General features: G+C 62.6%; 53 protein-coding genes and 1 riboswitch (2 of these 54 only partly in view). Of the genes, 13 read left to right on the top strand and 40 right to left on the bottom strand.

What is annotated here, in order from left to right; genetic code table 11:
• Positions 1 to 513 carry the 5' portion of a M50 family metallopeptidase gene (locus HMPREF2760_RS06490; protein WP_070596904.1) on the bottom strand. The gene continues 696 nt to the left of window position 1, outside the view, so only the first 513 of its 1209 coding nucleotides appear in the window; it begins with the start codon at positions 511 to 513; its stop codon lies off the left edge, out of view.
• 15 nt (positions 514 to 528) lie between these two features.
• Positions 529 to 1695 carry a 1-deoxy-D-xylulose-5-phosphate reductoisomerase gene (gene dxr / locus HMPREF2760_RS06485; RefSeq protein WP_070596903.1) on the bottom strand — a complete coding sequence of 389 codons (1167 nt, stop codon included), beginning with the start codon at positions 1693 to 1695 and terminating at the stop codon, positions 529 to 531.
• A gap of 191 nt (positions 1696 to 1886) precedes the next feature.
• On the opposite strand from dxr, the gene HMPREF2760_RS06480 reads away from it, so the two are divergent.
• The gene (locus tag HMPREF2760_RS06480; protein WP_070596902.1) at positions 1887 to 2336 is read left to right on the top strand and encodes a DUF2631 domain-containing protein; all 450 of its coding nucleotides are present in this window, start codon (positions 1887 to 1889) and stop codon (positions 2334 to 2336) included.
• 89 nt (positions 2337 to 2425) lie between these two features.
• On the opposite strand, the gene HMPREF2760_RS06475 is transcribed toward HMPREF2760_RS06480, so the two are convergent.
• The 3 genes from HMPREF2760_RS06475 to rlmN form a co-directional block, all read right to left on the bottom strand.
• Positions 2426 to 4015 carry an ABC transporter permease gene (locus tag HMPREF2760_RS06475; protein WP_230310859.1) on the bottom strand — a complete coding sequence of 530 codons (1590 nt, stop codon included), beginning with the start codon at positions 4013 to 4015 and terminating at the stop codon, positions 2426 to 2428.
• A complete protein-coding gene (locus HMPREF2760_RS06470; protein ID WP_070533159.1) occupies positions 4012 to 4833 on the bottom strand; it encodes an ABC transporter ATP-binding protein in 822 nt (273 codons plus the stop codon). Before HMPREF2760_RS06470 ends, HMPREF2760_RS06475 begins: the two co-directional genes overlap by 4 nt.
• 71 nt (positions 4834 to 4904) lie before the next feature.
• On the bottom strand, positions 4905 to 6011 hold the full coding sequence (gene rlmN, locus HMPREF2760_RS06465) for a dual-specificity RNA methyltransferase RlmN (RefSeq protein ID WP_070596923.1): 1107 nt from the start codon (positions 6009 to 6011) through the stop codon (positions 4905 to 4907).
• A gap of 93 nt (positions 6012 to 6104) precedes the next feature.
• Between rlmN and HMPREF2760_RS06460 the strand changes: the two genes are divergently transcribed.
• Positions 6105 to 6512 carry a LapA family protein gene (locus tag HMPREF2760_RS06460; RefSeq protein WP_070596901.1) on the top strand — a complete coding sequence of 136 codons (408 nt, stop codon included), beginning with the start codon at positions 6105 to 6107 and terminating at the stop codon, positions 6510 to 6512.
• A gap of 3 nt (positions 6513 to 6515) precedes the next feature.
• Here HMPREF2760_RS06460 and HMPREF2760_RS06455 read toward each other — a convergent pair whose 3' ends face one another.
• From HMPREF2760_RS06455 to rpsB, 5 genes are all read right to left on the bottom strand, one after another.
• The gene (locus HMPREF2760_RS06455; protein ID WP_180952038.1) at positions 6516 to 7370 is read right to left on the bottom strand and encodes a phosphatidate cytidylyltransferase; all 855 of its coding nucleotides are present in this window, start codon (positions 7368 to 7370) and stop codon (positions 6516 to 6518) included.
• A 127-nt stretch (positions 7371 to 7497) separates the two neighbouring features.
• Positions 7498 to 8055, bottom strand: a complete 558-nt coding sequence (frr, locus tag HMPREF2760_RS06450) for a ribosome recycling factor (protein WP_070533163.1) — start codon at positions 8053 to 8055, stop codon at positions 7498 to 7500.
• A gap of 70 nt (positions 8056 to 8125) precedes the next feature.
• Complete coding sequence (gene pyrH, locus HMPREF2760_RS06445) at positions 8126 to 8863, bottom strand: UMP kinase (protein WP_070533165.1); 738 nt, start codon at positions 8861 to 8863, stop codon at positions 8126 to 8128.
• A 244-nt stretch (positions 8864 to 9107) separates the two neighbouring features.
• A complete protein-coding gene (gene tsf / locus HMPREF2760_RS06440; protein ID WP_070596900.1) occupies positions 9108 to 9920 on the bottom strand; it encodes a translation elongation factor Ts in 813 nt (270 codons plus the stop codon).
• 255 nt (positions 9921 to 10175) lie between these two features.
• Positions 10176 to 11003, bottom strand: a complete 828-nt coding sequence (gene rpsB / locus HMPREF2760_RS06435; RefSeq protein WP_070596899.1) for a 30S ribosomal protein S2 — start codon at positions 11001 to 11003, stop codon at positions 10176 to 10178.
• Between the two features lie 393 nt (positions 11004 to 11396).
• Here rpsB and HMPREF2760_RS06430 point away from each other — a divergent pair, with 393 nt between their 5' ends.
• The gene (locus tag HMPREF2760_RS06430; protein WP_070533171.1) at positions 11397 to 11903 is read left to right on the top strand and encodes a M23 family metallopeptidase; all 507 of its coding nucleotides are present in this window, start codon (positions 11397 to 11399) and stop codon (positions 11901 to 11903) included.
• On the opposite strand, the gene HMPREF2760_RS06425 is transcribed toward HMPREF2760_RS06430, so the two are convergent.
• The 9 genes from HMPREF2760_RS06425 to rplS all read right to left on the bottom strand — a co-directional run bounded on the left by HMPREF2760_RS06425 (position 11866) and on the right by rplS (position 19127).
• A complete protein-coding gene (locus tag HMPREF2760_RS06425; RefSeq protein ID WP_070596898.1) occupies positions 11866 to 12777 on the bottom strand; it encodes a tyrosine recombinase XerC in 912 nt (303 codons plus the stop codon). The two genes, HMPREF2760_RS06430 and HMPREF2760_RS06425, sit on opposite strands and share 38 nt — an antisense overlap.
• A 15-nt stretch (positions 12778 to 12792) precedes the next feature.
• Positions 12793 to 13971: a DNA-processing protein DprA gene (dprA, locus tag HMPREF2760_RS06420; protein WP_070596897.1), complete on the bottom strand. Its 1179-nt coding sequence runs from the start codon at positions 13969 to 13971 to the stop codon at positions 12793 to 12795.
• Complete coding sequence (locus HMPREF2760_RS06415; protein WP_070596896.1) at positions 13968 to 15491, bottom strand: YifB family Mg chelatase-like AAA ATPase; 1524 nt, start codon at positions 15489 to 15491, stop codon at positions 13968 to 13970. The genes dprA and HMPREF2760_RS06415 overlap by 4 nt, the downstream gene beginning before the upstream one ends.
• Complete coding sequence (locus tag HMPREF2760_RS06410; RefSeq protein WP_070596895.1) at positions 15478 to 15915, bottom strand: YraN family protein; 438 nt, start codon at positions 15913 to 15915, stop codon at positions 15478 to 15480. Before HMPREF2760_RS06410 ends, HMPREF2760_RS06415 begins: the two co-directional genes overlap by 14 nt.
• A 221-nt stretch (positions 15916 to 16136) precedes the next feature.
• The gene (locus HMPREF2760_RS06405; RefSeq protein ID WP_005528899.1) at positions 16137 to 16442 is read right to left on the bottom strand and encodes a DUF2469 domain-containing protein; all 306 of its coding nucleotides are present in this window, start codon (positions 16440 to 16442) and stop codon (positions 16137 to 16139) included.
• An 87-nt stretch (positions 16443 to 16529) separates the two neighbouring features.
• On the bottom strand, positions 16530 to 17180 hold the full coding sequence (locus HMPREF2760_RS06400; protein ID WP_210386347.1) for a ribonuclease HII: 651 nt from the start codon (positions 17178 to 17180) through the stop codon (positions 16530 to 16532).
• A complete protein-coding gene (gene lepB / locus HMPREF2760_RS06395; protein ID WP_070596893.1) occupies positions 17177 to 17878 on the bottom strand; it encodes a signal peptidase I in 702 nt (233 codons plus the stop codon). The genes HMPREF2760_RS06400 and lepB (HMPREF2760_RS06395) overlap by 4 nt, the downstream gene beginning before the upstream one ends.
• Complete coding sequence (lepB, locus tag HMPREF2760_RS06390; protein ID WP_246823640.1) at positions 17856 to 18551, bottom strand: signal peptidase I; 696 nt, start codon at positions 18549 to 18551, stop codon at positions 17856 to 17858. Before lepB (HMPREF2760_RS06390) ends, lepB (HMPREF2760_RS06395) begins: the two co-directional genes overlap by 23 nt.
• Before the next feature lie 231 nt (positions 18552 to 18782).
• Positions 18783 to 19127 carry a 50S ribosomal protein L19 gene (rplS, locus tag HMPREF2760_RS06385; protein WP_070533187.1) on the bottom strand — a complete coding sequence of 115 codons (345 nt, stop codon included), beginning with the start codon at positions 19125 to 19127 and terminating at the stop codon, positions 18783 to 18785.
• A 173-nt stretch (positions 19128 to 19300) separates the two neighbouring features.
• Positions 19301 to 19415, top strand: a riboswitch (TPP riboswitch).
• Between rplS and thiC the strand changes: the two genes are divergently transcribed.
• The 6 genes from thiC (at position 19411) to HMPREF2760_RS06355 (ending at position 25056) form a co-directional block, all read left to right on the top strand.
• Positions 19411 to 21213, top strand: coding sequence for a phosphomethylpyrimidine synthase ThiC (gene thiC / locus HMPREF2760_RS06380; RefSeq protein ID WP_070596891.1), 1803 nt, complete (start codon positions 19411 to 19413; stop codon positions 21211 to 21213). Its footprint overlaps the riboswitch before it by 5 nt.
• Complete coding sequence (locus HMPREF2760_RS06375) at positions 21206 to 21856, top strand: thiamine phosphate synthase (protein ID WP_070596890.1); 651 nt, start codon at positions 21206 to 21208, stop codon at positions 21854 to 21856. The genes thiC and HMPREF2760_RS06375 overlap by 8 nt, the downstream gene beginning before the upstream one ends.
• Positions 21853 to 22998 (top strand): glycine oxidase ThiO, encoded by a 1146-nt coding sequence (gene thiO, locus HMPREF2760_RS06370; RefSeq protein WP_070596889.1) that lies wholly within the window; start codon positions 21853 to 21855, stop codon positions 22996 to 22998. Before HMPREF2760_RS06375 ends, thiO begins: the two co-directional genes overlap by 4 nt.
• Entirely contained in the window at positions 22995 to 23192 is a 198-nt protein-coding gene (thiS, locus tag HMPREF2760_RS06365) for a sulfur carrier protein ThiS (protein WP_070533194.1), read from the top strand. Before thiO ends, thiS begins: the two co-directional genes overlap by 4 nt.
• Positions 23193 to 23972: a thiazole synthase gene (locus HMPREF2760_RS06360; protein WP_070596888.1), complete on the top strand. Its 780-nt coding sequence runs from the start codon at positions 23193 to 23195 to the stop codon at positions 23970 to 23972. It begins immediately after the preceding gene.
• Positions 23973 to 23997: 25 nt separating this feature from the next.
• A complete protein-coding gene (locus HMPREF2760_RS06355) occupies positions 23998 to 25056 on the top strand; it encodes a ThiF family adenylyltransferase (RefSeq protein WP_070596887.1) in 1059 nt (352 codons plus the stop codon).
• Here HMPREF2760_RS06355 and HMPREF2760_RS06350 read toward each other — a convergent pair.
• Positions 25053 to 27242 carry a YhgE/Pip domain-containing protein gene (locus tag HMPREF2760_RS06350; protein ID WP_070596886.1) on the bottom strand — a complete coding sequence of 730 codons (2190 nt, stop codon included), beginning with the start codon at positions 27240 to 27242 and terminating at the stop codon, positions 25053 to 25055. The genes HMPREF2760_RS06355 and HMPREF2760_RS06350 overlap by 4 nt on opposite strands.
• Before the next feature lie 332 nt (positions 27243 to 27574).
• Here HMPREF2760_RS06350 and HMPREF2760_RS06345 point away from each other — a divergent pair, with 332 nt between their 5' ends.
• Complete coding sequence (locus HMPREF2760_RS06345; protein ID WP_070596885.1) at positions 27575 to 28684, top strand: HNH endonuclease signature motif containing protein; 1110 nt, start codon at positions 27575 to 27577, stop codon at positions 28682 to 28684.
• A 202-nt stretch (positions 28685 to 28886) separates the two neighbouring features.
• Here the strand turns inward: HMPREF2760_RS06345 and HMPREF2760_RS06340 are convergent, their stop codons facing one another.
• From HMPREF2760_RS06340 to rimM, 4 genes are read right to left on the bottom strand one after another with little or no spacing between them, the layout of a single operon-like run.
• On the bottom strand, positions 28887 to 31190 hold the full coding sequence (locus tag HMPREF2760_RS06340) for a Tex family protein (protein ID WP_070596884.1): 2304 nt from the start codon (positions 31188 to 31190) through the stop codon (positions 28887 to 28889).
• Between the two features lie 40 nt (positions 31191 to 31230).
• Positions 31231 to 31599: a hypothetical protein gene (locus HMPREF2760_RS06335; protein ID WP_070596883.1), complete on the bottom strand. Its 369-nt coding sequence runs from the start codon at positions 31597 to 31599 to the stop codon at positions 31231 to 31233.
• Position 31600: 1 nt separating this feature from the next.
• Positions 31601 to 32443: a tRNA (guanosine(37)-N1)-methyltransferase TrmD gene (gene trmD, locus HMPREF2760_RS06330; RefSeq protein WP_070596882.1), complete on the bottom strand. Its 843-nt coding sequence runs from the start codon at positions 32441 to 32443 to the stop codon at positions 31601 to 31603.
• Positions 32440 to 32940, bottom strand: coding sequence for a ribosome maturation factor RimM (rimM, locus tag HMPREF2760_RS06325; RefSeq protein ID WP_070520019.1), 501 nt, complete (start codon positions 32938 to 32940; stop codon positions 32440 to 32442). Before rimM ends, trmD begins: the two co-directional genes overlap by 4 nt.
• Positions 32941 to 32973: 33 nt before the next feature.
• On the opposite strand from rimM, the gene HMPREF2760_RS06320 reads away from it, so the two are divergent.
• Positions 32974 to 33372 carry a cupin domain-containing protein gene (locus HMPREF2760_RS06320; RefSeq protein ID WP_070520017.1) on the top strand — a complete coding sequence of 133 codons (399 nt, stop codon included), beginning with the start codon at positions 32974 to 32976 and terminating at the stop codon, positions 33370 to 33372.
• Between the two features lie 23 nt (positions 33373 to 33395).
• Complete coding sequence (locus HMPREF2760_RS06315) at positions 33396 to 34064, top strand: TetR/AcrR family transcriptional regulator (RefSeq protein WP_070565535.1); 669 nt, start codon at positions 33396 to 33398, stop codon at positions 34062 to 34064.
• Positions 34065 to 34106: 42 nt separating this feature from the next.
• Here the strand turns inward: HMPREF2760_RS06315 and rpsP are convergent, their stop codons facing one another.
• Positions 34107 to 34616, bottom strand: coding sequence for a 30S ribosomal protein S16 (gene rpsP, locus HMPREF2760_RS06310; protein WP_070520013.1), 510 nt, complete (start codon positions 34614 to 34616; stop codon positions 34107 to 34109).
• A 294-nt stretch (positions 34617 to 34910) separates the two neighbouring features.
• Between rpsP and HMPREF2760_RS06305 the strand changes: the two genes are divergently transcribed.
• Positions 34911 to 37172, top strand: coding sequence for an acyltransferase family protein (locus HMPREF2760_RS06305; protein ID WP_070520011.1), 2262 nt, complete (start codon positions 34911 to 34913; stop codon positions 37170 to 37172).
• A 9-nt stretch (positions 37173 to 37181) separates the two neighbouring features.
• Here the strand turns inward: HMPREF2760_RS06305 and HMPREF2760_RS06300 are convergent, their stop codons facing one another.
• The 15 genes from HMPREF2760_RS06300 to HMPREF2760_RS06230 all read right to left on the bottom strand — a co-directional run.
• A complete protein-coding gene (locus HMPREF2760_RS06300; RefSeq protein ID WP_083299255.1) occupies positions 37182 to 38288 on the bottom strand; it encodes a TIGR04053 family radical SAM/SPASM domain-containing protein in 1107 nt (368 codons plus the stop codon).
• A gap of 98 nt (positions 38289 to 38386) precedes the next feature.
• A complete protein-coding gene (gene ffh, locus HMPREF2760_RS06295) occupies positions 38387 to 39991 on the bottom strand; it encodes a signal recognition particle protein (RefSeq protein WP_070596881.1) in 1605 nt (534 codons plus the stop codon).
• Between the two features lie 49 nt (positions 39992 to 40040).
• Positions 40041 to 42140, bottom strand: a complete 2100-nt coding sequence (locus HMPREF2760_RS06290; protein WP_070596880.1) for a [protein-PII] uridylyltransferase — start codon at positions 42138 to 42140, stop codon at positions 40041 to 40043.
• A 3-nt stretch (positions 42141 to 42143) separates the two neighbouring features.
• Positions 42144 to 42482 carry a P-II family nitrogen regulator gene (locus tag HMPREF2760_RS06285; protein WP_070596879.1) on the bottom strand — a complete coding sequence of 113 codons (339 nt, stop codon included), beginning with the start codon at positions 42480 to 42482 and terminating at the stop codon, positions 42144 to 42146.
• A 3-nt stretch (positions 42483 to 42485) separates the two neighbouring features.
• A complete protein-coding gene (locus HMPREF2760_RS06280) occupies positions 42486 to 43871 on the bottom strand; it encodes an ammonium transporter (protein WP_070596878.1) in 1386 nt (461 codons plus the stop codon).
• 157 nt (positions 43872 to 44028) lie between these two features.
• Complete coding sequence (locus HMPREF2760_RS06275) at positions 44029 to 44397, bottom strand: Na+/H+ antiporter subunit G (protein WP_070519999.1); 369 nt, start codon at positions 44395 to 44397, stop codon at positions 44029 to 44031.
• A gap of 4 nt (positions 44398 to 44401) precedes the next feature.
• Positions 44402 to 44674 (bottom strand): cation:proton antiporter, encoded by a 273-nt coding sequence (locus HMPREF2760_RS06270; protein ID WP_029158995.1) that lies wholly within the window; start codon positions 44672 to 44674, stop codon positions 44402 to 44404.
• A 14-nt stretch (positions 44675 to 44688) separates the two neighbouring features.
• Positions 44689 to 45243 (bottom strand): monovalent cation/H+ antiporter subunit E, encoded by a 555-nt coding sequence (locus HMPREF2760_RS06265; RefSeq protein WP_070519997.1) that lies wholly within the window; start codon positions 45241 to 45243, stop codon positions 44689 to 44691.
• Positions 45244 to 46785 (bottom strand): monovalent cation/H+ antiporter subunit D family protein, encoded by a 1542-nt coding sequence (locus tag HMPREF2760_RS06260; protein WP_070519994.1) that lies wholly within the window; start codon positions 46783 to 46785, stop codon positions 45244 to 45246.
• Positions 46786 to 47223, bottom strand: a complete 438-nt coding sequence (locus HMPREF2760_RS06255) for a sodium:proton antiporter (RefSeq protein WP_070519992.1) — start codon at positions 47221 to 47223, stop codon at positions 46786 to 46788.
• Entirely contained in the window at positions 47220 to 50201 is a 2982-nt protein-coding gene (locus HMPREF2760_RS06250; RefSeq protein WP_070596877.1) for a DUF4040 family protein, read from the bottom strand. Before HMPREF2760_RS06250 ends, HMPREF2760_RS06255 begins: the two co-directional genes overlap by 4 nt.
• A gap of 188 nt (positions 50202 to 50389) precedes the next feature.
• Positions 50390 to 52279: a signal recognition particle-docking protein FtsY gene (ftsY, locus tag HMPREF2760_RS06245; protein ID WP_070596876.1), complete on the bottom strand. Its 1890-nt coding sequence runs from the start codon at positions 52277 to 52279 to the stop codon at positions 50390 to 50392.
• 74 nt (positions 52280 to 52353) lie between these two features.
• Complete coding sequence (smc, locus tag HMPREF2760_RS06240; RefSeq protein ID WP_070596875.1) at positions 52354 to 55857, bottom strand: chromosome segregation protein SMC; 3504 nt, start codon at positions 55855 to 55857, stop codon at positions 52354 to 52356.
• A 10-nt stretch (positions 55858 to 55867) separates the two neighbouring features.
• Entirely contained in the window at positions 55868 to 56176 is a 309-nt protein-coding gene (locus HMPREF2760_RS06235) for an acylphosphatase (protein WP_070533232.1), read from the bottom strand.
• Positions 56177 to 56696, bottom strand: partial view of an alanine/glycine:cation symporter family protein gene (locus HMPREF2760_RS06230; protein ID WP_070533234.1) — the final stretch only. It continues 1007 nt past the right edge of the window; only the last 520 of its 1527 coding nucleotides appear in the window; its start codon lies off the right edge, out of view; the stop codon is at positions 56177 to 56179. It abuts the gene before it with no gap.

Here is a 56696-nt window from a genome sequence, read left to right as displayed (position 1 = left end):
AACGATGTCCCCAGGTTCCACGCCCGCCTCACCAGCAGGGCCTACTCCCTGGCACGGTTCGAGTTCACCATCGGCCTTCTGATTCGCCGCGCAGGACACCTCGCCAACGCGCGGGCGCACATCCGCGTCTGGGTTGGGCAAGCCCGTCGTCATGGCGATGAGCAGCAGGATAATAAATCCTAAAAGCAGGTTGACGGTGATGCCGCCGGCCAGCACGATGATGCGCTGCCACGCCGGTTTCGTATACATGGCATAGGGCTTTTCCTCTTCCGTGAGGAACTCATCCTGCGCCGTCATGCCTGCGATATCGCAGAAACCACCCACCGGGAAGGCAGCGAGGCCATACTCGGTGTGGCCACGCGTAAAGGACGCAACGCGCGGACCGAAGCCGATGAAATAGCGGCGCACGCGCATGCCGAAGGCACGAGCGCTAAACATGTGACCGGCCTCGTGCAGGGCAACGGTGATGCCGATCCCCAAGGCGAAGAGAACTATGCCGAGGACATTTGCCATAGATCGTAGGGCTTTCTAACGAGCGAGCGAATCCACCATCGCGTTGGCGCGACGGCGGGCCTCGCCTTCCACGGCGAGGACATCATCGACGCTAGAGGGTACACCAGCGAACTGCGCGGCCTGATCCACGACGTGGCTGACAACGTCAACAATTTCCGGGAAGTGAATGCGCCCCGCCAAGAAGGCCGCGGCCGCCTCCTCGTTGGCGGCGTTGTACACGGCAGCGTGGGTACCTCCGGCGGCGGCTACCTCGCGCGCCAAGCGAACGGCTGGGAAGGCCTCATCATCCAGCGGCTCGAAATGCCAGTCATGCGCGGTGGAAAAATCCAATGCCGGCTGGGCACCCGGCACGCGGCGCGGCCAATCCAATGCGAGGGAGATCGGCAGCTTCATCGACGGTGGCGAGCACTGCGCGATGGTGCAGCCATCGGTAAACGTCGCCATCGAGTGGACGATGGACTGGGGGTGGACGGTGACCTCGATGCGCTCTGGGGAGACGTCGAAAAGCAGCGTGGCCTCAATGAGCTCCAAGCCCTTGTTGACCAGCGTGGCGGAATTCAGGGTGTTCATCTGCCCCATCGACCACGTTGGGTGCTGCGCAGCCTGCTGCGGGGTGACATCCCACATCTCCTCGCGGGTCCAGCCTCGGAAGGGACCACCGGAGGCGGTGAGGACGAGGTGATCAAGCTCCACATCACTGCCCGCTCGCAAACATTGCGCCATGGCGGAATGCTCGGAATCAACCGGAATGATCTGGCCCTCCCCCGCCAGGCGGGTCACGATGGAGCCACCAGCGACGAGGGATTCCTTATTCGCTAGCGCTAGAAGCTCGCCTTTTTCCAAAGTCGCAACCGTGGAGGCTAGGCCCATTGAACCGACGAGCGCGTTGAGGACCTTATCCGCATCGATGGCCTTAACCAGCTGCTCTGCGGAATCTGGGCCGGAGAGCACGGTGCCGCCGAGGGCCTCGGAGACAGTCCGTGCCGCATCGAGCTTGGCGACGGCCACGTGGTCAAACGAAAGGTTGAGGGCACGAGCCTGCTCGATAATGAGCTGCGGGTTGGAGCCGCCGGCGGCAATGCCTACAACTGTGAACTTATCCGGGTTATCCGCGATAACGTCCAGAGCCTGGGTGCCGATCGAGCCAGTAGAGCCGAGAATAAGAATGCGTTGGGTACTCACCCTCTCAACCCTAGCCGGTCAACCCTAGTCGGAGTCCCGTGCACTCCGATAGCGATAGGCGGGGGTGTTTAATCGCGGTTGCCGGCAGGATCATTTAAACTACTACACAGAATAACTGGCATTTTCGTGCGCTCGCCTCACGCAACTAGTTCTAACCAGGGCGGGCCGCATGTACACGCAAAGGAGAGCAAGTGTCTTCCCACAAGCCGGCATCGCAGGTTTTCGACGGCGTATCCACCGATGACGTCCCGTCCGCAGGTTTCGGTTGGTCCCGCATCAGCCGCTCGGGCGTACAGATCGCCGGCTGGACGTCCGTCGCGTTCCTGCTTGCTTATAACTTTGGTAACCACAAGGGCCACGTAGAGACGGTCTGGCTTATCGCCCTGGCAGTCCTCATCGCCCTCGGCTTGGTCATTTACGCTCTGCAGCCGAAGCTCTCCCAGGTACGCACCTTGACCGCCCGTAACAAGCCGGTGGGCCACGAGGAGCCGGACTGGGCATACGAGCAGAAGACCGTTGGCAACGTCTACGCTTCCCTGACCGATGACGAGCTGCGCGCCCTCAACATTGAGCCCTCCCGCGTTGCTCACCTCCGCGGCGTAACCGAAGGCCGCCACGCTGCCAAGCCGGTGGCTAACTAAAGCTTCTTCGCTGTAAACAAAAGCTCCCTTCCCGCAGTTCATGAATGAACTGCACATGGAAGGGAGCTTTTGTTCTATCTGCTCAACCCCTAGCTCACGTAACGGTTAACCGTGGCGTAAATCTCCGGGGTTCGCTCCTGCGCCCTCTTTCCGGCGAAGCGCCAGACAGCAGCGTAGACAAGTGACGGAACCAGCAGAGAAACTATCACAGCGGCGTACAGCAGCCAGCCGCCGCGCTCATAGCTGAGGGCAGAAACCACGATGCCGGGAAGCGCGGGCACCCACACCAGCATCATGCCGACAAACGCCGTGAAGAAAGCGCCAGCGGAATAGCCGGATTTGTCATTCCACCGGTTCTGTCCCGGGGCGGACAAGGGATAAGGGTTGAGCACGGTCAGTCCCAAGCCCACCGCCGCCGTGGAAATGAACACGCCTAGAGCCACAGCTGTGCACAACATGCCCAAGGTGAAGTTGTCGCTAAAGACAAGAACCACTACGGCAAGCAGCACAAACCCGATCAAGGGAATAGTGACGTGTGCGAGGTGGCGCGCATGAAGGATGGTACGCGGAGCAACCGGCGCCACCATGTGGACCCAATTCGATGGCCCATCGAAGCCATAATCATTAGCCAAGAGCGAAGAGAGCACGATCGCGCTGAAGCACAGCATGAAATATGCGGTGAAATCATCGCCCTTCCACAACTGATATAGGGTCAGCACGCCAAACAAAGGCATCGTGTAGAGCATGCCGGTTTGCCGCTTATCGCGGGTGAGATAACGCAGTGCGCGAGAGTATTCCATCGCCGCCGGGCTGGAATAAGACCAGGCGCCCAACTCCAACTTAGACACGCCCTTGCCCGTCACTTCGCTGGCTGCGTCACCGCCTGTTCCGGGGTTGCGCATGAGGCCGCCTATCTGACGGGACCACACCCATACCAGTAGGACAAGGCTGGCCACCGCGATCAAGAGTTGGGATAGGGCGGTGATGAGGTGGCCGTCGGCAAGCGCGAGCGCCCACCCCACCCCGGCACCCAACGGGGTCCAGGCCATGATGGCGCCCACCGAATCGAGCGGAGGCAAGGACTCGAGGACGCTCTGTGCTTGCAGCATGCCAAAGACCAGCAGGCCCATAACCACCATCGCCGCAATTTGGGTGCGGGATTTCTGGGAATCCGCGATAGCGGAAGCCACTTGGCCAAGACATTCGCCAACAATGATGGTCGTCGCGCACGACAGCACCATGCCCACGACGAAGGGAACCGCAGCCCACCCGGTTCCTGTCAGGATGAGGAAAATGCTGCCGATGATCGCATACACCAGGGAAAAGACGACTGACATGATGGCGCGGGTAGTCAGCAGGCCGGAGAAGAACAAGCCTGGAAGGACCTCGCGGGGAGTCAACGGAAGTGCGCCCAGGGTTGTCGGGCTCAATTGATTCTCTCCCGCCGGCATAAAGAGAGCGAGGAGTATGTAGATGAGCATGCCGCCCGCCACGCCGACGGTCAATGCTTGGTAGCCGTGTCCGGGCGTGGTGATATCTGCATACACCATGGCTGCGATGGAAAAGAGGCCGATTGCTCCGTAGATCAGCATCATGAGCCCCATCATGAGCGTCGCCGGGTTGGAGGAAACGCTTCGCCACCACAGAGTGCGATGGAGGCTGAACAGAGTGGATGTCATTCAGCGTCACCTGCCGCTGGCGAACGCAGCCACCCAAACTTCGAGGCATCCAGGTCCCGCCCTCCGACGGCCGCGATAAAGAGATCGCTCAGGCTTTGGCCCTGGCGGACATCGTCGACGTGACCCGCGGTTATGACTTGGCCGCCGTTGATGATGGCGACGTGGTCGCACAGCCCCTCGACGAGCTCCATGACGTGCGAGGACAAAATAACCGTGCCGCCGCGGGAGGCATAGGCGCGCAGCATCTGCTGGATGAGGCGCCCGGAGACCGGATCCACGGCTTCCAGAGGCTCGTCAAGGATAAGCACCTCCGGGTTGTGCAGGACGGCCCCGGCCAGGAGAATCTTTTTGGTCATGCCGGCGGAATAGTCCGCGATGCGCTTATCGGCGGCCTCGGAGAGGGAGAGGGCGTCGAGAAGCTCCTGCGCACGGCGCAGCGACTCGGAGCGCTCCAACTTGTGAAGGGCGCCGAGGTAGTGAAGGTATTCAGCGCCAGTGAGACGGTCAAAGACCGGCGCCCCATCCATGAGCAGCCCCATGGCCTGTTTGGCGGGGATGGGCTCTTCCCACACGTTGTGGCCGGCGATGAAGCTGTGGCCGGCATCAGGGCGCTGGAGGCCACACGCCATGGTCAGCATCGTGGTCTTGCCCGCGCCATTGGGCCCCACTATCCCGTAGATGGATCCGCGCGGTACATCCAGGTTGAGGCTGTTGACGGCAATCTGAGAACCAAAAGACTTGCGCAGATCGCGCACCGCTAAAGCTTGGGTGCGTGGATCTGCGGCTAAGTCCTCGCGATAAGGATGAGTCATAAGCATTAACGGTATCAAGAACCATTAATGCTTTCTCCTCCGGCGAAACTATTGTTAGGAAACTGTAAGCAGAGCTCTTAAGCGCTCTCGCGCTCGTCGGCGGCGAGCTGGCCACAGGCCGCGGCAATCTCATCGCCCTTGGTATCGCGCACGGTGCACGGCACGCCTTGCGCAATGACGCGGCGGACGAACTCGTCCTGACGCGCCTTCGGGGCAGCATCCCACTCCGAGCCCGGCGTGGGGTTCAGCGGGATCACGTTGACGTGGACCTTGGAGCCCAGAGCCGCATGCAGCTTCCGGCCCAACATGTCAGCGCGGAAATCCTGATCATTCTTATCGCGGATCAACGCGTACTCAATGGAGACGCGGCGGCCAGACTTGTCGGCGTAGTACTTAGCGGCATCGAGGACCTCCTCAACCGGCCAGCGGTTGTTGACCGGCACGAGGGTATCGCGCAGCTCATCGTCCGGGGTGTGCAAGGAGACGGCGAGGGTGCAGGACAAGTCCTCATCCGCGAGCTTGCGGATAGCCGGTGCCAAGCCGACCGTCGACACCGTGACATTGCGCTGGGAAAGGCCGAAACCGCTTAAGTCGGCACCGGTAATCTGGCGCACCGCGTGAACCACGCGCTTGTAGTTAGCCAGCGGCTCACCCATGCCCATGAAAACAACGTTGCTTAGGCGCCCGCCTTCCTCTTCCATGAGGCGAGCAGCGTGCCTAAACTGCTCCACGATTTCCGCGGTGGACAGGTTGCGGTCCAACCCGCCCTGGCCGGTGGCGCAGAACGGGCAGGCCATGCCGCAGCCAGCTTGGGAGGAGATACACAGTGTTGCGCGCCCTGGGTAGCGCATGAGCACGGATTCCAGCAAAGTGCCGTCGTGCAAACGCCACAGGGACTTGGTGGTTTCCCCATCATCGGTAGAGGTCTGACGAATGGGCTCCATGAGCGTGGGGAACAAACGCTCCTGCACCGCCTCGCGGGAGGCGGCCGGGATATCCGTCATCTCAGAGACATCAGCGGTGTGGTGGACGTAGTAGTGCTTGGCCAGCTGCTTTGCCCGGAACTTGGGCAGGCCAAGTTCCGCGAGCGCCTCAATGCGCTCGGCCTCGGTCAGGTCCGCGAAGTGCTTCGGGGGTAGCCCGCGCCGCGGAGCGGAGAAATTCAGTTTCAGTGGTTCAGCCATGGTAGAGCCCATTTTCCACGTTTTCGGCCACATTATCCAATCTAAGTTCTGCTGGAGTGGCGAAAGTGACATCTCAACCTATTTAATAGATGCATGACGAATCCAGAAAACTCCCCCGAGGAATTCCGCCCCTCCACCACTCCGGCCGAGGAGCCGCTGAATGATTACACCGCGGAAGCCCCCGCCACCGAAGGTTCAGTAGAACCGGTTCCGACAACTTCGGACTATGCGGAGAAAAATGATGGCAAGGTGAAGGGCTCCTTCGCAGCCAGCACGTGGATCGCCCTGATCGTGGGCTTCCTACTGCTCATCGTCCTCATCATTTTCATCCTGCAGAACCAGCACCAGGTACCGCTCAACTTCCTTAACTGGACCGTCCAGTTCCCTGCCGGCGTCACCTACCTCATCTGTGCCATCTCCGGTGCGCTCATCATGGCCCTGGTAGGCGGCTGGCGCATGTTCGAGCTACGCCGCCAGGTGCGCAAGCAAGCTCGCCGCTAAGCCTTAAGGTGCGAGGGTGGTAAGGAAGCTCATTGCCACCCACGTCACCATCGCGGACGGCAGCATGCCGTCCAAGCGGTCCATGATGCCGCCGTGTCCCGGCAACAAGGCAGACATGTCCTTGATGCCTAGCTCGCGCTTGAACTGGGATTCCACCAAGTCACCGAGGGTGGCGCAAAAGACAAGACCCAATCCCATCAGTGCGCCCACCCACGGCTTGTGGTGAAGCAGGAATGCGAAAGAAAGCGCGCCGGTAAGGGTTCCGAAAACAACCGAACCGGCAAAGCCTTCCCACGATTTTTTGGGACTGACCGCCGGGGCCATGGGGTGCGAGCCAAACATCACGCCGGCGATGAAACCACCGGTGTCTGAGGCGACGACACAGAGCATAAACACGACAATCGACGCCGCCCCCGAGGCAAAGGGCGTCTCCACCCGCGAAAGCATCGCGGCAAACGTGCCAAAGAGGGGTATCCAGGTCAGCACGAAGATGCCCATCGACATATCACGGAGATAGTTAATTGGCGGACGGTGCCTGCCGTTGTGGAAGAGGCGCCCGAACATGAGCGCCAGAACCGCAACCACATACACCGCAACGAGGCCCGGGGCGTTGAGGAACCACGAGACCCACACCATGGCTTGGCCAAGAACGATCAGCAGGGTGCGCGGGACATAGTAGGAGTGCTCCCGCAACCGGGTGAGAACCTCCCACATGCCCAAGCCCACTGCGGTGGCGACGACGAGATACCACACCAAAGGCCCGGCCCACACCGCAAAAACGACGAGCGCGCCCAAGCCGACGCCGACGGCAATCGCCGCAGGCATGTCTCGGCCCGCGGAATTCTTGGGTTTCGGCATCCGGCTCGGGTGCTCAGTGCTCACGCATGCTCCTCAGGTAGTCGTGGGTGCTTAAGCTCTACACAGAAAAGACCGCCGTGCTGGTCGGTGCCTGGCGCGGCGGCAAGTCAAAGCTCGTGTGTGGAGGCTACACCTCCATGAGCTCCTCTTCCTTATTGGCGACGAGCTTGTCCACCTGCTCGATGTAGCCGGAAGTAATCTTTTCCATTTCCTTCTCTGCAGCGATGACCTCGTCCTCGCCAGCATCGCCGTCCTTCTGCAGCTTCTTCAGCTGCTCCATGGCACGGCGGCGAATGTTACGGATAGCAATCTTGCCGTCCTCACCCTTGCTCTTAGCCAGCTTGACCATCTCACGGCGGCGTTCCTCAGTCAGCTGCGGAATAGTAACGCGCAGCACCTGACCATCATTGGTCGGGTTCACACCGAGATCCGAGTTGCGGATTGCGTTCTCAATCTCATTCATCACGGACTGCTCATAAGGCTTGATGAGCAGCATGCGCGGCTCAGGAACCGAGATGGTTGCCATCTGGGTAATCGGGGTCGGCACACCGTAGTACTCAGCGACCAAGCCGTTAAACATGGCTGGGTTGGCGCGGCCGGTGCGGATGGTGATCAGCTGCTCGCGGGCGTGCTCCACCGAGGCGGTCATGTGCTCTTCAGCTTCGAGCTGAATCTCGTCGATCATGAGGGTTACAACTCCCTTGAAATAGTCAAAAGTACTGGGAAAGAATGTAGCAGGTCGCGGCCCGTTTGTACTAAGACTGGACCAGCGTGCCGATCTTCTCGCCGTTCACGGCGCGCTTGATATTGCCCTCGGTGAGGAGGTTGAAGACCAGAATCGGCATATTATTATCCATGCACAGGCTGAACGCCGTAGCATCAGCCACCTTGAGGTTCTTCTCGATGACCTCGCGCGGGGTGATCTCGGAGTAGAGCTCCGCGTCCGGATTCGTGCGCGGGTCGGCGGAATAGACGCCGTCGACAGCCTTGGCCAGGAAGAGGACTTCTGCACCAATCTCCAGCGCGCGCTGCGCTGCGGTGGTGTCGGTGGAGAAGTACGGCATGCCCATGCCGGCGCCAAAGATAACCACGCGCCCCTTTTCTAGGTGGCGGTCGGCGCGCAGCGGCAGATACGGCTCCGCAATCTGTGCCATGTTGATGGACGTCTGCACACGGCAGTCGATGCCCTGCTGCTTGAGGAAGTCCTGCAGCGCCAGGGAGTTCATGACTGTACCCAGCATGCCCATGTAGTCGGAGCGAGCGCGGTCCATACCGCGCTGGGACAGCTCCGCTCCGCGGAAGAAGTTACCGCCACCGATAACGACGGCAATCTCAGTTCCTTGTTCGGCTACCTCGGCGATTTGGCGGGCGACGTTTTCTACGACATCAGGATCGATGCCGACCTTGCCACCGCCGAACATCTCACCGCCCAGCTTCAGCATGACTCGCTTGTATCCGGTTCGCTTCGGTTCAGGGTTAGTCACGGTCTTCATCGTCTCCTTCACGCATGGCGACGCTTCAGTTAAGCGCACGAATAATTCCGTTCCATCTTAACCATAGGAAGCCGCTCTTATATATTCAGCTGCGCACAACCCCCACCCTAAGGGGCGGCAGAAAACAGCAAACTCCCTCCCCCGCTTCTTCCCCACCGGCCAGGCGGCCACAGGGATGAAGAGGAGGAGGGAGAAACCACAGCTACGGGGCAATACTCCCTAGCTACGAAAGCTCTAGTAAAGCTTAAGCGCCAACCTCGTAGCGGATGAAACCGGTGATGGTGGTGCCGGCCTCGTCTGCGACCTGCTTGACGGTCTTCTTGGAGTCAGACAGAGCTGCCTGCTCAAGCAGAACCACAGACTTGTAGAAGCCATTGAGACGGCCTTCCACGATCTTCGGCAGGGCTGCCTCCGGCTTGCCCTCCTCGCGGGTGGTGGCCTCAGCGATCTCGCGCTCCTTCTCAACGACCTCAGCCGGAACGTCCTCGCGGGTGAGGTACTCGGCGTTCATAGCCGCAATCTGCAGTGCCACTGCGTGAGCGCCTTCTGCGTTGCCCTCGTAGGAGACCAGGACACCCACTGCCGGCGGCAGGTCAGCGGAACGCTGGTGCAGGTAGACAGCAACGTTGTCGCCCTCGATGGTGACTGCGCGGCGGGCCTGCAGCTTCTCGCCGGTCTTTGCGGACTCTTCGTCAACGATCTCAGAGACCTTCTTGCCGTCGATCTCCAGGTTGTTGAGCTCCTCACCGGAGTTGACCTTGGCCTCACCGGCAGCCTCAGCGATCTTGGCGGCAAAAGCCTTGAAAGCCTCGTTCTTAGCCACGAAGTCGGTCTCACAGTTGATCTCGACCATCGTGTTGCCGGAAACGGCGATCAGGCCCTCGGTGGCCTCACGCTCGGCGCGCTTGGACACGTTCTTTGCGCCCTTGATGCGCAGGTATTCAACGGCCTTGTCGTAGTCACCCTGGGACTCTTCGAGAGCCTTCTTGCAATCGAGCATGCCGGAGCCGGTGGCCTCACGCAATGCCTTTACGTCTGCAGCAGTGTAGTTCGCCATAGTTGGAGCGATCCTCCTTGGAATTGAACGGTATTCGTTGAAACAGCGTAGCGGAATCACTACCACCACGTCGCGTTGAGGGGGTGCTAGTTTTTTCGCCAGCTCCCCCAGCGAAGAATCTGAAGACCTTCAGCGTGGTGTTTTCAACCCTTTAATGTGCCACGCGTCTTAGCACGCTAAGAAAACACGTGAGAAAAAGCCCCCATCGCCGCGGACACTGTGGGCCGTGCGGTACGGGGGCTTAAGGTGTGCAGATTACTCTGCGGACTTCTCAGCGTCCTCAGACTTCTCTGCGGAAGCCGGGTCAGACGCAGCGGCGGCCTCAGCGGCGTCGCGGGTGTCCTTCTCAGCGCTGTCGCCGGCGGCCTCCTTGGCTTGAGCCAGCTGGCGCTCCTCGCGAGCCTTCTTGCCCTCTTCCACAGCGGTGGCGATGATACCGGAGAGCAGCTTGGTAGCGCGGATGGCGTCGTCGTTACCCGGAATCGGGAAGTCAACCTCATCCGGATCACAGTTGGTGTCCAGGATGGCGACGACCGGGATGTTAAGCTTCTGAGCTTCCTTGACCGCGATGTGCTCCTTGTTGGTGTCAACGATCCACAGTGCGGACGGAGCCTTGGTCATGTCGGAGATACCGCCCAGGACGCGCTCCAGCTTGGCGCGCTCACGGGTCAGCATCAGAACTTCCTTCTTGGTGCGGCCCTTGTAGCCGTCCTCAGCCGCATCCATAGCCTGCAGCTCCTTCATGCGCTTCAGGCGCTTGGAGACAGTCTGGAAGTTGGTGAGCATACCGCCGAGCCAGCGGTGGTTAACGTAGGGCATTCCCACGCGGGTTGCCTCTTCAGCAACGGCTTCCTGAGCCTGCTTCTTGGTACCAACGAAGAGGATGGTTCCGCCGTGTGCGACGGTTTCCTTAACGAACTCGAAGGCCTCATCGATGTAGGTCAGCGTCTGCTGCAGGTCGATGATGTAGATGCCGTTACGGTCGGTGAAGATGAAGCGCTTCATCTTCGGGTTCCAGCGACGGGTCTGGTGACCGAAGTGGACGCCAGCGTCGAGGAGCTCGCGCATGGTTACGACTGCCATGTTTCGCTCGCTTTCTATATGTTGTTTCGGTTTTGCAAAAATTGTGCGGTGTTTTATTCCGCACCCTAGCAACGAAGGCCCTGGTCAACACCCCACTATTGCGGGGACCACGTCAACCACAGACTGCCTCTTCCTTAACCCAGGAAGCGGCTGCTTCGCCGCGCGTAGTCAATCCATGCACCAGCCTTTAGGCCTGAGCACAGACTGCTGTGGGCTAGCTTAGTACTGCACACACGGTGATTCCAAACGACGGGCCTGATTTATCTCAGCAGGATTGTTGATGACTCTACGGTCTTCTCCCCTGCCGCAACAGTGGCCTCTTCTTTAACAGGTTATCCACAACAGCGGCTGCACCCCTTCTCTGAAGAGGCGTCAGCGCGCAGGCTTGGAGGCATGCGTCACCGTCTTCTTTATGTATCCGTCTTGCTGTGTGCTTGGGCCGCGCTTGTCGACGTCCCCCTAGCCGCCGCCTACGTCGACCCCACCACCGGGGAACCTGTCGTTTCGCGTGTTTTGCGCGGCTTTGAGCCTCCCGAAAAGCGCTGGATGGCGGGCCACCGCGGTGTCGATCTGGACCTGCCTGTCGGCGGGGTGGTCCTCGCGGCCGGCGATGGTGTCGTGTATTTCGCCGGCTCGATCGCGGGCAAACCCGCCCTATCGATTGCCCATGGAAACGGCCTGCGCACGACCTATCAACCAGTGTTTGCGCGGGTCAAGAAAGGTGACCGGGTACAGGAAGGAGACGTGATTGGCACCCTCGCCCCGTCCGTGGACGGCTATCCGGGACTGCATTGGGGCGCGATTGAGGGACGCGAGGATTACATCAATCCGCTGGACTTGCTTGGGGAACCTGTCATTCGCCTCAAGCCCGTGGGTGGGCGCGGGCGTAGACGTCCTTAAGCCGCTGGGCGGAGACGTGCGTGTAGACCTGCGTGGTCTGTAATGAAGAGTGCCCGAGCAGCTCCTGGACAATACGCAAATCCGCTCCGCCCTCGAGCAGATGCGTTGCCGCCGAGTGGCGCAACCCGTGCGGGGTCAAACCCGGCGTTCCCGTCACTTGCGCGGCGCGCTCGACAACACGGCGGACTTGGCGGGGGTCGATACGCCCGCCGCGGGTGCCCACGAACACCGCCTCCGTATCACCCGCAAGCTGGGGACGGCCCGTTTCCAACCAGGCACAAAGCGCATCGTGAGCTGCATCCCCGAACGGGACGACGCGCTGTTTGTTTCCTTTACCGGTCACGCGGGCAGTGCGGCGGGACACATCGATATCCCCGATGTTGAGACCGACGAGCTCAGCCACGCGCGCACCGGTGGCGTAGAGGAATTCGAGCATGGCGCTATCGCGCAGGAAATGGATCTCATCGGCGGAGACGGCATTGCCCATCAGCTCCCCCGCCGCTGAAGGCGACATCACCGTCGGCAAGTGTTTGCCCACCTTGGGCGTGGCCAGACGCTGCGCCACATCAGTTTTTAAATAGCCTTCACGCGCAGCCCATGTGGAAAAAGCGCGCACCGCGGCGGTGCGGCGCGCCAGCGTGGAGCGGGATTTGCCCTCGGAAACGGCGTGGGCCAACCATTCGCGCAGGGAATTCAGTGTGAACGCTGAGAAGTCCGGGACCTCCGTCGCCAGCAAGCGCAGGTCGGAGCAATAGCCGCGAACGGTCGCGTCGGAACGGCCGCGGACGATGCGCTGGTATTCCGCGAAGTCTTCGATCGCCTCGTCCAGCTGTCCGCCCACGTGCCGCTCACCGCTACCACTTACACCACTCATGTCTCATGAGTGTACTCAGGTGCGCTGCCACATCGCTCCCGAGCGAGTAATCACGCCCATCTTCTGCATCGCCACGAGAAGGTGAATGGTCAACGCCACCCGCATACCCGCGGCCGCCGCTATGTCCTCAGCGCTCGCGCCTTCCTCCGCGCTTTCCGGTGGAGTGGAGTCATAGACCCGAAGCTCATTGCGGGACAGGCGCTGCACAGCAGTCGGCTGAAACTCGAGCTCATACTGCCCCACCACATCTACCTCTCCTGCTTTGCCGACCAACCCCCGAACTTCATCCGCAGACGCCACCAATTGGGCGCGCCCATCCTGAATTCGTTGATGACACCCCAAGGAACCAGATGTCGTAATGGGCCCCGGTACGGCCATGGCAACCCTGCCCAGCGCTTCCACCCAATTCAGCGTGTTAAGAGCACCAGAGCGGAACCCCGCTTCGACCACCACAGTGCCGCTCGTCATCGCCGCCACGAGGCGGTTGCGGGATAAGAAGCGGAATCTCTGCGGCCGCGTGCCCGGCGCGAACTCAGACACGATGCATCCTTTCTCGGCGATTCTGTCAAAGAGTTTCGCATTTCGCGCTGGGTAAGAGATATCGATGCCGCAGGCCGCCACAGCGACGGTCAGTCCGCCCGCATCGAGGGCTGCTTCATGGACCGCCGTATCAACGCCTACCGCCCCGCCGGACACCGCTGTCCATTGATGAGCCGCCAAGCCACCCGCTAAGAGTGACGCAGCCTCCCAGCCATACCTGCTCACCGCGCGCGTGCCCACGAGGGCCACAGATTGAGATACCGCTTCGCGCAGGTTTCCACCGCGTACCCACAGACTGTGCGGTGGAACTGCTTGGTCATCAAACGTTGCCGGGGCATCAACCACCCCTTGATGATAGAAACCGAAGGCACGGGAGAACTCTTCCCCGGGCCACTCAGCATCCGCGGGCGTAATAAGCCGAGCGCCTTGCGCTTCTGCTACAGCCAGGTCTTCATCTTGCCGCAGCCACTCACGCCGCGAAGCCGTGGCTTGCCTCAGGGGCCCAATCCAATCCTCTCCTTTGTAGATTCCCCGAGCAATCTCCTCAGCCGAGTATTGGGTCAACAGCCCGTGAAGAGTTGGTGAAGGACCCTCCACCACGCGATTGAGATAGGCCCAGGTATGCCGGCTACTCGATAGATTGAGCTCACTCATGCCGCCAGCCTTTCGATCGTCCCAGCCCCACGGAGATCCAGCGCCCGGCTGACGTGCTCTAACTCAGGGCGAGATGATCCATCGAGGTCTGCCAGCGTCCACGCCAAACGCAGAACGCGGTCGACCCCGCGCTGGCTTAGCTCCCCTTCCGCCAGGTAGGCGGCGAGCATGATCATCGCAGACTCCGCTGCTGGGCGGTGGCGCCGCAAATATGAAGCCGGAACTGCTCCATTGACCACGCTTCCCAACCCGTCGCCCTCCCAGCGCGTCTTCATGCGTTCCCGGGCTGCGGCCACGCGCTGGGCGATGACCTCGGAGGTCTCTTCCCCTTCCGCTTGGAGCACCGCTGATTGCCCCGACAGGGACACGATGATGTCGAGGCGGTCCCGCAGCGGCCCCGACAAATTGGACAAGTAGTTCATCCTGTCTGATACGCGGCACTCGCAACGCGCCGGTTCTTCGGCTCCACACCGGCAGGGATTCGCAGCCAGCACTAGTTGGAATTGGGCGGGAAAGATAACCTCCCGGCTAGCCCGCGTCAGGCGCACCTGTCCCTCTTCCAAGGGGGCGCGCAAACTATCGAGTACCTGCGCAGGCACCTCACTGACTTCATCGAGGAAGAGCACGCCATGGTGTGCCAAGCTCACCGCTCCTGGCCGTGGGCGCCCTGAGCCGCCACCGATCAGCGCGGCCCTCGTTACCGAAGCGTGCGGAGCAATGAACGGAGCCCGTGAGATAGCGGTGCCGACGGCTCCCGCCACCGAGTGGATGGCCGTGGCTTCCACTGCTTGCTCTGTGCTCAGGCGCGGCAGAATCCCCGGCAAGCGCGAGGCAATCATCGACTTACCGGAGCCGGGTGGACCCACCATCATCACGTGGTGGCCGCCGGCAGCAGCAACTTCCGCCGCCCACTTGGCTTCCTTCTGGCCTGCCACCTCGCTGAAATCGGCGACTTGCTCACACGCAGGCGCTGCCGCATGCGCAATGAGGTGCGCGTCCGGCAGGCAATCACTCCCGCACGCCCACGCAAAAGCATCCCACAGCGTTTCAGCCACGAGTACCGTGATGCCGGACACCAATGCTGCTTCCGCAGCGTTTCCCACCGGAATGATCAGGGTGTCATAGCCCTGTGAACGCGCAGCCAGAATGGCCGGGATGATGCCGGAGACCGGGCGTACCTGCCCGTCCAACCCCAGCTCACCAAGAACCAGCGCCCCGCTAAGGCGACTCTTCTCCGCCTGGCCTGCTCCTAGAATTGCCAAGGCCATCGGGAGATCAAAGTGCGCCCCTGCTTTAGGCAGCGAGGCCGGTGACATGGACACCACCACCTTCGTCTTGGGCCACGGCAAGTGCGAATTGCTTACCGCAGTACGGATGCGATCCCGCGACTCTGAGATTGCGGCATCCCCCAGCCCCACCACGTGAACCCCCGGCAGCCCGGGGCCAACGTTGGCCTCCACCGTGACCACCCGGGCCAGGACCCCATCCAGCGCTATCGTGTCGCACCTACCGAGAGCCATGATCGACTCCCTGGAAGTAGTCCACCTCGAACGCCTCCCCCGACTTCGCCCCGGTGGCTACCAGCCCGAGTACGTCGAAACGGACCTTGCTCAACGCCTGCCCTTCGCTCCGTGCGGCGCTCAGCCATTGCGCGGCCGCCTTGCGCAAGCGCGCTAACTTGCGTGGGGTTACTGCTTCCGCGACGCCGAAATTGCGGTTTGCCCGAGTCTTTACTTCGCAAAAGACAATGGTCCCATCGGGTTCACGCACGACGAGATCGAGCTCGCCCACACGGTAGTGGACGTTCGCAGCGATGACCTGCGCCCCGCGCGCACGATAAAAGTCAGCGGCGAATTTCTCCCCCGCTTTTCCCAGTGCATCCGCCGGGCGGATGGTCTGGCCCACTGTCGGTGAATGCAAAGTGGTTGCTAGATTTCTTGTCACTATGGTGCTCCTTGGAATTGAACGTGTACACAACACGCCGCAAGCACGACACAAGACAATTCCCGTGCCGCACACCCCCTTACGGCACTTCCAGAACACCCCATTAACTGCGTTGTGGCGAGGACTTAATGCCTCGCCACCGCAAATCTGTGGATAACTAGTCCGGGGTCACCAACATGACGTTCCCCACCCACTTATATCTAGATCACTTACCTAGAGCTCTATTCCGGTAGGACAAAATCCGGCTTGTCCAACTCCTCAATATTGACGTCCTTGTAGGTGATTACACGGACGTAGCGCACAAAACGCGCCGAGCGGTACATATCCCAGACCCAAGCATCAGACATGCGGACCTCGTAGTAGACGTCCGGACCCGACGTATGCGGGATAAGCTCCACAGCGTTGGCCAGATAAAACCTACGTTCAGTCTCCACTACATAGGAGAATTGGCTGACCACATCGCGGTATTCGCGGTACAGCGACAGCTCGACTTCAGCCTCGTAGTTATCGAGTTCCTCAGCGCTCACGGTGTGCTTCTCCTTCGCTCACAATTACCCGGATTCACGGTGTCACAGAATCAGCACCAGCTTAGTTCCCGCGTCCTGAATAAGGCTTCAGGCGCGCGCGAGGAATCGCGCATGTGCGTCAGCTACATTGCGATAGCTCATGCGGTGCTCAGGAGTCGCCCCCAGCCGGGCGATAGCTTCCTGATGTACTGCCGTGCCATAGCCCTTATGGCTTTCCAAGGCATATCCCGGGTACTGCTTGGCCAGCTCCATCATCAGGTGATCACGGGACACCTTGGCCAGGACACTTGCCGCGGCGATGCATCGCGCGGCGGCATCACCACCGATGATCGGCAGCTGCGGGGCGGGCAGACCGGGGACGAAGAGGGCGTCGCTTAGCACGTAACCCGGGCGGACCCCCAGTCGTGCCACCGCCCGGCGCATCCCTGAGACATTCGCGTGTTGGATGCCAAAGGTATCGATGTCCTTCGCGCCCACGTGCACCACCGACCACGCTAGCGCGCGGCGTTTAATCAGCGGCTCCAGCTTTTCCCGGGCCGCCGGCGTGAGTTTCTTCGAATCATCAAGCCGTTCCAAGCCGGGCAGGATGCGCTCCGGCAAGATGCACGCGGCGATGGTCACTGGCCCGCAGCATGCCCCGCGCCCAGCTTCATCCACCCCTGCAACTGGACCGAACCCTGCCTTGGAGAGCGCGACCTCATAGGTTCTCTTCTGTTTCAGTCGGCGCATAGCGTTTATAACGGCATGTCATCGATAGTTTGCGCACGGCTAACCGGAACCACCACGGCGGCGACCTTGCCGCGCACGTTCTCAACAGGAACTGTGCCTTGCAGGTTGTCCCCGAGGTGCGCGCGCGAATCCAAGGAGTTCGTGCGGTTATCCCCCATCACCCACAGATGGCCTTCCGGGACGGTAACCGGGCCGAAGTAGGCGCCGCCACAGGCTTGCGATCCCACTCGTTCATCAATCGGAATCTCCGGCGGATCCAGAACGAAGTCCTGGTTAGTGGGCTTGCCATCCACCATGACGGCCGGATCCCCTTCCTGACACGACACGGTCTGGCCACCTGTAGCGATGACGCGTTTGACCAGGATGTTGTCGCCATTAGGCACCAATCCCACAACGGCGCCAATGTTTTGCAGTCCGCGCACCACTACGTTGCGGGACCGCTTGACCTCAAAAGACGTGTTCCACGAGTCAGGACCGGCAAAGACTACAACCTCTCCGGGGCGCGGATCACTGAAGTAATAACTCACCTTCTGCACGGCGATGCGGTCATTCGTGCACCCCGGGCAGCCATGCAGGGTGGGTTCCATGGAGGAAGACGGGATGAGATACATCCGCCCCACTAAAGCCTGAATTAGCGCCAGCACCACGAAGGTGAGTGCTAGCGCCGTGAGGACATCGCGGCCCCTAGGACTGGATGTCCGGGTCATCGACTCCACCAATGCGGTTGAACGGGAAGAAGACGAACATGACCTTGCCGCGGACGTTCTCCAGCGGGATCGTTCCTTGGTACTGATCCTGCATGTGATAGCGCGAATCCGCGGAAGCCGTGCGGTTATCTCCCATCACCCAGATATTGCCCTCTGGCACGGTCACGGGGCCAAAATACGCGCCGCCACAGGCGTAAGAACCGGTGGTCTCATCAACGCGATACGTCGGCGGGTCCTGCACATAGTCCTGTTCGATGGGCTTGCCGTCCACCATGACCGCCGGATCACCCTCCTGGCAGGACACAGTCTGACCACCGGTAGCAATAACACGCTTGACCAGGGTGTTCTCATCTGGCGGAGTGAGCGAAACGTAGCTCAGCGCATCCTGAATGCGGTGGATGACCGGGTTGTCGGAACGCGGCGATACCCAATTCCTGTCCCAGTCCGGCGTTCCCTTGAACACCACGACATCACCGGGCTCTGGGTTCTTGTCGCCGTAATAGGAGACCTTCTCGGTAAAAATACGGTCATTATTGCAGCCTTCACAGCCATGCAAGGTCGGCTCCATCGACCCTGATGGAATGACGTACTGCCGGCCCACAAAGTTTTGGAAAACACCGACGACCGCAAGCACGGAAACCACCACCAGTGCGGTCTCCAGCAACCAAGGCATCTGCTTCTTTTCCTCAGCTGGAGGTGCTGCGCTTTCCGACGCCTCTTTCCCCACGCCCTGGGAACCTTCAGTAATGTCGTTTTCTTTTTCCACGGGCTAAATCCTAGCAATGCGCGCCGACATCCCGGTATGCGGCTCGGCACGAGAGGCCTTGACAAGCACAAAGCCCTCCGCCTTACCCACAAGAATCGGTGTGGAAGCGAAGGGCTGAGGGCTACAGAGCAGCTAGAACTAGCGGCGCTCCTTGATGCGGGCCTTCTTGCCGCGCAGGTCGCGCAGGTAGTACAGCTTGGCGCGGCGAACGCGGCCGCGGCGGACTACCTCGATGGAGGCAATGTTCGGGGAGTGAACCGGGAAGGTACGCTCAACGCCGATGCCGAAGGAAACCTTACGCACGGTGAAGGTCTCGCGGATGCCAGCGCCCTGACGGCGGATGCAGACACCCTTGAAGAGCTGGGTACGCTCGGTGGAGCCCTCGATCACCTTGACGTTGACGTCAAGGGTATCGCCCGGGCGGAAGGACGGGATATCGTCGCGCAGCGAAGCTGCATCAACCTTGTCAATGAGGTTTGCCATTGGTGTTTTCCTTTTCAGTTTAAGACAGAGGACCCTGGCGCCACCTCGCGGCGGCTGACCGGTTCGTGCCTATTACACAGAACATCGTCATCTTTCCACACCCCACCCCGGAAGAACAAATTGTGCCAAACGCCTGACATCTCCTCGTTGCGGGCTCTAAGGTGGGTGGCGCACTGATACCCCACGGGTGCCCACGGGAAGTGGGCTGAGAGTGGCGCTGATACCGCGCCTGCACCGTTTGAACCTGTCTGGTTAGCACCAGCGAAGGAAGAGAGGAGCAGCCATGACGGCTACCCATACCCCCATTCACAAATCTGACTCCGGCGAGATCCACCCCAAGCACTCCTACTCCCCCATCCGGGAGCACGGCCTCGAGGTACCCGAGACCGAGATTCAGTTGGATGATTCCCCCACCGGCCCGAATGATCCTTTCCGCATCTACCGCACTCGCGGCCCAGAGTGTGAGCCTGAGGTAGGCCTGCCGGCGCTGCGCGCGGACTGGATTGCGGAGCGCGGGGACGTCGACAAGTATGAGGGCCGCGCCCGCAACCTCGCCGATGATGGCCGCTCCGCCGAGCGCCGCGGTGCCGCTTCCCAGGAGTGGAAGGGCGAGCGTCGCCAGCCGCTGCGCGCAAAGGAGGGCAAGCGTGTCACCCAGATGCATTACGCGCGCCAGGGCATCATCACCAAGGAGATGGAGTTCGTGGCCTTGCGCGAGCACTGCGACCCGGAGTTTGTGCGCTCCGAAATCGCGCGTGGCCGCGCTATCCTGCCCAATAACGTGAATCACCCGGAGTCGGAGCCGATGATCATCGGGCGGAAGTTCCTCACCAAGATCAACGCCAATATCGGCAACTCCGCGGTGACATCCTCCATTGCGGAAGAGGTGTCGAAGCTGCGTTGGGCCACGCGCTGGGGCGCGGATACCGTCATGGATCTCTCCACCGGCGATGACATCCACACCACGCGCGAGTGGATCCTGCGCAACTCGCCGGTGCCCATCGGCACCGTGCCCATCTACCAGGCGCTGGAGAAGGTCAACGGCGTAGCTGAGGACCTGACGTGGGAGATTTTCCGCGACACCGTCATCGAGCAGTGCGAGCAGGGCGTGGACTACATGACCATCCACGCCGGCGTCCTGCTTCCGTATATCCCGCTGACCACGGACCGCGTCACCGGCATTGTTTCCCGCGGCGGCTCGATCATGGCGGGCTGGTGCCTGGCACACCACAAGGAGTCCTTCCTCTACGAGAACTTCGATGAGCTGTGTGAGATCTTCGCGCGCTACGACGTTGCCTTCTCCTTGGGCGATGGCCTGCGCCCCGGCTCGCTGGCGGATGCCAACGACACCGCCCAATTCGCTGAGCTCAAGACCATCGGTGAGCTCACCCGGCGCGCCTGGGAGTACGACGTCCAGGTCATGGTGGAAGGCCCGGGCCACGTGCCGCTCAACATGATTCAGGAAAACAATGAGCTGGAGCAGGACTGGGCCTCGGATGCGCCCTTCTACACGCTGGGCCCGTTGGTCACCGATATTGCCCCGGGTTATGACCACATCACCTCCGCCATTGGTGCGGCGCACATCGCCATGGGAGGAACGGCCATGTTGTGCTACGTCACCCCGAAGGAGCACTTGGGGCTGCCCAACCGCGATGATGTCAAGACCGGCGTCATCACCTATAAGCTGGCCGCCCATGCGGCCGATGTGGCCAAGGGCCACCCGGGGGCGCGCGCCTGGGATGATGCGATGAGCAAGGCCCGCTTCGAGTTCCGCTGGCACGACCAGTTTGCGCTCTCCCTCGACCCGGATACCGCGCAGGCCTACCACGATGAGACCCTGCCCGCGGAGCCTGCGAAGACCGCGCACTTCTGCTCCATGTGCGGTCCGAAGTTCTGTTCCATGCGCATTAGCCAGGACATTCGGGATACCTTCTCCGATTCGCTAGGGATGCCAAGCTTCCCGGGTAAGGGAGCCATCGATCCGGAGGTCGTGGCAGCTGCCCGCGCGGGCGAGAAGCAGATGTCGGAGGAGTTCAAGGCCCAGGGCTCACAGCTCTATCAGGAAGAAGAGACCGCGCATGCCTGATCTTCGCTGCTACTTCGTCACGGGCGCGGGCCCGCATGAGGACGTCGTGCGCATCGCTGCCGCTGCGGCCCGGGGCGGCGCCGGGGTGGTACAAGTTCGTTCCAAGCCGATTTCCGCCCGCAACCTCTACCACTTAGGCCGCGACGTGGCCCGCGCGGTGGAGCAGGCCAACCCAAAAACGCGCGTGCTTATCGACGACCGCGTGGACGTCGCCGCCGCCCTCCGCCACGCTGGCGAGCCGGTGCACGGCGTGCATATCGGCCAGGATGATCTACCCGTGGCCGCCGCCCGCGCGTTGTTGGGGCCGGATGCGATCATCGGTCTGACCACCGGCACCCGCGAGTTAGTCGAGGCCGCCAACGAAGTAGCAGACCTGATTGATTACATCGGCTGCGGCCCGTTCCGCGCCACGCCGACGAAGGACTCCGGGCGCACCCCGTTGGGGCTTGATGCCTACCCGGATTTGGTGAAGCTCTCCCGCGTACCGCTCGTGGCCATCGGGGATGTCACCGCCAACGATGCACCCGATCTTGCGGCAACCGGCGTAGCCGGCCTAGCTGTCGTGCGCGGCATCATGCATGCCGATGACCCGGAAGCCTATTGCCGCAAGCTGCTGTCCGGCTTCGATGAAGGTGCGCGATGAGTACTAGCTCTGATTCATCCGTCATCATCATCGGCGCGGGCGTCATCGGCCTGGCCACCGCGGTGGAACTGGCCGCGCGGGGCCACGAGGTCACGGTGCTGGATCCGGCACCAGCCTCCGGGGCTACCCACTTCGCCGGCGGCATGCTCGCCCCCGCCGCCGAGGTGGTCTACCAGCAGGATCCGCTCTTCCCGCTCATGCGCGCCTCCGGCGCGTGGTACCCGGGGCTCATCGATCTGGTCGCCGCACACACAGAGGTGCCCACCGGCTACCGTGCCGAGGGAACGCTCGTCGTCGCCGCCGATCGCGCGGATGCCCAGCACCTCACCGAGCTGGCCGAGTATCAATCCCTCCACGGCATGGAGGTCGAGCGCATCACCGTGCGTGAAGCCCGGCGCGCGGAACCATTGCTGTCCCCGCGTCTGGCCGGTGCCGTCAGCATCCCGGGCGACACGCAGGTCTTCCCCCGCCAATGGGCGGCTGCACTACTGAGCGCGGCCCAAGGACTCGGCGTACGTTTCTTCCGTACGGCGGCCCAATCGATTGATGCTGCAACGGGCGTGGTCACCACGGCCGTCGGCGACTTCGAAGCAGAACAGGTTGTGCTCGCAGCCGGTCTGGGCGCGCGCGAGATCGAGTGGGCTAACTCAGCTGGGCTTGAACAGTCCCCGCTGCACCTGCGCCCGGTGTACGGCGATATCCTGCGCCTGCGGGTTCCGGATCACCTGCAGCCGCTGCTGACCCGCGTGGTGCGCGGCTTCGTGGAGGACCGCCCCATCTACCTCATCCCGCGCGGCGATGGCACCCTCGCCGTCGGCGCTACGACCCGCGAGGATTCCCTGTCCTCAGCGCAGGCCGGAGGCGTCTACGCGCTGCTTCGCGACGCCATCCGCGTCCTCCCCGCCGTCGAAGAATGCGAGTTCCTCGAGGCCAGCGCGGGGGCTCGCCCCGGCACCCCGGATGACCTTCCTTATCTTGGCCGCGTCAGCGAGCGGCTCGTCATCTCTACCGGCTATTTCCGCCATGGCATCCTGCTCACGGCACTGGCCGCGCGCTGTGCCCGCGAGCTCATCGAAGGAACCGATCCCAGCATCGATCTCGCGGCCTGTAACCCATTGCGACACCTCAAGGAGCAACAATGATCCTCATCCTCAACGGCCAGCCCTATGACACGGCGGCCGATACCGTCGCCCAGCTGCTCAAGGAAAAGGACATCGCTCCTGACGGCACTGCGGTGGCCGTGGCCGAACAGGTCATCCCCCGCTCGCAATGGGAAACCACCCCACTCAACGAAGGCGCGGCCGTGGAAATCCTCACCGCAGTCCAAGGAGGCTAAATGCTCACCATCGCCGACACTACCTTTTCTTCCCACCTCATCATGGGCACCGGTGGCGCCACGAGCCACGAGGCCCTCGAGCGCGCGCTCGTCGCCTCCGGGACCGAGCTGACTACCGTGGCCATGCGCCGCCATGCCGGCACCAGCGGCGGTGAGAGCGTCTTCGATCTGCTGCGCCGCCTGGACATCGCTCCCCTGCCCAATACCGCCGGGTGTCGCACGGCCCGCGAGGCCGTGCTTACCGCCCGCATGGCCCGCGAAGCTCTGGGCACCACGTGGGTCAAGGTCGAGGTCATCGCCGACGAACACACGCTGCTGCCCGATGTCGTGGAAACCCTCGACGCCACCGAGCTGCTTGCCGCCGAGGGGTTTACCGTGCTGGCTTATACCAGCGACGATCCCGTGGCTGCCCAACGCCTCGAGGATGCTGGGGCCGCGGCCGTCATGCCGCTCGGCGCCCCCATCGGCACTGGTCTCGGGATTCTCAACCCGCACAACCTCGAGCTCATTTGTTCGCGTGCCTCGGTGCCCGTGCTTGTCGACGCCGGCATCGGCACCGCCTCCGACGCCGCCCTCGCCATGGAGCTCGGCTGCTCCGGCGTGCTGCTCGCCAGCGCGGTCAACCGCTGCCAGAACCCGGAAGCGATGGCCACCGCCATGCGCCATGCCGTCGAAGCCGGCAGACTTGCCCGAAGTGCAGGGCGCATCCCACAGCGCGAGCACGCCCAGGCTTCCTCCACCTTCGAAGGCCTGGCCAGCTGGGCGGACCAGGTCCTGTAGCCCACTTCCTAAAAGGACTGCCATCATGCTCAGCAAAACCGAACGCGCCCGGACCGCGCGCCAACGCCTCCTGCCCGGCTTCGGCGACGTCGCCCAGGAGCGGCTTCATGCCGCGCACGTGCTTGTCGTCGGCGCCGGCGGGCTGGGCTGCCCGGCTATCCAACAGCTCACGGCGGCGGGCATCGGGCGCATCACTCTTATTGATTCCGATACCGTCGACATCAGCAACCTGCACAGGCAGGTGTTGTTTGGTGCGGGGGACGTCGGCAAGCCCAAGGCGGAAGTAGCCGCCGCGCGCGCCCGCGAGCTTTCCCCCGAGCTCACCATCACCGCGCTTAAGGAACGCCTCGATACCTCCAACGTCCTCGACCTGTGTTCCGAGGCCGACCTCGTCCTCGACGGTTCCGATACCTTCGGCACGAAATACCTCGTCGCCGATGCCTGCGAGCTCACCTCTACCCCGCTGGCCTGGGGTACCGTGCTGCGCTACGGCGGGCAAGCCGCGCTGTGGCACTCTGGGAGAGACTGCGCAGATGGGCGCGGGGTGGGCCTGCGCGACCTCTTCCCCGCCCCGCCCAGCGGCGAGGCGCTCGAGTGCTCGACAGCCGGGGTGCTGGGCGCGACGACATCGGTGATCGCAGGGCTCATGGCCACCGCGGCGGTCGCCATGCTCGGCGCACTCCCAGATCATCGGGACATGGTAGGGCGCGTAACCTCCTACGACGCGCTCCCCGGTAGCTTCCGCACACTACGGGTGGGCGCCGATCCCGACCGCCCCCTCGTTACTGCTCTACCGGCCCGGCACATCCTGCCGCCGGAACTTATTACCGGCCGCGCTGCCCTCCTCGATATCTCCGAGGACCCGAACTTTCCTCGTGCCACGGTGTCGCTGCCCTGGCACACCGTCACCGATGACGATTCCGTGCGCCGAGCGCTATCAGCCTGCGGCTCCGAATTGGTCTACGTGGCCTGCCCCTCCGGCGGGCGCAGCGCGGGCTTTGTCCTGCGCTACGCCGATCTCGCCGCGGACATGGGCATCGAGCTGCGCAACCTGCCCGGCGGGCTCGCAGCACACGATTTCTAGGCGCCGGCCACCGCCGGCCTGCGGAAGAGGTGCTCGTCGAGGATGCGCGCGGTGCCGTGGTGGCGGGCGCGGAACACCACGCAGGAGGCCACCAGTGCCAGGGCGGTCACGATGAACAGCACCGCGATTCCCGCCCAGAAGGTGCCATCGTGGATGCCGTCGGTGGCTCGGGTAAAGGCATTCTTTGCATAGGACATCGGGTGGAAAGGATGCAGCAAACTCAGCGGCCGCGGAATAGCTGCCACCGGCCACACGCCGCCGAAGACCATGACGCCTAAGGCAAAAGCACCGACTGCGAAGACAGCACCAATCTTGCGGCCGAAGGTTACGAGGAAGAACTGGTAGGTCGCCGCGCCGACGGCGGCAATCGCTGCGATGACGAGCAGCATCATCGGCCAGCTGGCGGGGCTCCAGCCCATGGTGGAGGACATCAGCCCCATGAACGCCAAGACCAGGAAGTTCAGGCCCGCCACCACGCCGAAGGCCGCGAGGATGCCGCGCACCGGGCTCGTCGCCGACTCGCCGCGGCGGCCCAGGTAATACGGCAGCGTCATCGCCAGGAGCAGCATAACAAGGAAGCCGAAGACCAACACGAAGAGCAAGGAAGCGCCGCCGGTGATGTTCTTCTCGGTCGGGTCAACCGGGCTGACCACCGTCTGTACAGGGTGGAGGTTAGAGGAGGTGAAGTTGATGGGCACGGCCATGTTCTGCGCCGACGTATCCGGCTGGGTAATGGAGGGGGCTTTGGCGGCGCCGTCGGCAAGCTTGGTGGCCAATTCATTGGAGCCGGCCTTGAGCTGGTCCATTCCATCCTTGAGCTCCGTGCCACCGGCGGCCAGCTGGCTCGTGCCATCCTTCAACGTGCCGGTTCCCTCATGCAGGCGGGATGCTCCGTCCTGCAGCTGGGCGGCACCGTTACTCAGCTCGCCAACTCCTGCCCGCAACTGCTGCGAGCCATCGGACAAGCGGTGCGCGCCGTCATTGAGCGCCATCATGCCGCCCAGGTACTCCGAATTGGGATCGGACAGGTTGTAGTAGAGCTGGCCGGTGCCGGCGGAGAGCTTCTCCAGTTGCGCCACCATGTTTCCGCTGGCGGCCGGGTCGAGCTTGGACACCAGGGAATAGAGTTGATCGGCTTGTTGGTGCATGCCGAGGCCGCGGAGGACGTCGACAAGCTGCAGCAGCGCCGGGGCCACAACCTGCGCCTGCTTGAGCACCGGGATGAGCATCCCGGTGAGCTGATTGACACCGCCATCGATCTGACCCGCGCCATCCGCCAGGCGGCCGGTGCCGGCGAGTAGTTTGTCGGAGCCGTCGGCAAGCTGGGCGGCGCCATCATCCAGCTGCGCCGCACCACCGCTCAAGCGCCCCACGCCCTCGTTGAGACGGGTCGTGCCGTCGAGCAGCTGACCAGTACCGTTGTTGAGATCGCCCGCGCCGGCGTCCAGCTTGGCAATTCCCTCGACCGCTCGCCCGCCGCCTTCCTGCAGCTTGCCCGCGCCCTCGTCGAGCCGGCCCGCGCCCTCAGCCGCGGTTCCCAGGCCATCGCTGAGTTTATTCAGTCCCTCGATGACCTGATCGGCATACTTCTTGGAAATCGCGTTCTCCACGCTGGTCTGCACCTGCGGGATGAGGCTGGAGGAAATCACCGAACCATTCGTGCCGTAGTAGTCATTGGTGGCGAAGTGAATCTCCGGCTTGACCGGCTTATCGCTAATGATGGTAACGGCCTGCTCGGAGAAATTCTTCGGGATGGTCACGACCATGAGGTACTTGCCCTTGAGCAGCCCCTCATCACCGTCCGCCTTGTTGACCTCGGCAAAGTTCAGGTACTGCGTCTCCATCAGGCCTTCCACGACCTGATCACCGTAGTTGGTGTAGGTGCCCTGCTTCTCGACGCCCGCATCCTCATTCACCACCGCCAAGTCAATGTTGCGCATGTACTTGGAGGGGTCCCACATGGCCCACATCATGGTGCCCGCGATGACGATAGGTGCTACGAGAAGGAAGACGATGAGCACGCGCGACAAGGTACTCGTGGGGCGCCAATCGAGGACGCGGTGCCATCCCATGGCCTCGCTGTCGTGGCCTGCCGCGTTTCGAGTAGCCGCGCTCCCCTCACTCACCGGGCCGGGCGAAGCGCTATTCGCGTCTGCTTCCCGGTTGGATTCAGCCTCACGGCTCATGTCCGCCTCCTTGACGTGATGATTCAGGTCCGCTTTTATTCGTTTATCAAGCCATTAAGGCTAGACACCCAAACGTGAGCGAGGCCACTAAGTCATTTGTTTCAACAAACATACCACCGATTAAGTTGGCATTGTGAACTTATAGCCATTCGTTCCGTTGTGCCGCGCTGCGCACCACCTGAGTTACATCACCCAGCACTCCCCTGTGACGGGCGAGCGAGTGCATTCGAATCGGGCTTTCATCCGGCAAGCCCCTGCCCTTTACAGCCTGTAGGCAGGGCGTTTTCTTCTCCGGTTGCGGGGCCGCGTGGCCTGTTTTAGGCTCTGTGCACATGGGGGATATTGAAACCTACATCCGCCTTCGCAACTCGGGGATTGCGCTGGTGGAAGCAGCAACCAGCACACCCGAAAGCTTGCGCGCACTTGGCGCCTCGCACGGCGATGCGGCGGAGCTGGCGTCGCTTCATGCCATCTATTTCGGCGAAACCCGCTTCACAGGCAAGCAACGCACAGCCCGCCAGGCGGCCCAACGCCAAGGCCACGACCTGGCCACACTGAGCCTGATTGAGTCCTACACCGCGAAGCTGAAGAAGCAGGTTGACGTCTGGAATTTGCGCGTCGCGCTCGCCTCCGTGCCCTCGGAACGGGTGCCTTCAGTGGCGGCGCAGCGAGTGAAGGAACTCAAACCGAAACGCGTGCCTTCACCAGGGGTGCGGCTGACTTACCGCAAGAATGGTCCATACTCGCTTACGGTTACTGATTCCGCGCTCAACATCTCCACCATGCGCAGCACCCTGGAATCCATTAACCCTACCGACCTCCTAGACGCCACCCGCCAGGTCTTCTTCAAGGAGGGCGTTGGCTCCCGTCCGGCGGTGGGAACAAACGTCGTGATAACACTCGACGAGCTTGACAAAATCATCCACCACGACGGCGACGACATCGAGCTCGAACTCACCAACGGCGGGCGCATGAGCGGCACAGAGTTTTTAACCTACAAATTCGCCGAGACTGGCTACGCCACTCTGGTCCACCCCACCATCGGCCCGGTGTGGCTGCACCGGCTTTCGCGCTTTGCCAGCCTCGAGCAGCGCATCATGGCCAGCGCGGAGCACCCCACCTGCGCGATCGAAGACTGCAACAAGCCAGCCGATTACTGCCAAGTCCACCACATCGTCCCCTGGCAAGCGGGCGGGGAAACCAATCCGCCCAACCTCACCATGCTGTGTGCCTACCACAACGGCATTAACGACGATGACCCCACCAGCCCGACCGGCAGAGGCTATGTCTTTCGGCTGAAGGGACCGGTTGATTACATCCCGCCCTGGGGAACGCCGATTACCGCGCAGCCGGCCTACCAAGAAGCGGTCAACCGGCTCGCGACAGCCGCACCCCCTTCCCAACCGCCGGATCCACCAAACGGTAGCCCACCTCCTGGGTAGCTCACTCCCTAGCACCGTGCCGCCCGACCAGCTCACCCACCTGGCTGGCTCACCTACTCCACGCGGAAGCCTCGCAGAACCGCAAGGCTTTCCGCGTCTTCAGCGATCCCTCAACAGAATCTCTTTCTGCGGGGCCATCGAATACGCCGTCCTCACAGAATGCTCTCCCGGAAAACTCGCGACCCCTCAACCGTTTGAACGGTTAGAAGCCGGCCTTCTTGAGGGCATCGGCCATCGAACCACCGCCGCCGCGGTCCGAGCGGCCACGCCCACCGTCGCGGCGGGAGTTGCGACGGTCGGAGCGGCCGCCGCGACCCTCGGAACGCCCACCGCCGTTGCGGCGCTTGGGGGCGGGCTGGCCGGGTTCGTCGTCAAGCCGCAGCGACAAGCCAATGCGCTGGCGCTCCACGTCTACCTCCATGACCTTCACCTTCACCACCTGGCCCGAGCGGACCACATCGTGCGGGTCGGAGACGAACTTGTGGCTCATCGCGGAGACATGGACGAGGCCATCCTGGTGCACGCCCACGTCGATGAACGCGCCAAAGGCCGCAACATTGGTCACGGTGCCCTCCAGAATCATCCCCGGCTTCAAGTCCGAGACCTTGTCCACACCTTCCTTGAAGGTAGCCGTCTTGAACTCCGGGCGCGGGTCACGGCCCGGCTTATCCAGCTCCGCGATGATATCCGTCACCGTCGGCACACCGAAGGTATCGTCAGCAAAGTCCGCCGGCGACAGCTTCGTCAACACTCGCGAATTGCCGATGAGCTCCGAAACCCCCAGACCGGTCTTCTCCGCAATGCGCGCCACCACCGGGTAGGCCTCCGGGTGCACTGCCGAAGCATCGAGCGGATCCTTGCCACCATTGATGCGCAAGAAGCCCGCGGACTGCTCAAAAGCCTTCGGGCCCAAGCGCGGCACCTTCTTCAGCTCCTTGCGCGAGGCAAACGTGCCGTTCTCATCGCGATATGCCACGATGTTGGCCGCAATCGTGGAATTCACGCCGGCCACGCGCTCCAGCAGCGGGGCGGACGCCGTATTCAGGTCCACGCCGACGCCGTTGACGGCATCTTCCACCACGCCATCGAGCGTGCGGGCGAGCGCGACCTGGTTGACGTCGTGCTGGTACTGCCCCACGCCAATCGCCTTCGGGTCAATCTTCACCAGCTCCGCCAGCGGGTCCTGGAGGCGGCGCGCGATCGAAACGGCGCCCCGCAGGGAGACGTCCATGTCAGGGAATTCATCGGCCGCCAACTGGGAGGCCGAATACACCGACGCGCCAGCCTCGGAGACCACCACCGGCGTGGGGCGAGCACCGCCGGCCTGCGCGATGAGGTCGGCGACCTCACCCGCCAGCTTCTCCGTCTCACGCGATGCGGTTCCGTTGCCGATCGCCATGAGGTCCACCGAATGGGCAGCGCTTAGCGACGCCAACTCCCTCACCGCCTCAGCCCACTTCTGCTGCGGCTGGTGCGGGTAGACAATCGTGGTGGCCAGGACCTTGCCCGTCGGGTCAACGACCGCGCACTTGACGCCATTGCGGTATCCCGGGTCTAGGCCCAGCGTCGCGCGCTGGCCGGCCGGGGCGGCCAGAAGAACGTCGCGCAGGTTTGTCGCGAAGACCTTGAGCGCGCCTTCCTCCGCCTTCTCTTTCAGGCGCATGCGCACGTCCAGACCGGAAGAGATGGAAAGCTTGGTGCGCCAGCCCCAGTGGACGGCGTCGGCAAGCCAGCGGGAGGTAGACACGTCCAGGTCGAAGCGGTCTGCGATCATGCCCTCGTACATGGCGTCATCGCCTGCGTCGAGGTTGAGGTGCAGCACGCCCTCGCTTTCGCCGCGCAGCAGCGCCAAAATGCGGTGCGAGGGGAGCTTCTCGAAAGGCTCGGAGAACTCGAAGTAGTCCTTGAACTTCGCGCCCTCGGTTTCCTTACCCTCGACCACGCCGGCGTTCATGGAACCGCTGGTGTACATGCGCTCGCGCACCTCGCCCACCAGATCCGCATCCAGTGCGAAGCGGTCCACCAGAATGGCGCGGGCGCCATCGAGGGCCTTCTTCGTTTCCTCGAAACCTTCGGTGAGATACTCCCCCGCCAGCTCGGCCGGGTCCGCCGAGGGGTCCTCGATGAGCTTGTCCGTCAGCGGCTCCAGTCCTGCCTCGCGCGCGATATCCGCCTTGGTCTTGCGGCGCTTCTTATACGGCAGGTACAGATCCTCCAGGCGCGCCTTGGTCTCGCAGCCCTGGATCAGTGCGCGCAGCTCATCGGTGAGCTTGCCCTGTTCCTCAATCGCGGCGAGCACCGTTTTCTTGCGCTCTTCCAGCTCGCGCAGGTACGTCGAGCGTTCCTCGATGATACGCAGCTGGGAGTCATCCAGCCCGCCGGTGGCTTCCTTGCGGTAACGGGCAATAAACGGGACGGTATTGCCCTCCGCCATGAGTTTCAGGGCGGCGTCAACGTGTGCTTCTTTGACGCCCAGCTCTCCGGCGATGGTGGCTGCGATATTCACAAAACCTCTTTTTGGTCGGGGACTAAAAGACCTTCCTACCCTATACCCCGCCCTGCCACGCGCAGGAAGTACCCAACCCAAACTCGGTGTGGCCGATTTCGGAGGTGCCGTACCACAGCGTGTGCGGCGGCAAGCAGTCCGCGACGGCCGCGGTGACTTTGGTCAACGGCAGCTCAGAGGAGCCGTTGACGATGACCCTCCACACGTGCTCACCCACCGGCGGCTGGCCGTGTTTATCCATGTACTCGTTGACCAGGATATTGTCGGGCTCGCAGGTAAAGGAGATGATCTCTGCGTTGATATCGAGCGGCTCGACGCCGCCTTCGCGCAAACGCTGCGGCATATCTTTGAGAATCTTGTCCCATTCGGCTTCGGTCATAAGTATTGACAAGTCAGTACTGATGTCCATCTCATTCCTCCTTCAAGGATTCCACGTATGCGCGGTCGGCATCGCTCAGGTCCGCCGCGTCCAGCAGCTCCGGGCGGCGCTTCCACGTCCGAGCCAGCGACTGCTCGCGACGCCACCGGTCCACCTTGGCATGATCCCCGGAAGTCAGTACATCCGGAACCGCCAGGCCGCGCCACTCGCGCGGTTTGGTATAACTCGGTCCTTCCAGCAAGCCATCGGAGAAAGAGTCCTCCTCGTGCGAGCGCCGGTTTCCCAACACCCCGGGGATAAGGCGTACGACGGCTTCAGCAATGACCAGCACGGCTACCTCGCCGCCGATGAGCACGTAGTCGCCGATGGACACCTCGCGCACGCGGTAGCGCTGCGCGGCATCCTCGACGACGCGCTGGTCGATGCCCTCGTAGCGTCCACACGCGAACACGATGTGTTCCTCGGTAGACCACGCCCGGGCATCGGCCTGAGTAAAGGGCGTTCCGGCGGGAGTCGGCACTATGAGCAGCGGCTTATCCGAATCCTGGCCTTCCCCGTAGGCACGCGCCTCGACGCCATGGATATCGTCGTGGCGCGGCTTGCTCAGGTGCGGCAGAGCGCTCTGAAGGTCCTGGGTGGAGGCGGTGCCGGAGGAGACGTCGTCAAGCGCCGGCCCCCACACCTCAGGCTTCATGACCATTCCTGGGCCGCCCCCGTAGGGTGAGTCATCGACGGATTTGTGCACGTCGGTGGCCCACTGGCGCAGATCATGCACCCCCACCGCGAGCTTTCCCTGCTCGATGGCCTTGCCCAGCAGCGCGTGGCGCAGCGGGTCGAGGTACTCCGGAAAAATGGTGAGAACGTCTATCCTCATAGGTCAAGCAACCCCTCCGGCGGGGTGATGGTGCAGGTCCCGGCCTCCAGATCGACTTCGGGCACGATCTGCTCAACGAAGGGGACCAACGCCTCTTTGCCATCGGTGAGCGTGACTTCCAGAAGGGACTGCGTGGGACCGTGCGTCACGCCGGTCACCTCGCCCACGTCTGAGCCGTCGAGAATGACGCGCAGGCCTTCCAGCTCGTGGTCGTAGAAGCCGTCATCCTCGGGATCATCCAAGGGTTCGGCGAAGAACTGGGTGCCGCGCAGGGAATCCGCGGCCGTGCGGTCTGGGATTTCCTCGAAGGTGATGAGCAGGCGCCCTTTATGAGCGCGCACCGCCGCGATGGTGAGCTCGTGTTCTTTCTTGCCTTGTTTGCCGTGGAGAACCTCGCCGACGGCGAAACGGGTCTCGGGGGAATCGGTGGTCACCTCGACGGAGACCTCGCCTTTAATGCCGTGGGATTTCACCACGCGACCAATGAGTAGTTCCATGACTGCTAGCTTAACGGGCTACGCTGGAGTGGCATGACTGAGCTTCCGATCAATGATGCAGCCACCTTTGGTGCCGCCACCCATGACAGCGCCGCGCTCACAACGCTAAATTTGCTCGATGAGGCCCCTAAGCCGGGCCCATCGCGCCCGAGACCAGCCGTTAAGCGAGTCCTCAGTGCCGACGGAGCGAACCTCATCCTCTTTTCATTCTTGCCCGGGCAGGTCCTGCCCGATCACAAAGCCGCGCACCCCATCACCGTCCAGGTGCTACAGGGCGCGGTGACTTTTAGTTGCGGAGATGAAGATTACGTGCTCGTTCCCGGGCGCATCGTACACCTTCCAGCGTATGTCCCACATGCGGTGTCCTGCAGCGATCAACCTGCGCTAATGCTGCTCACAATGTTGACGCCAAACACTGGCGTGAATGTCTAGACTTTTAGTATTATTCTTGGATTGTGAGTAGTTCTAAGCCTTACCACCATGGAAATTTGCATGAAGAGATCCTCCAGGAGGCCATCAAGCTCGGCCGGGAGGGTGGACCAGAGGCAGTAACGATTCGCGCGGCAACGCGCGCGGTCGGCGTTTCCCCCACCGCCGCGTACCGCCACTTCAAGGATCAGGCCGCGCTTCTCGACGCCGTCGCAGACGTCGCCACCTTCGAACTCATTACCAAGCTGAGTGAGGCCTTCGAGAATACCGAGGGAAGCATTGTCGACAAGATGATGGCGGCTGGCTTTGCCTACTACCACTATGCCTTGGAGGAGCAAAGCTTCTTTGAGTGCATGATGGCCACGAGCGGCTTTGACATCCCTGGTGCGCTGGCCGCCGCCGCAGAGGGACCGGGAGAGGATCCGCGGGTCCAGGCCACGTTCAACTTCTATGACTACATGGAGCAGTACGCACGCTACATTGGGCAGGAGCCTAACCGGCAATTCATGATGCAAAATTGTCTTGCTGGGTGGTCCACGGTGCACGGCTTTACGGTGTTGTGTTTGAGCGGCCACTTGGCATCAGTATCGGAAGAAGCGATGGAAAGGATTGCGCAGTCGGTCATCGCCTCCGCCATCCGCGGTTTGGATTTCGAGAACCCCTTGGAAGCACGCCCCGCTGCCCCGCAAAACTAGAAAATCCCCGCTGGTGCGGGGATTTTCTGTTAGGCGAGTAGTTTACTCTGCGGACTCCTCAGCGGAGTCAGCCTCGGCAGCCTCTTCCTCTGCCTTTGCAGCCTCAGCGGCAGCGGCTTCCTCTGCAGCCTTCTCAGCGGCAGCCTTTGCCTCAGCCTCTTCCTTGGCCTTGCGCTTCTTCTCGGTGATGGCCTCGATGGTCGGGCCGTTGTTGGCCTCAGCCAGAGCGGCGTTGAAGAGATCCAGCTTGGACGGCTTCGGCTCAGCAACCTTCAGGGTGCCCTCTGCGCCCGGCAGGCCCTTGAACTTCTGCCAGTCACCGGTCACCTTGAGCAGTGCGAGAACCGGCTCGGTCGGCTGCGCGCCGACACCCAGCCAGTACTGAGCGCGCTCGGAATCGATCTGGATCAGGGACGGCTCCTGCTTCGGCTGGTAGATACCGATGTTCTCGATAGCCTTGCCGGAGCGGCGGGTGCGTGCATCAGCAACAATGATGCGGTACTCAGCGTTGCGGATCTTACCCATACGCTGCAGCTTGATCTTAACGGCCATGATTGGCTCCTTTTCTAGTCACCGGGCAGTTCAGACACGCGCCGCTTGGTGGCGCGCCGGTTCAACCCTTGGATTTATCCTGCGTGTGACATGCCGGCCGTCCGTGGGCGGTACCGGCGTTACGCAGAAATGAAGTTTTAGGTGTCCTCCATGCTGCACATGGACAACCCCAATGATTTTAGCGGTACGCACGCAAAATAGGAAATCCCCCCTACCGCTTGCATGGTTAGGCCTTACCCCGCGAAAGGGGTAGCCTGTAATGCGGTTATTTCGCTGCCACACAAACCTCTTTTTATGAATAAACAAGCCCCATCTACATTCCGCTACCGCTACGACCTCGATGGCCTCCGCGGCATCGCGATCGCTTTGGTTGTTTTATACCACGTCTTCGTCGGTCGTGTTTCCGGTGGCGTCGATGTCTTCCTCCTCCTGTCCGGGTACTTCTTCCTGGGCTCGCAGCTGCGCTATGCCGCGCGGCCGAACGCCTCCCTGAACCCGTGGTGGCCCATCTGGCGCACGCTGCGCAGGTTGGCACCTGCCCTCGTGCTCGTCATCGGTGTGAGCTATGTGCTTGTTCGGATATTTACCCCGAAGCTCATGAACACCGAGCTCACCAAGCAGATCACGGCGACAGTCTTTTACTACCAAAACTGGGAGCTAGCACGGCAAAACGCCGACTACGCTGCCGCCTCCGCAACCACGTCGCCGCTGCAGCACATGTGGTCCATGGCGGTCCAGGGGCAGTTCTATCTCATGGGCATCTTTTTTGCCCTGGGCCTGGCCGCTTTTATGCGGTTGCGCCCGAAGAAGTCGGGGCTTAAGGCGCAGCGCTTCCCCTCCGTAAATTCTATCGCCGGCCCGATCCTCCTCGTGATCACCGTCGCCTCTTTTGCCTACGCCTCGCGCGACGGTCTCTACGGGACCCCTGAGAATTACTACTCCACGTGGTCTCGCGCGTGGGAGCTAACCCTGGGCGCGGTTCTCGTCATCTACGGCTCGCGCCTAAAGATGCCGCAGCATTTGTCCAACGTCGCCACCGCCCTCGGCCTAGCCGCCCTGGCTGGCACCGGCATGCTCATCTCCGACAGCTTGGCTTTCCCGGGCCCGCTGTCACTTCTGCCCATCGGCGGCGCGGTGCTCATCATTATTGGTTCCGGTGGTTCCTTCTCGCGGGTACTGACGGTTCGCCCTTCCCGCTGGCTCGGTGATATCGCCTACCCGCTCTACCTGTGGCACTGGCCGCTCCTCATCATCTCCACCGCCGCGCTCGGCTTTGAAACCCCGCCATGGTGGCTCGGTGCCATCATCATCGCGGTGTCGCTGGGCTTGGCGGATGTGACGCACAGATTCGTCGAGAAGCCCCTGCGCCAGCACCGCAAGCGCCCGCTTGCCGACGACCTCCCCGTCCACCGCGGCCTCGCCGACCTCCGCACCCGCACTGGTGCCCTCCGCGGCGTCGGTGGAGTTGTCGTCGCGGCGTGCACCGTTGCGCTCGTGGCCGTTCAGCCGCTGTGGCAGCGCAGCCTCCAGGAGGCAAACCAAGAGATTCTTGATCCGCAGCTCTACCCTGGGGCAACGACCTTCGTGGAGAACATCACCCCGCCTGAGAACGTGGAGATTAAGCCAGATCCGATTCTCGCGCGCGGCATCCAGCCACCGGTTGCCGATAACTGGTGCTTCATTCCAGAGCAGGAGCCGTCGGACTATTTCATCGAGACGCAGAAGGACGGCGTAACGCCGTGTGTCTTCGGCGACGTCAACTCCGACGTTGAGGTCTACTTGGTGGGCGGTTCGCACGCGGAGCAGTATTCCTCAGCCCTGGATCACTTGGGCCGCGAGATGGGATTCAAGCTGGTGCCGCTCACCCGCGTGGGTTGCCCCATCGAGTTGGGCGATGAGCTCAGCGTCAAGCCATCTTGCGCCGAGTGGAGCAAGGAAGTGGTCAAGCGCATCATCGACGCGGACCCAGCCCTCGTGGTGTCGAATTCGACGCGCCCCGGGCAGGCCCTAGGCCACGGCCCGGACGCCGTCCCGCCGGGATATCAGGCCTTCTGGGACGAACTGGCCAAGCACGATATTCCTTTCCTCGGTTTCCGCGATAATCCGTGGGGATTCGACGAGCACGGCAATGGCCGCCAGTTTGATGAGTGCTACGTGGCCACCCAGGATTCCCTCGGGTGCGGTATGCGCTTCGAGGAGGTTTATGCGCCCTACGATCCGGGCGCAGAGGTCCTCTCCCAGTACAAGAACATGCTGGCCGTAGACACCTCGAAGTGGTTCTGCGATGCCAACGGCGATTGCCCGGTCATCATCGGCAATATCATGGTGTATCGCGATATGCACCACTTCACCACGGCATTCGCGGATTCGGCCATCCCGCTCATCCGTGAAGCGATCACCCCGTTCCTCAATGGCGAGACCGTCCAACAGCAGCCCCCGGAAACCGCCACGTCTACCTCCACGACGAAGGCGGGCCCAGCACCGTCCACCCCGGCGGCGCCGACTCCCGCCAACCCGGTCCCCTACCCTGCCTTCCCTGCGGGCGAGGCCATCTAGTAGCCGCCGCTAGCGCAGGGCTTCGGGCACGTAGGCGCAGGTGGGGTCCGACGCGAGCGGGTCGCCCGTCATGGCAAAAGCCGTGGACCGCGAGCCGCCACACACAGAAGCAAACTCACACACGGAGCACTTGCCGCTCCACGCGTTGGGATCCCTAAGCTTCTTAAACACTGGCGAGTTGGCGTAGATGTCCGGCAGTAGGTGACTCTTGACGTTGCCGCAGTGCAGCGGCAGGAAGCCGTTTGGATAGACGTCCCCCACGTGGTCGATGAAGACAAAGCCGGAACCCGCGTTGATGGCCATCGGCGGCCGCGGGCGGCGCGTGTGAGGATCGGGGCCCAAAATCCGCTCGGTCTCCGCGGTAAGGAAGCGGTACAGTTCGCCGCCCTCGTACTTCTCTCCCCGCTGGGCTTGCAGGACGATGCGCCGATATTGCGGCCCCTCCGTGGTCTTAATGGCAATCCGCGTGGACACGCTGTGCAGCCACTGCATCGCGTCCTCGCGCTCCTGCGGGGTCAGCGCCTCCAAGCCCGTACCGCGGCCGGTGGGTACGAGGAAGAACACACTCCAGAGCTTGGCACCCATCTCGATAACCCGCTCCAACAGCTGCGGGGCCTCATGGACGTTGTTCTTCGTGATGGTGGAGTTGATTTGGAGGCGGAAGCCCACGTCGGTGACCACGCTGGCCATCTCAATCGTGCGGTCGAAGATGCCGGAGAAGCCGCGGAAGTAGTCGTGGGTTGCAGCGCTCGCGCCGTCGAGAGACAGCGACAGCGCGGCCCCTCCCGCCGCGCGCAGGCCCTCGAGGCGCTCGCGCGTCAAACGGGGCGTGACCGACGGCGAAAGCGACACGTTGAGTCCCAGGGACGTGCCGTAGGCGGTGAGCTCTTCCAGGTCGCCGCGCTCAAACGGATCCCCTCCCGTGAGCACCACGAGCGGGCGTGGCTTGTCGTAGCTGGCCAGGGAATCCAGCAGCGCCTTGCCTTCGGCGGTAGTGAGCTGGCCCGGTGCGGGGTCGTGCTGGGCGTCGGCCCGGCAGTGCTGGCACACCAGCTGGCAGGCACGGGTGACCTCCCAGATGGCGATGAACGGTTTGGTAGTGATGTCGTGGCGCATCTGGCGCACCACAGGGCTGGCCTTCACAGTGAGGACCTTTCCACGCGAGAACAGTTTTATCCAACTTTAGTCGGACATATTGTCGCGTGGGTAATCGCCTACTTCTTCTTGCCTTGGCCAAAGTCCAGGTTGTTGAGGTCGATATTCTCCATGCCCTTCGGCATCTTGATATCGCCTAGCCCGGGCATGCCGCCGCCGAGCTGCTCCTGCATCTTCTGCAGCTCCTGCATCGACGGCATACCGCCGCCCATGCCTGGCATTCCGCCGCCACCACGACGCTTCGGCGGCTTGCGCTTGCCGTTCTTGCCCTTGCGGCCCTTCGGCTTCTTCTTAGTAGCCGAGCGCCCGCCGCCCATGCCCGGCATGCCGAAGCGGCCGGCCATCTGGGACATCATCTTCTTGGCTTCAGTAAAGCGCTCAATGAGCTGGTTGACGTCAGAAACGCTCACACCAGAACCAAGGGCAATACGCTTGCGGCGCGAAGCGTTGAGAATCTTCGGGTTCTCGCGCTCCTCCGGGGTCATACCGCGGATGATGGCCTGGATGCGGTCGAGCTGCTTCTCGTCGACCATGTCGGCGATCTGGTTCATCTTGTTGCCGCCCGGCATCATCTTGAGCAGGTTGCCCATCGGCCCCAGGTTGCGGACCATGAGCATCATGTCCAAGAAGTCATTGAGCGTCATCTCGCCGGAGCCCATCTTCTTGGCGGCTTCCTCCGCCTTGGACTGATCCAGCTTGGACTCCGCCTGCTCGATAAGCGTCAGCAGGTCACCCATGCCCAGGATGCGCGAGGACATGCGCTCCGGGTGGAAGACGTCGAAGTCATCGAGCTTCTCACCTGTGGAGGCGAACATGATGGGCTTGCCGGTCACCTCACGGATGGACAGGGCTGCACCACCGCGGGCGTCGCCGTCCAGCTTGGTCAGAACGACGCCGGTGAAGTCGACGCCGTCGCGGAAGGCCTCGGCGGTCTGCACGGCATCCTGGCCGATCATCGAGTCGATGACGAAGAGGACTTCGTCCGGGTTGACGGCGTCGCGGATGTTGCGAGCCTGCGTCATCAGGGTTTCATCGATGCCCAGGCGGCCGGCGGTATCGATGATGACGATATCGTGCTGCGTGCGCTTGGCTTCCTCAATGCCGCGCTTGGCGACGTCCACCGGATCCCCGTGCGAGGTACCCATCTCATGTTCGTGGGAATCCAGGGAGGTGCCCGGATCCGGAGCGTAGACATCGACCCCGGCGCGCTCGCCGACGATCTGCAGCTGTTGCACCGCACCCGGGCGCTGGAGGTCACAGGCCACCAGCATCGGGGTGTGCCCCTTGGAAGCCAGGTGCTTGGACAGCTTGCCCGCCAAGGTGGTCTTACCAGCACCTTGGAGGCCGGCGAGCATGATGACCGTCGGCGGATTCTTGGCTAGGTTCAGGCGGCGGGTCTCGCCGCCGAGGATCTCGATGAGTTCCTCGTTGACGATCTTGACCACTTGCTGCGCAGGGTTGAGCGCCTCGGAGACCTCGGCGCCTGCCGCGCGCTCCTTAATGCGCTTGATGAAGCCGCGCACGACGTTGAGCGAGACGTCCGCCTCCAGCAACGCAAGGCGGATTTCGCGCGCTGTGGCGTTGATGTCCGCCTCGGTCAGCTTGCCCTTGCCGCGCAGGCCGGACAGGGCTGATTGCAAGCGGTCAGACAAAGACTCAAACACGTTAGAGTGCTCCCTCAACTATCGTGGATAAATTTATAACTTCCCCAGCTTAGCCGTTGACCAGTGCTTGGGTCACATTCCGGACGAGGGTGGCACGGGGGACGTCGCCAAGCGGCACGGCGTGAAGCACCATCGTGGCGCCCGGTGTGGTGGTGGATAGCCACTCGCACTCCGGAAGCAGCGCGAGCACGTGTCCGAGGGTACCCGGGTAGTCATCGATTCTGAGCTCGAAGACGCCTCTGGTCCACATGGCGGTTGCAGGTCCCGGTACGAAATCAGGCAGCACGGTATAGGTTCCGGACTTATAAGACTGCACCAAGCGCTCCTCCACCGTCGCGAGATCGATGGCGCCGTGGAGCGCGCGGATATCGAACTCGCCGGCGTAGCCCTCCTCCGTGCGCACCAAGCGCGAGGACAGGATGTTCCACCCCAAGGCAGCGATAAGCGCTAGTGGACGCACGGCCTCCCGCTGGTAGCTGCCGCGCCACAGGACAGTGAAGCTATCATCCTCCGGGTTGTGGCGCAGGCCGATGTCGCGGTCAACGGCCACCAGCGGCCGCACCGGACTCAGGGCCTCCAGCTGCGCAAAAGCGCGGGCGCTGACCGCCTCGATTCCATTCTCGAGTCTGCGGTTCCACACGCCTGGGCCGGTGGATTCGGCATCGGTGCGGGCGAGCACGACGAGGAGCGCCAGGGTCAGGTAGTCATAACGCACGGCCTCGAGAAGCTCATCGCGGGCTTCGTCGGAGTAAGGGTCCGTGCGGGAGACGATGCGTGCCAGAGTCGTGTGCTCTGCCACCACGGTTTGCACGCGGGAGCGATCCGCCAGGTCGAGGCCGAGCTTGGCGGCAGCGCGCGCCACCATCTCCGCTCCCACGAGTTCGTGCGGGCGGCCGTAGCCTTTGCCGATGTCGTGGTAGAGCCCCACCAAGAGCAGCAGATCGGGCCTCGCTACGGACGTGCGGGCTTCGGCGCACCGAGCGACGGTAAGGATGGAGTGATAGTCCACGGTATGAGAGTGCGTGCGCTCCCGAGGCAGCATTCCGCGGATGTGCTCCCACTCCGGAACGACTCGCTCCCACAAGCCATGGGCGTCCATTTCCTGGATAAGGCGCGGGGTATTGAGCGGTGAGGACAACAGGCTGAAGAAGGCATCCGTTGCTCCCGCGGGCCAGCGCTGCGGCAGGTCTGGCAGCTCGCGTAGTTGTTCCCAAACGTGGGCGGGCACGCTCCTGCCTGAACGGGCCGCAGCGGCGGCGACGCGCAGGAGCAGCCACGGCTCGTCGAGGTCTGCGGTGCGGGCGAGCCTGATTTCGCCGCCCACATCCACGACACCGATGTCGAGTGGCTTGCGGGTGCGGTTGTGGCTGCGCTTGGCCACCACTCCCCTAGCCGTCGCGAGCGCCCTCTCGACGGCCCTATCCACCGCCGCGGCGGTGGTGACGACGGCCGCTGATAATTCATAGCGGTCGGCAAAGCCCATCTCGTGTGCGATCTCCGCGGCGAATTCTGGGTCGAGGATGTCGCGGTGGCGGCGGGCGGTGACGTGGAGGAGCGTGCGGACGTCGAGAAGCAGGGCCTGCTCCTCCTCGAGCGCTGGGGCGTCCGCGAGGTTTCCTAAGGCGAGGGCCCGGAGGAATTGGATATCGCGCAGACCGCCGCGCCCATTCTTAATATCCGGGTGGGTCATCGTGGCCAAGGTTCCGGAGCGGCGCCAGCGCGCGATGGCTAGATCAACGAAGGCATCGAAGTTACTCTGCAACAGGCGGCGCCACGAGGCATAGACCTGGGCGCGGGTGGAATCCACCAGCTGCTTGTCTCCGGCGACGAAGGCCAGATCGAGTTGCGCGAAGCCGGCGGCGGGATCGGAACCGGCGATGGCGCCGAATTCGCGCGGGGTGCGCACCGCATAATCGAGCCGATACTTGGCGTCCCAGATGGGATACCAGACCTCGGAAACGACCTCCTCGGGCAACTCCGTGTCATCCGGGTGAAGGAGGATGAGGTCGAGATCGGAAAATGGGGTCATCGCGCGGCGCGCGAAGGAACCGGTGGCTGCAAGCGCACACCTGGGCGGGAGCTGCAGGGACTGCGTGAGGCGCATCGCCGAGGCATAAGCGTCCTCACGCAGTTGAGCGGCCGTAGACACGTGTTACAGGGCCGCCTCGCCGCGCTCGCCGGTGCGCACGCGGATGACGTCCTCAATAGGAGTGATCCAGATCTTGCCATCACCAATCTTTCCGGTGTAAGCGGCGTCCACGATGGTGGATACGATCTCCTCGACCTGTTCGTCAGAGGTCACCACCTCGAGCTTGACCTTGGGAACGAAATCGGTGGCGTACTCGGCGCCACGGTAGACCTCACTGTGGCCGCGCTGCTGACCGAATCCTTGGGTCTCGGTCACCGTCAGGCCATGCACGTCGTGCTGTTCGAGGGCCTCGCGAATATCCGGCAGCGTGAACGGTTTGACGATGGCAGTGATGAGCTTCATCTGTTACTCCTTAGCTCCGGCGGTGTCGACCCGCGGCTGGACGGTTGGTGCAGGACTAATCCTAGCGTCGTGGGCGTGGCGGCGGTGCGACGCCACGGATTCGCGGAAATCATATGCGGTCTCGCGGTGCTCGCCCAGGTCGCTCCCCTGCGCTTCATCCTCGATTCGCCAGCCCATGGTGGCGCGGATGAGGAGCGCCGCAAGCAGGGTGACGAGCCCCGACACCAGCATCGCCACAACCGCAATCAGCGTTTGAACGACGAGCAGCTTGAGCCCTTCAGTGAAGTGACCGGTGAGGATGCCGTTATCCGTAGCGAAGAAGGCTAGGCCAATCGTGCCCCACAGTCCTGCGCACAGGTGCACCCCGACGACGTCCAGGGAATCATCAAAGCCCCAGCGGTACTTCAGGCTGATGCACAGGCAGGCGATAATCCCGCCGAGGAAGCCGAGGGCGATGGAACCGAGCGGATTCAGTGCTCCTGCCGCCGGGGTGATGGCGACAAGGCCTGCGATAGCTCCGGATACAGCGCCGAGTGAAGTGGCGGCACGGTCACGGATTCGCTCCACCAACATCCAGCCGAGCATCGCGGCGGCCGCAGCGACGGTGGTGTTCAACCACGCCACACCTGCAAGGCCATCCGCAGCGAAGGCGGAACCTCCGTTGAAACCGAACCAGCCGAACCACAGCAGCGCGGCGCCGAGCATCACCATCGGGAGGTTGTGTGGCCTATCGACGTGCTTCGGAAAACCCGCGCGCGGGCCCACGACAATCGCGAGGACTAGGGCCGCAGCTCCGGCAGAAATGTGCACGACGGTACCGCCCGCGAAGTCGATGGGAGCGATGAGCGCCTCACCTTCCGAGACACCGAAGAGCCACGCCGCGAGCGAGCGCGGGGCGTGGGAGAGAATTCCCCCGCCCCACACCATGTGGGCGAGCGGGAAGTAGGCGAAGGTTACCCAGATACCCACGAAGGTTAACCAGGCCGAAAACTTCACGCGGCCGGCGATGGCACCGGAGATAATAGCCGTCGAAATAATGGCGAAGGTGGCTTGGAAGCCGATATCGATGACGGCGGGGTAACCAGAACTACCAAGGAGATACTCGTTGGAAGGTCCTGCAATCTGGCCACGCAAGCCCCACGCTTCAAACGGGTTGCCCACGATACCTGCAAAAGAGCTTCCCGCATAGGACATGGACCAGCCCCACAAGACATAGAGCACAGGCACAAGCGCGAGCGCGCCGAAGGACATCATCATCATGTTAAGGACATGGCGATTGCCCGCCATGCCGCCATAAAACAACGCCAATCCGGGGGTCATGAGCAACACCAATGATGCGCTGATCAGCATCCACGCTGCATCACCGGAAGAGAATGCATCAGGAGTCATACTTCAACTAACCCCTTTTCTATAACTTGATAGGTACAGTTCTCAAAAGGCCTATAGGCCTATAGATTTAGAAAGAGGAATGAGTCACAGATCACATCTGGGCTCCAAAAAAGCGGCGAGAGCATTGTTGCCCTCGCCGCTCACTTAAGCGTGCGCCCTAGATTTCCTCCTCGGACGCTTCCACGGTCTGTGCTTGCTGGCGCATACGTTTGGCGTACTTCACGTCGGTGACGGTCACGCCGTAGATGGAACGGCCCATGTAAAAAGAGCCCACCGAACCGATGATCCACACGCCGAAACAAGCAATGAGGACACGGACCAGCGACCATAGCGAGAACCCGTTCTCGGCAAAGTCAACGACCAGCTTCGCCACGAGCAGAAGAGGAACGGCCAAACCGACCGTCGGCCCCAGCAGGTTAACGCGGGTCAAGGCATCGGGCGCGCGCCACAAAGCGATGGCCGTCGCGATAACCAGGACCGTGGCCACAACCAGCAGAACCGAAGCAATAATCTCCGCGATAGTCATGGTTTTACCTCCTGCCCTTCGAGATGATGCGGGCCATCGACAACGTCGGCAGCACGCCCGCGGCGATGCCCGCGAGCATTGCGATGTCGTAGACGATGGACGCGTGATTGGTCATGGCCCACGCGAAGTACATGCACATCATGCCGTAGAAGACCATGTCACTCATCACGGTGCGGGTGAGCTCATCGCGGGAGCGCAACGCCAGCACCAACGCCGAGCACACCGATGCGCCAATGAGGAACACACAGACAAAGACAACCCATTGAAAGGCGCTCATCGAGGAAAAATCAATCACTTCTTATCATCCTTTCGGGCGTCCTTGCCCGGCACGACCTGACGCAGCGGCCACACGGAGTATTTCTCCACGTCGTTCGCTGCCAACGGGGTATCGTCCGCCTTCGCGATATCGGGGGCGCGCATATGGCGGCCCAGGGTATCCAGCGGATACTCGTAGAACGTCGGGGCGAGCTCCTCCGTCGGGCCCTGGCCAGGCACGCCATAATCGATGCCCTTCACTCGTGGCGCGAGGCGCTCCTCCATGTCCGCGAGGTCCGCCATGACACTAGCCGGGTCATCCCCCATCACGGCTTGGACCAGCACGATGCGCGGAAGGCCTTCGGCAACCGGCTCGCGCAAGCCCAACGACAGGGTGCCCGGCGTTGCGGTAATGGACGAGGTGAACCAGAAGATCTCCCAGGCGCTCGTCACACGCAAGGGGTACCGAAGCACCACTGGGCGATAGTTGTTATGCGGCTTGAAGGATTCCATGGCGAGCGAAAAGCCCGCGACGAAGATCTCCTTAATGAGCCACAGAGCGTAGACAACTGCATGCACAGCACTCTTCATTTAACGGCCCTCCTGAAGGGAGTCGATATCGGGTAGGGCTACGGGGTCGTCGCCAAGCACTGCGTGTGCGTAGGCCTCCGTGTCCAACAAATCCTCCGATGCCTCCATGGTGACACTAATGACCGGCCCGGACAGGATGAACATGGTCAGCGAGCCCAAGATCAACGCCGCCGAGGGCGCCATCAGCTTCTTGCGAATCACAAGTTCATCGGGCACCTTCTCCTTTGGCAGGTCCTTGCCCCAGAAGACTCGGCGCCACACGCGCAACATGGCCAGGAACGCCGCGAAGGAGGCGATGATAATCACCGCGATAACGGTCCAGGCCCATCCCCCGCCGGTACGGGCGATTTCCGCGACGATGAGGACCTTGCCCCACATACCGGAGAAAGGCGGGAAGCCCACGACGGAGAAGGCACCGGCGGCGAAGATCCACGCGATAATCGGATCACGGCGCGCCAAGCCAGAAAGCTTGTTGAGCCTGCCCGTACCGTACGTCTCCTCGATGGCACCGGAGGCCAGGATGAGGGAGCCCACCGTGAGCATGTGGTGAATCGTGTAGAGAATGCCGGCAGCCAACGCGCGCTGCGCATCGTGGGTCGTGAAGGCCATCATCACGAGGATGAAGGGCATACCGTTGAGCATCTGATAGCCCAGCACGCGGCGGATGGAGTTCTCAGCCAAGCCGCCGAAAGCGCCAACCAGCATGGAGATGATCATGATGACGATGATGAGTGTCCCCCACCGCTGGTCCATATCAAAGAGCTGCACCCACAGGCGGTAGAGCATGTACACCGCGACCTTGGTGTGCAGGCCAGAGAACAGGCCCATGACGGCAGCCGACGTACCCGGGTAGGTGCGCGGCAGCCACGACTGCACGGGGAACACACCGGCCTTCGCGGCGATGGCGATAACGATGATGCCGGAGGCCACCGTCACCGGACCGTTGCCGGCGGCAGCGCCCGTTAGCGCTGCCAAGTTGACCACGCCCGTAACCGAATAGATATAGCCCACGCCGACCACAAGCAGCGTGGAGGCGAACAGGTTGACCAGCACGAAAGCGCGGCCTGCGGCCAAGCGCGACCACGTACCCGACATCGTGATGAGGCCGTAGGACGGCAGCAACATGACCTCAATGAACACGAAGAAGTTAAAGAGGTCAGCGGTGAGCAGGGCGCCGCACACGCCGGTGATCAGGATAAGGGTCAGCGACGGGTAATAGCGCGACTTGGTCTCACCGCCAACGATGGCGAACCAGTTGGCGCCGAAGGCCACGATCATCGTCGTGATGAGCATGAGAGCCGAGAAGGTGTCGGCAGCAAAGGCGATACCCGCGTTGCCCACGTAATTGCCCACCGTGTGCGCCACCACGCCGTTGTTCATGGTGTAGAGCAGCAGCGCAAAGGAGGCAAAGATACCCACACCCGGGACGATGAGCATGATGGCATCGCGCACGCGGTGCCACGGTGCGAGCAGCGCCAACGCCGCCGATACCAGTGGAACCGCTGGGAAGAGCGGAAGAAGAGCGCTTACAGTGTCATACATTTACTTCTCCCCCTCGTGGTCAAGTTCCTTCAGACGGTCCATCTTGTTGGCCGAACGCTGCAGAATCTCCCGGTTTTGGGTATCGCGGCCCAGCGTGGAGAAGGCGTGGTCAATGGTGTTGTCATCCACCGGCTCTACAACATCTGTGTCATCGTTGGCGCCCATCGCCGCCATGGTCAACAGAATCGTGGAGGTGGCCATGGAGATCACCACGGCGGTCAGAACGAATGCCTGCGGCAGCGGGTCCGCCATCTGGTCCGCCGGTACCTGCGACGGGAAAGACTCTCCGCGGTAGGAGTACACGCCGGTAGCCAAGAGCATGAGGTTGGCGCCGTGGCCAAATGCCATCATGCCCAACACGATGTGGACCAAGCCGCGCTGCTGGATGAGGTAAACAGCGCTACCGATGAGCAGTGCAATAGTCAGTGCGAGGATCATGAATTCTTCTCCTCTGTAGCCGGAGTGTGGTGGGGCGAAGACGCGCGGTGGCGCGCCTCGGATTCATTGAGCAAGGCCAGCGGATCCGAGGATGGGTTGATGGATTCGGGGTACGGATCATCGATGTCCTCCATCACCACGCGCGGCGTGTTCGGCAGCGCCGAGTCATCATCGTGGACCCACGGCAGGAAGTCCCGCTCAGTGCCCGGGCGCAAGTAGCCGCCCAAGGCGTTGATGGCCATGGTGAGCATGCCCAGGACCGCCAGGTAGATACCCAAGTCAAAGATGAGCGACGTGGTCCAGTGCTGCCCCAGCGCGTGGCCGTGGATGGCAGTCAAGAAACCACCGGAGCCGTGCGAAGTCGGAATGTAGCCGATGAATCCAGCCGTCAGCGCAACGATGATGCCCACGCCGGTGAGGTGAATTGGGGTCATGCGGCCGAAGACAATCTCATCGGTGCCGCGAGAGAGATACGTCAGACCGATGGCCGCGCCCATAATGAGAGCCGCCGGGAAGCCACCGCCGGAAGCCTGGTGGCCGCGGTAGAACACGATGAAGGACATGACCACCAGAATCGGGATGGCAATGGAAATTCCCTTACGCAGCGGAACCGAGTTGAGCTGCGACTGACCGAACGGCGCCGGACGCGTACCGGAGGTAAACGGGAAGCGAGGCAGCGTCGACGTGACCGCGGCAATCACCACGGCGGCCATGCCAAGCACCGACAGCTCACCCAGGGTATCGAGTGCACGGAACTCCACGATGATGGTGGCCACGACGTTATCTCCGCCAGTGATGTCTGGGGCGTTATTGAGGTACCACATGGACAAGTCGGAGCGCTCGTGGCGGCCCATCAGCGCCCACACACCGAGGAATGCGGTGATGCCCGCGAGCACCGCCACCACGATGGAGCCAACCTTGCGGTTGGTGTTCTGTACCGGGTGGAATTTCTCCGGCAGGTAGCGCAGGACCATCATCATGACGATGACGGACAGCGCCTCCACCGTGAACTGAGTCAAGGCAACGTCCGGTGCACCCAGCAGGAACATCTGCAAGGTCACGCCGGTACCCGCGGTACCAATCATGACCGCACCCGTGAGGCGGTTACGGGTACGAACCAAGCCAAACATCGACAGCGCCACGATGCCCAGCGGCAGCAGATCCCACGGGTTGTCCAGGCCATCCACGCGCGGTTTCAAGGCCACGCCGTCGACGCCCGTCGACACCAGAGTGGAGCCCGCAAGAATGATGACGAGGAGGACAATCGGCAGGATGAGCTTCGACGGGTTGTGGGTATCCGACATGCGGCCGACGAAGCGGCCGAAGGCTGCGCACACGTCCTGAATCCACTTCAGGATTTGGTTACCAGTGCGCGGCAACAGTTGGCGCTCCTCCATCGCGGTCCACAGCGGCGTGCGGAAGAACAAACCGACGACGCCAGCGATGAGAACCACGACGGAAATAAGCAGCGGGACGTTGAGACCGTGCCACAGAGCAAGGTGAGAATGCCCCTCCATGCCGATGGCCGCCACGACGTCATCAAGCGGCCCATCGAGCGCGCCCATGACGAAGATGATCGGCACCGACATCACGCCGGGAAGAGCCGCGGGCAGCCACAACCGCACCGGCGCCTCATGGACCTTGGACATATCGCGCGGGCCGTCGAAGAAAGCACCAAAGACGATCTTGGCGGAGTAGGTAAACGTGAAGAACGCACCCACGCCCGCAACGATGAGCAAGAGCACCTGGCCGGCCGATCCGATGGGCGCGTCCTCGAAAGCGGTCAGCATGCCTTCCTTCGACACGAAGCCGAAGAGCGGCGGGACCGCAGCCATGGAGGCAGCGCCGATGAGCATGGATCCGAAGGTCCACGGCATCTTGTTCCACAGCACGCCGAGGCGGCGGATGTCACGTGAACCAGCCTCATGGTCAATCACGCCAATGAGCATGAAGATGGAGGACTTAAACAGCGCATGTGCCAGCGTGTGCACGAGCGCCGCCGCGATGGCGAAGGGGGTGCCCACACCAATCGTGGCCACGATCCATCCCAGGTGGGACACGGTTGAGTACGCGGTCAGCTTCTTCAGGTCCGTCTTCTGCACGGCGAAGACCGCCGACATGACGGCGGTACCCATGCCGACCACGATGAGCAGCCAGTTCCACGCTGCAACATCATGGAAGATAGTAGAGAAACGAATCAACAGGTAAACGCCGGCCTTGACCACGGCCGCCGCGTGCAGGAAGGCCGAGACCGGCGTGGCAGCCGCCATGGCCTCCGGCAACCAGAAGTGGAAGGGGAACTGCGCGGACTTGGTGAATGCCGAGGCCGCGATGAGAATGGCAACCCCCGTGGTCAGGCCTGGGCGCTCGGCCCACACATCGGAGGCGAGGATGTCTTCCAGGTTCGTCGTCCCCGCAGCCGTCGCGGCAATCGCCACACCTGTCAACAAGGTGAGGCCGCCGATGAAGGTCAGGATGAGAGTGCGCTGCGAACCGGCCTCACCGGACTTGCCGCTGCGCGCGATCAACATGAACGACGCCAGCGATACCAGCTCCCACGCCAGGAAGAGCACGACGACGTCATTAGCCAGCACGAGCAAGAGGATCGACAGCGTAAACGCGGTCATCAGCACATAAAAGCTGACGTTGCCTTTCCCCTTGGGCAGGTAGGCAGCGGAATAGGTAAAAACCACCGCGCCGATGATGAGAGCCAACATCGCAAAGAAAACGCCCAGCGCATCGCCGCGGAAGGCGAGGTTAACGTCGACGCCTGGTGCGATGACATCACGCACCCACGTCACGGAATAGGACAGTTCTTCGCCACGGGCCAGTGCCGGAAATTCTTTAGCCAACAGTGCCGCGGCGATAATAAAAATGCCGGCTAGCGGGTAGCCGGCTGCGCGATCAGCAACCTTGACGGCTACCGGTGCTAGCGCCACTGCGACAGCTGCGAGGAGGACGACATACAAGAGTGTCACGAAAGAGTAGCCTCACGAACCGTTGTTAGGGCTGAAAACTCAGCCTCACATAGACAGGACTGTCCTAGACTACCATTGTGACCTCTCCCAAAGCACATCTTTAATGGGATGGAGACGACGAAAGCGCCTCACAAAAGAGGCGCTGCGTCTCGAAAGAACTTAGGTATAGCCCAGGGATCTATAAGGTCTTACTTCTCCCCCAGCAAGGCATCGACGAATCCCTCAACCTCAAACGGCGCAAGGTCATCGGCTCCTTCGCCAAGGCCCACGAGCTTGACCGGCACACCCAGTTCTTCCTGAACCTGGAAGACAATGCCGCCCTTTGCCGTGCCATCGAGCTTGGTCAGGACAACACCGGTGATGTCGACAACGTCGCGGAAGATGCGCGCCTGCGTCAGGCCGTTCTGCCCCACCGTCGCGTCCAGGACGAGCAGGACCTCGTCGACTTCGGTCTTCTTCTCCACCACGCGCTTGACCTTTCCCAGCTGGTCCATGAGGTCAACGGAGGTGTGCAGACGCCCAGCGGTATCGATGAGAACCACGTCCACACCCTGGTCCACACCAGCGGCGACGGCATCGAAGGCCACGGAGGCCGGGTCCGCGCCTTCCTTGCCACGCACCGTCGATGCGCCTACGCGGCGGCCCCAGGTCTCAAGCTGATCAGCTGCCGCCGCGCGGAAGGTATCCGCCGCGCCGAGCAAAACGTTGTGGCCCATCGCCACGAGCACGCGCGCGAGCTTGCCGGTCGTGGTGGTCTTGCCAGTGCCGTTGACGCCAACGACCATGATGACGGCGGGCTTGCCGTCGTTCGGCATGGCCTTGATGGAGCGGTCCATCTCCGGATGGCCAACCTCGATGAGGGCCTCTCGCAGCATGGCGCGTGCCTCCGCCTCGGAGCTCACGCCGCGTTCAGCGATCTTCTCGCGCAGGGAGTCGGTGACTTTCATCGTGGACTTGGTGCCCAGATCAGCCATGATGAGGGTGTCTTCGATTTCCTCCCAGGCATCATCATCCAGATCACCAGCGGAAAGAATACCCATGAGGCCTTGGCCGATGGCGTTCTGCGAGCGGGACAGGCGCCCACGCAGCTTGCCCAAACGGCCAGCGGCCGGCGCGATGTCCTCCTGCGGCTGGGCTGCCGGGGCCTCAACGACCTCGGCATCCTCGGAAACTTCCAGCTCCTCGGGCTCAGCCTCGAGCGCCGCGCTTGCCGACGCCGCCTGCGCCCCCGCCGCCGCAGCGGCTTCCTCTGCTTCAGCTTCCTCTGGCTCGGCCGGTGCTTCTGGCTCGGGCTGCGCTTCTGGTTCAGGCTGTGCTTCTACCTCTTGCGCTGCCTCTTCTTCGGCTTCAGACTGAGCAGAAGGCTCCTCCTCAGCCGGAACCTCAGGTTCTTCCGGAGCCTCCTCTTCTACCTTCGGGGCTTCAACTACCGGCTCCGGTTCAGCAGTCTCCGGTTCGGTGGCTGGGGCATCGTCCTCCGCGCCTTCTTTTAGAGCGTCCTTATCATCCTTGTCAGCGGCAGCGGCTCCGGTCACGGCAGTACCAGCGGCTGCGGCGCCCGCGGCACCTGCCGCGACAACGCCAGCGGAAGAGTCTTTTTCCTCTTCTTCCTTTGCCGGCTCCGGCTCGCTCACTGGCTTGGCCTCTGCCGCCGGTTCCGGCTTAGCTTCTACCGTTGGTTGTGCCTCCGCCTCCGGCTCCGCCTTAGGCTTCGTGACCTTCGGTGTTTCCTCGGTGCCCTCTAACTGCGCATTCGCCAGCTCAGTGGCATCACGCTGCTCAGACTTCTTCTCCGCTTGCGGCTGAGCTTTGGGCTCGGCCGGTGCGGGCTTCTCAGCCTTAGCCGCAGGCATGGGTTCCTTGGTAGCGCCGCCGCCAGCCGGGGCAAAATTAAAACCAGACTTGGCCTGGTAGTTGCCGGACTTCTGCTGCTGGGTCAGCTCCTTCGGCTCCTCCGCGGGCTTTTCAAAGGAGACCTTCTTCGACTCGCCGCGCTTCTTGCCCAGAACAACGAACAAGACCACCAGCAAAATCAGGACGATGACTGCTATCGCAATCCACAGAAAAGTAGTATTCATGCTCTCCATAGTGCCAGGGTTGTTCGCGCCCGGCACGATGAGGAGGGCGAAAGCCTCGGTCTGGCACCGCGCCGTTAGCGCGGAGCGTCCACACCAAGGCGCGTGGCGTCCTCCGCCGCCTGAGCCGTGCCCGGCGCCTCACCCGCACGGGTCATGCGCTGTGAAATCACGCGCGTGACACCATCACCGCGCATCGTCACGCCGTAAAGGACGTTGGCCACGTCCATCGTTGGCTTCTGGTGAGTGATGACGATGAGCTGAGAATCCTTGCGCAGCTCCTCGAAGAGGGCGATGAGGCGGCGCAGGTTGACGTCGTCCAGCGCGGCCTCCACCTCATCCATGACGTAGAACGGTGAGGGGCGCGCGCGGAAAATAGCCACGAGCATCGCCAGCGCGGTCAGTGACTTCTCGCCGCCCGACAGCAGCGTCAGGCGCTTGACTTTCTTGCCCGGCGGGCGGGCCTCCACCTCGATGCCGGTGGCCAGCATGTCATCCGGCTCAGTGAGGATGAGTCGGCCCTCGCCGCCGGGGAAAAGCGTTTGAAAGACCTTGGGGAACTCCGCCTCCACGTCGTGCCAGGCATCCGTGAACAGCTGCAAGATCTGCGCGTCAACGTCCTCAATGACTCCGGCCAAATCCTTGCGCGCCTGAATCACGTCATCGAGCTGCGTGGACAGGAAGCTATAGCGCTCCTCCAGCGCCTTGTACTCCTCCAAGGCCAGCGGGTTGACCTTGCCCAAGGAGTTGAGGTCCTTCTCGGCCTGCTTCAACCGCTTGGTCTCGGCGGAGCGATCGAAATCCTCGCCCGGCGTGTAGTCCTTGAGCAAATCCGGGATAGATATGCCCAGCTGCTCCACGATCTTGCCCTCGGCCTCATCCACGCGCACCTGTGCCTGGCTGCGGGCAATCTCCGAGTTGTGCGCGGAATCGGTCAGGCGATCGAGCTGCTGGCGGGTCGCGGAGACCGCCTGCTTCGCCGACTGCGCACGCCCCTGCAGCACGCCGCGCTGGGTCACTAGCTCATCGCGTTCCTCAGCTGCGCGCTCAAGTGCCTGGGTGGTGCGGGCGGCTAGGTCCTGGGCATGCTTGTCGACGGCCCCCGCCAACCGCGCCTGCGCCTGCCGGCGGGCCATCGCCTGATCGTGGCGTGCCTTGGCCTGGCGCTCATGTTGGGCTTGGCGCCGCAGGGCCTCTCCCTTGCCAGCTGCCTGGCCTACTTTTTCCTCCGCGCTGCGGGCCGCCAGTTGAGCCTCTACCTCCATGGCCTTGACCTGCTCAAGGGCGGCCGAGGCTGCATCGCGTTCCACCGAGGAAGGTTCATCCGCTTGCTCATCAGCGTCCACGCGCGACAAGCGGTCACGAGCCTCAGCGAGTTCTTCGCGCAGGCGAGCCAACTGCACCTCGATGTCCGTGGCGCGAGCGGCAGCCTTTTCGTGCTCCGCCTTGTTCGCCTCATACTGCTTGAGCAAGCGCTGGTGGTCGCGCTTCCACGCCTCGAGCTCGTGATCGTGCTCGCGCAGCGCGGCCTTAGCGCTCGCCGCGCCTACCCGGGCATCATCGGCGGCTAGCTTCGCGCCTTCCAGCGTGCCTGATAGCTCCTCCAGCTCGTGGGTGGCGGTTTCCAACTGTTGCTCGGCTTCTGTAATCTGGCCGCTCACCTCGACCGTGGAGACGGCACCAGTTCCGGCCTCGACCCAGCCTTCGCCAACCAGCAAGCCCTCGGCGGTGACGGCCCGCAGGCGCGGATCCTCGGCAATGAGCTCGCGGGCCGCGGCATAGTCATCCACCAGAACGACGTCGGAGAGCAACCGCGTCACCGCCGCCGATACTTCCGGGACCAAGACCATCTGGTCGAGCAGCCAGCTAGCACCGGAAGGCAAGTCCGCGTCAAGGCGCCAGGCTGAACCAGTAGGTTCCGTGGAGACGTCGATCAGCGGAGTGCGGCTCGCCTCAGCGAGTTCACCCACGATGTCCCCGCTCACCGCACCGGCCTGCGCCTCCGCGAAGGAGCCGAGTGCCGCCGCGACGGCCGTTTCATAACGCGTAGAGATGAACTCCGCGAGAGGCTTAAAACCCTCCCCCAGCTCGAGCGCTTCCGGAGCGGTCTGGCCCAGCGTATCGATCCGGGCTCGCAGGCTGTACACGGTGCGCTCGCGCTCCCGCTGGGCATCGCGCAGCTGCTCCAAGCGTTTATCGGCCGCGGCGGACTCGCTGGCCGCGCGTACGTGCGCTTCCTCCAGCGGCTCACGCTCGGCAGCCAGGTGCTCTAGTTTGTCCGCTACCTCATCGGCCTCCGCCTGCGCTCCCCTGGTGCGCGCCTTCGTGTTCGCCAGGGTTTCTTCCTGGCGCGCCAACTCGGATTCCGCGGAGCTTACCTGGCCCGCCAGGTTTTCCTCGGCCGCGATGAGGCGGACCACGCCTTCGCGGCGATCCGCAATGGCGCGCAGCTGCGCCATGTGTTCCTTGTCCGCGGCCTCGAAAGCTTCCCGGCGCTCAGCCACTTCCTCCCGGATCGATTCCAAGCGCTCCGCTGCTTCTTCGGCCGCGGCCAGCAGCTCGTCGTGCTCCTCGTCGGCACGCTGGGCGCGTGCCTCCAGCTCCTCCGGATCCTGGCCGGCATAGGCCACCTGGGATCCGACGTTGCTGGCGCGCTCGGCCGCAATACGCTGCGTGGCAGAGATGCGTTCGCTCAGCGTCGATAGCTCGAACCACAATTTCTGCGCGGCCTCCGCGCGCGGAGTGACATCCCCCAACTCGGCCTCTACCTCGAGCTGGATTTCCGTGGCCTCTTCCAGCTGCGCCGTGACTTCCTCGACCTGCTCGGCGAGCACCACAGCGCGTTTCTCGGCATCCTCGAACGTGGCGCGCAGGCGTACCACGCGGTCACCGGCGAGGCGGAGGCGGGCATCGCGTAAATCCGCTTGCACGGTGGCTGCGCGTTGGGCGGCCTCCGCCTGGCGGGCCAGCGGCTTGAGCTGCTTACCCAGCTCATCGGTCAGGTCTTGCAGGCGGTCCAGGTTGGCCTGCATGCCCGTGAGCTTGCGCTGCGCTTTTTCCTTACGGCGGCGGTGCTTAAGCACGCCCGCGGCTTCCTCAATATAGGCGCGACGATCTTCTGGTCGGGACTCCAGGATCTCCGCCAGTTTTCCCTGGCCCACGATGATGTGCATCTCGCGGCCAATGCCGGAATCCGACAGCAGCTCTTGGATATCCATGAGGCGGGCCTTTGACCCATTGATCTCATACTCGCTCGCGCCATCCCGGTACATGCGGCGGGTGACGGAGACCTCCGAGTACTCGATGGGCAATGCGCCATCGGAGTTATCGATGGTCAGTGTGACCTCAGCGCGGCCAAGGGCCTTGCGCTCACCGGCGCCGGCAAAGATGACGTCCTGCATCTTGCCGCCGCGCAGCGTCTTGGCGCTGCCTTCACCCATGACCCACGCCAGTGCGTCGACGACGTTAGATTTACCCGAGCCATTCGGGCCCACCACGGCGCAGATACCGGGCTCGAATTTCAGGTTCGTCGCGGACGCAAAAGACTTGAATCCCTTGAGCGTGAGCGATTTGAGGTGCATTCGACTTAGTCTAGCGCTCGATGAAGCCCGACTCACCGCGCGGTGCGGCCCACTGCTCCACCACGGCGTTCACAACGCCCGGGCGGCGCGTGGTTGACGGCTCTTCGCGCAGCAAGGACAGCAGCTTCTCGCAGTCAGCTCGCGGGCCTTCAGCAACCACCTGGACGCGTCCGTCCTGAAGGTTCGTCGCGTGCCCAGCCAGCCCTAGTTCGAGGGCCCGGGAACGCGTCCACCAGCGAAAGCCAACGCCTTGGACGTGGCCAAGTACGAAAGCTGTGAGGCGTTCATGTCCCGCAGAGGCTGCTGCCGTGTCTGCCATCTAGTACTCCCTCAAGTTTGTGCGGTCGCTCAAGTCGAATTCGTGATCGAGACGGCGGCGGTCCTCCGCGCTGCGGCGCGTCACAGGATCGGTACCATCCCAGCACTCGACGTTTTGCAGTTCCGGCAGCATATCACGGTGGAAGACAGGATCCAGGCCCTTGCGGCGCTGCTCGTTGTAGTTCTTCAGCAGCTTGATGGCCACGCCGCACAGCGGCACGATGGCGCACACGTTGAGCAGCACCATGATGGCGGCACCCGTATCCGCCAGGTCGAACACGGTACCCAGCGGGGCCACCGCGCCGTAGAAGACGAAGGCCAACACGATGAGGCGGAAGGCCCACAGTACCCACTTCTTCCCGGAGAGGTACTCCACGTTGGACTCTGCAAGGTAGTAGTTACCCAGAATCGAGGAGAATGCCAAGAAGAACAGGATGAACGTGACGAAGTGGATGCCCCACTCGCCGACCACATTGGACAGCGCGTTCTGGGTGAGGGTCACGCCCTCAATCGCGTCGGAG

Origin of the sequence: Corynebacterium sp. HMSC065D07 (assembly GCF_001810695.1) — a bacterium.
GTDB classification, from domain to species: Bacteria; Actinomycetota; Actinomycetes; order Mycobacteriales; family Mycobacteriaceae; genus Corynebacterium; species Corynebacterium hesseae.
Note: the sequence above shows the minus strand (reverse complement) of the source record. Positions and strands in the feature narration are given on the sequence as shown.

Excerpts from the sequence above, each read along its gene's own strand:
- HMPREF2760_RS06475 (WP_230310859.1), bottom strand. The coding sequence starts at position 4,015 with ATGACATCCACTCTGTTCAGCCTCCATCGCACTCTGTGGTGGCGAAGC.
- HMPREF2760_RS06470 (WP_070533159.1), bottom strand. The coding sequence starts at position 4,833 with ATGCTTATGACTCATCCTTATCGCGAGGACTTAGCCGCAGATCCACGC.
- rlmN (WP_070596923.1), bottom strand. The coding sequence starts at position 6,011 with ATGGCTGAACCACTGAAACTGAATTTCTCCGCTCCGCGGCGCGGGCTA.
- HMPREF2760_RS06460 (WP_070596901.1), top strand. The coding sequence starts at position 6,105 with ATGACGAATCCAGAAAACTCCCCCGAGGAATTCCGCCCCTCCACCACT.
- HMPREF2760_RS06455 (WP_180952038.1), bottom strand. The coding sequence starts at position 7,370 with ATGCCGAAACCCAAGAATTCCGCGGGCCGAGACATGCCTGCGGCGATT.
- frr (WP_070533163.1), bottom strand. The coding sequence starts at position 8,055 with ATGATCGACGAGATTCAGCTCGAAGCTGAAGAGCACATGACCGCCTCG.
- pyrH (WP_070533165.1), bottom strand. The coding sequence starts at position 8,863 with ATGAAGACCGTGACTAACCCTGAACCGAAGCGAACCGGATACAAGCGA.
- tsf (WP_070596900.1), bottom strand. The coding sequence starts at position 9,920 with ATGGCGAACTACACTGCTGCAGACGTAAAGGCATTGCGTGAGGCCACC.
- rpsB (WP_070596899.1), bottom strand. The coding sequence starts at position 11,003 with ATGGCAGTCGTAACCATGCGCGAGCTCCTCGACGCTGGCGTCCACTTC.
- HMPREF2760_RS06430 (WP_070533171.1), top strand. The coding sequence starts at position 11,397 with ATGCGTCACCGTCTTCTTTATGTATCCGTCTTGCTGTGTGCTTGGGCC.
- HMPREF2760_RS06425 (WP_070596898.1), bottom strand. The coding sequence starts at position 12,777 with ATGAGTGGTGTAAGTGGTAGCGGTGAGCGGCACGTGGGCGGACAGCTG.
- dprA (WP_070596897.1), bottom strand. The coding sequence starts at position 13,971 with ATGAGTGAGCTCAATCTATCGAGTAGCCGGCATACCTGGGCCTATCTC.
- HMPREF2760_RS06415 (WP_070596896.1), bottom strand. The coding sequence starts at position 15,491 with ATGGCTCTCGGTAGGTGCGACACGATAGCGCTGGATGGGGTCCTGGCC.
- lepB (WP_070596893.1), bottom strand. The coding sequence starts at position 17,878 with ATGACCCGGACATCCAGTCCTAGGGGCCGCGATGTCCTCACGGCGCTA.
- lepB (WP_246823640.1), bottom strand. The coding sequence starts at position 18,551 with ATGCCTTGGTTGCTGGAGACCGCACTGGTGGTGGTTTCCGTGCTTGCG.
- rplS (WP_070533187.1), bottom strand. The coding sequence starts at position 19,127 with ATGGCAAACCTCATTGACAAGGTTGATGCAGCTTCGCTGCGCGACGAT.
- thiC (WP_070596891.1), top strand. The coding sequence starts at position 19,411 with ATGACGGCTACCCATACCCCCATTCACAAATCTGACTCCGGCGAGATC.
- HMPREF2760_RS06375 (WP_070596890.1), top strand. The coding sequence starts at position 21,206 with ATGCCTGATCTTCGCTGCTACTTCGTCACGGGCGCGGGCCCGCATGAG.
- thiO (WP_070596889.1), top strand. The coding sequence starts at position 21,853 with ATGAGTACTAGCTCTGATTCATCCGTCATCATCATCGGCGCGGGCGTC.
- thiS (WP_070533194.1), top strand. The coding sequence starts at position 22,995 with ATGATCCTCATCCTCAACGGCCAGCCCTATGACACGGCGGCCGATACC.
- HMPREF2760_RS06360 (WP_070596888.1), top strand. The coding sequence starts at position 23,193 with ATGCTCACCATCGCCGACACTACCTTTTCTTCCCACCTCATCATGGGC.
- HMPREF2760_RS06355 (WP_070596887.1), top strand. The coding sequence starts at position 23,998 with ATGCTCAGCAAAACCGAACGCGCCCGGACCGCGCGCCAACGCCTCCTG.
- HMPREF2760_RS06350 (WP_070596886.1), bottom strand. The coding sequence starts at position 27,242 with ATGAGCCGTGAGGCTGAATCCAACCGGGAAGCAGACGCGAATAGCGCT.
- HMPREF2760_RS06345 (WP_070596885.1), top strand. The coding sequence starts at position 27,575 with ATGGGGGATATTGAAACCTACATCCGCCTTCGCAACTCGGGGATTGCG.
- HMPREF2760_RS06335 (WP_070596883.1), bottom strand. The coding sequence starts at position 31,599 with ATGGACATCAGTACTGACTTGTCAATACTTATGACCGAAGCCGAATGG.
- trmD (WP_070596882.1), bottom strand. The coding sequence starts at position 32,443 with ATGAGGATAGACGTTCTCACCATTTTTCCGGAGTACCTCGACCCGCTG.
- rimM (WP_070520019.1), bottom strand. The coding sequence starts at position 32,940 with ATGGAACTACTCATTGGTCGCGTGGTGAAATCCCACGGCATTAAAGGC.
- HMPREF2760_RS06320 (WP_070520017.1), top strand. The coding sequence starts at position 32,974 with ATGACTGAGCTTCCGATCAATGATGCAGCCACCTTTGGTGCCGCCACC.
- rpsP (WP_070520013.1), bottom strand. The coding sequence starts at position 34,616 with ATGGCCGTTAAGATCAAGCTGCAGCGTATGGGTAAGATCCGCAACGCT.
- HMPREF2760_RS06305 (WP_070520011.1), top strand. The coding sequence starts at position 34,911 with ATGAATAAACAAGCCCCATCTACATTCCGCTACCGCTACGACCTCGAT.
- HMPREF2760_RS06300 (WP_083299255.1), bottom strand. The coding sequence starts at position 38,288 with ATGCGCCACGACATCACTACCAAACCGTTCATCGCCATCTGGGAGGTC.
- HMPREF2760_RS06285 (WP_070596879.1), bottom strand. The coding sequence starts at position 42,482 with ATGAAGCTCATCACTGCCATCGTCAAACCGTTCACGCTGCCGGATATT.
- HMPREF2760_RS06280 (WP_070596878.1), bottom strand. The coding sequence starts at position 43,871 with ATGACTCCTGATGCATTCTCTTCCGGTGATGCAGCGTGGATGCTGATC.
- HMPREF2760_RS06275 (WP_070519999.1), bottom strand. The coding sequence starts at position 44,397 with ATGACTATCGCGGAGATTATTGCTTCGGTTCTGCTGGTTGTGGCCACG.
- HMPREF2760_RS06270 (WP_029158995.1), bottom strand. The coding sequence starts at position 44,674 with ATGAGCGCCTTTCAATGGGTTGTCTTTGTCTGTGTGTTCCTCATTGGC.
- HMPREF2760_RS06265 (WP_070519997.1), bottom strand. The coding sequence starts at position 45,243 with ATGAAGAGTGCTGTGCATGCAGTTGTCTACGCTCTGTGGCTCATTAAG.
- HMPREF2760_RS06260 (WP_070519994.1), bottom strand. The coding sequence starts at position 46,785 with ATGTATGACACTGTAAGCGCTCTTCTTCCGCTCTTCCCAGCGGTTCCA.
- HMPREF2760_RS06255 (WP_070519992.1), bottom strand. The coding sequence starts at position 47,223 with ATGATCCTCGCACTGACTATTGCACTGCTCATCGGTAGCGCTGTTTAC.
- ftsY (WP_070596876.1), bottom strand. The coding sequence starts at position 52,279 with ATGAATACTACTTTTCTGTGGATTGCGATAGCAGTCATCGTCCTGATT.
- smc (WP_070596875.1), bottom strand. The coding sequence starts at position 55,857 with ATGCACCTCAAATCGCTCACGCTCAAGGGATTCAAGTCTTTTGCGTCC.
- HMPREF2760_RS06235 (WP_070533232.1), bottom strand. The coding sequence starts at position 56,176 with ATGGCAGACACGGCAGCAGCCTCTGCGGGACATGAACGCCTCACAGCT.